This window comes from Komagataeibacter rhaeticus, from assembly GCF_003207855.1.
Lineage (GTDB): Bacteria > Pseudomonadota > Alphaproteobacteria > Acetobacterales > Acetobacteraceae > Komagataeibacter > Komagataeibacter rhaeticus.
On the sequence record NZ_NKTZ01000009.1, the window covers coordinates 57,672 to 103,784 of the forward strand.

The 46,113-nt window shown below is 63.1% G+C and carries 42 protein-coding genes, 2 tRNA genes and 1 pseudogene (1 of these 45 cut by a window edge); 24 read left to right on the forward strand and 21 right to left on the reverse strand.

The features are described 5' to 3' along the window. From CFR78_RS10210 to CFR78_RS10220, 3 genes are all read left to right on the forward strand, one after another. Positions 1 to 491, forward strand: the end of a protein-coding gene (locus tag CFR78_RS10210) for an efflux transporter outer membrane subunit (protein ID WP_083824401.1). 1,108 nt of this gene lie to the left of the window's left edge; the window shows 491 of its 1,599 coding nt (coding positions 1,109–1,599); the start codon falls outside the window, past its left edge; its stop codon occupies positions 489 to 491. A 111-nt stretch (positions 492 to 602) separates the two neighbouring features. Next, positions 603 to 1,016 carry an RNA polymerase-binding protein DksA gene (gene dksA, locus CFR78_RS10215; RefSeq protein ID WP_010508899.1) on the forward strand — a complete coding sequence of 138 codons (414 nt, stop codon included), beginning with the start codon at positions 603 to 605 and terminating at the stop codon, positions 1,014 to 1,016. A 96-nt stretch (positions 1,017 to 1,112) separates the two neighbouring features. Continuing rightward, a tRNA-Thr gene (locus CFR78_RS10220) sits at positions 1,113 to 1,187 on the forward strand. A gap of 233 nt (positions 1,188 to 1,420) precedes the next feature. On the opposite strand, the gene CFR78_RS10225 is transcribed toward CFR78_RS10220, so the two are convergent. The 4 genes from CFR78_RS10225 to CFR78_RS10240 form a co-directional block, all read right to left on the reverse strand. Beyond that, positions 1,421 to 1,888 (reverse strand): hypothetical protein, encoded by a 468-nt coding sequence (locus tag CFR78_RS10225; protein ID WP_007397616.1) that lies wholly within the window; start codon positions 1,886 to 1,888, stop codon positions 1,421 to 1,423. Next, positions 1,885 to 3,618: a putative bifunctional diguanylate cyclase/phosphodiesterase gene (locus tag CFR78_RS10230; RefSeq protein WP_034929546.1), complete on the reverse strand. Its 1,734-nt coding sequence runs from the start codon at positions 3,616 to 3,618 to the stop codon at positions 1,885 to 1,887. Before CFR78_RS10230 ends, CFR78_RS10225 begins: the two co-directional genes overlap by 4 nt. 123 nt (positions 3,619 to 3,741) lie before the next feature. Beyond that, a complete protein-coding gene (locus tag CFR78_RS10235) occupies positions 3,742 to 5,979 on the reverse strand; it encodes an EAL domain-containing protein (protein ID WP_034929635.1) in 2,238 nt (745 codons plus the stop codon). A 155-nt stretch (positions 5,980 to 6,134) separates the two neighbouring features. After that, positions 6,135 to 7,256, reverse strand: a complete 1,122-nt coding sequence (locus CFR78_RS10240; RefSeq protein WP_099963165.1) for a lysophospholipid acyltransferase family protein — start codon at positions 7,254 to 7,256, stop codon at positions 6,135 to 6,137. Positions 7,257 to 7,499: 243 nt separating this feature from the next. Between CFR78_RS10240 and CFR78_RS10245 the strand changes: the two genes are divergently transcribed. After that, the gene (locus CFR78_RS10245) at positions 7,500 to 8,687 is read left to right on the forward strand and encodes an extracellular solute-binding protein (RefSeq protein ID WP_034929544.1); all 1,188 of its coding nucleotides are present in this window, start codon (positions 7,500 to 7,502) and stop codon (positions 8,685 to 8,687) included. Here the strand turns inward: CFR78_RS10245 and CFR78_RS10250 are convergent. The 4 genes from CFR78_RS10250 to CFR78_RS10265 form a co-directional block, all read right to left on the reverse strand. Continuing rightward, positions 8,678 to 9,403, reverse strand: coding sequence for a CbtA family protein (locus CFR78_RS10250; RefSeq protein ID WP_034929541.1), 726 nt, complete (start codon positions 9,401 to 9,403; stop codon positions 8,678 to 8,680). The genes CFR78_RS10245 and CFR78_RS10250 overlap by 10 nt on opposite strands. 243 nt (positions 9,404 to 9,646) lie before the next feature. Then, on the reverse strand, positions 9,647 to 10,264 hold the full coding sequence (locus CFR78_RS10255) for a peroxiredoxin (protein ID WP_007397608.1): 618 nt from the start codon (positions 10,262 to 10,264) through the stop codon (positions 9,647 to 9,649). 50 nt (positions 10,265 to 10,314) lie between these two features. Further along, positions 10,315 to 11,445 carry a lytic transglycosylase domain-containing protein gene (locus CFR78_RS10260; RefSeq protein WP_034929537.1) on the reverse strand — a complete coding sequence of 377 codons (1,131 nt, stop codon included), beginning with the start codon at positions 11,443 to 11,445 and terminating at the stop codon, positions 10,315 to 10,317. 160 nt (positions 11,446 to 11,605) lie between these two features. Then, the gene (locus tag CFR78_RS10265) at positions 11,606 to 12,439 is read right to left on the reverse strand and encodes an aldo/keto reductase (RefSeq protein ID WP_039998636.1); all 834 of its coding nucleotides are present in this window, start codon (positions 12,437 to 12,439) and stop codon (positions 11,606 to 11,608) included. 203 nt (positions 12,440 to 12,642) lie between these two features. Here CFR78_RS10265 and CFR78_RS10270 point away from each other — a divergent pair, with 203 nt between their 5' ends. The 4 genes from CFR78_RS10270 to CFR78_RS10285 all read left to right on the forward strand — a co-directional run bounded on the left by CFR78_RS10270 (position 12,643) and on the right by CFR78_RS10285 (position 16,722). Beyond that, positions 12,643 to 13,674: a dipeptidase gene (locus tag CFR78_RS10270; protein ID WP_034929534.1), complete on the forward strand. Its 1,032-nt coding sequence runs from the start codon at positions 12,643 to 12,645 to the stop codon at positions 13,672 to 13,674. Between the two features lie 81 nt (positions 13,675 to 13,755). After that, positions 13,756 to 15,054: an adenosylhomocysteinase gene (gene ahcY, locus CFR78_RS10275; protein ID WP_007397602.1), complete on the forward strand. Its 1,299-nt coding sequence runs from the start codon at positions 13,756 to 13,758 to the stop codon at positions 15,052 to 15,054. 78 nt (positions 15,055 to 15,132) lie between these two features. After that, positions 15,133 to 15,534, forward strand: coding sequence for a DUF3597 domain-containing protein (locus CFR78_RS10280; protein WP_034929532.1), 402 nt, complete (start codon positions 15,133 to 15,135; stop codon positions 15,532 to 15,534). Between the two features lie 129 nt (positions 15,535 to 15,663). After that, positions 15,664 to 16,722, forward strand: coding sequence for a transporter (locus CFR78_RS10285; protein ID WP_034929529.1), 1,059 nt, complete (start codon positions 15,664 to 15,666; stop codon positions 16,720 to 16,722). Positions 16,723 to 16,857: 135 nt separating this feature from the next. Here CFR78_RS10285 and CFR78_RS10290 read toward each other — a convergent pair whose 3' ends face one another. Continuing rightward, positions 16,858 to 19,209, reverse strand: a complete 2,352-nt coding sequence (locus CFR78_RS10290) for a TonB-dependent receptor (RefSeq protein ID WP_223846546.1) — start codon at positions 19,207 to 19,209, stop codon at positions 16,858 to 16,860. A 17-nt stretch (positions 19,210 to 19,226) separates the two neighbouring features. After that, the gene (locus tag CFR78_RS16265; protein WP_156953854.1) at positions 19,227 to 19,367 is read right to left on the reverse strand and encodes a hypothetical protein; all 141 of its coding nucleotides are present in this window, start codon (positions 19,365 to 19,367) and stop codon (positions 19,227 to 19,229) included. A gap of 130 nt (positions 19,368 to 19,497) precedes the next feature. Here CFR78_RS16265 and CFR78_RS16010 point away from each other — a divergent pair, with 130 nt between their 5' ends. From CFR78_RS16010 to CFR78_RS10305, 3 genes are all read left to right on the forward strand, one after another. Then, the gene (locus CFR78_RS16010) at positions 19,498 to 19,875 is read left to right on the forward strand and encodes a hypothetical protein (protein WP_146221275.1); all 378 of its coding nucleotides are present in this window, start codon (positions 19,498 to 19,500) and stop codon (positions 19,873 to 19,875) included. 122 nt (positions 19,876 to 19,997) lie between these two features. Continuing rightward, positions 19,998 to 21,236, forward strand: a complete 1,239-nt coding sequence (locus tag CFR78_RS10300; RefSeq protein WP_034929524.1) for a flavin-containing monooxygenase — start codon at positions 19,998 to 20,000, stop codon at positions 21,234 to 21,236. 227 nt (positions 21,237 to 21,463) lie between these two features. Next, positions 21,464 to 22,399 carry a LysR family transcriptional regulator gene (locus CFR78_RS10305; RefSeq protein WP_034929521.1) on the forward strand — a complete coding sequence of 312 codons (936 nt, stop codon included), beginning with the start codon at positions 21,464 to 21,466 and terminating at the stop codon, positions 22,397 to 22,399. A 219-nt stretch (positions 22,400 to 22,618) separates the two neighbouring features. Here CFR78_RS10305 and CFR78_RS10315 read toward each other — a convergent pair whose 3' ends face one another. From CFR78_RS10315 to CFR78_RS10325, 3 genes are read right to left on the reverse strand one after another with little or no spacing between them, the layout of a single operon-like run. Further along, positions 22,619 to 24,376, reverse strand: coding sequence for an ABC transporter permease subunit (locus CFR78_RS10315; protein ID WP_084149639.1), 1,758 nt, complete (start codon positions 24,374 to 24,376; stop codon positions 22,619 to 22,621). 15 nt (positions 24,377 to 24,391) lie between these two features. Continuing rightward, entirely contained in the window at positions 24,392 to 25,438 is a 1,047-nt protein-coding gene (locus CFR78_RS10320) for an ABC transporter substrate-binding protein (protein WP_034929514.1), read from the reverse strand. A 34-nt stretch (positions 25,439 to 25,472) separates the two neighbouring features. After that, on the reverse strand, positions 25,473 to 26,585 hold the full coding sequence (locus CFR78_RS10325; protein WP_240471358.1) for an ABC transporter ATP-binding protein: 1,113 nt from the start codon (positions 26,583 to 26,585) through the stop codon (positions 25,473 to 25,475). A 369-nt stretch (positions 26,586 to 26,954) separates the two neighbouring features. On the opposite strand from CFR78_RS10325, the gene CFR78_RS10330 reads away from it, so the two are divergent. Then, complete coding sequence (locus CFR78_RS10330; protein ID WP_007397588.1) at positions 26,955 to 28,292, forward strand: LLM class flavin-dependent oxidoreductase; 1,338 nt, start codon at positions 26,955 to 26,957, stop codon at positions 28,290 to 28,292. A gap of 96 nt (positions 28,293 to 28,388) precedes the next feature. After that, positions 28,389 to 29,315: a 2-hydroxyacid dehydrogenase gene (locus CFR78_RS10335; protein ID WP_034929628.1), complete on the forward strand. Its 927-nt coding sequence runs from the start codon at positions 28,389 to 28,391 to the stop codon at positions 29,313 to 29,315. A gap of 151 nt (positions 29,316 to 29,466) precedes the next feature. Here CFR78_RS10335 and CFR78_RS10340 read toward each other — a convergent pair whose 3' ends face one another. After that, complete coding sequence (locus tag CFR78_RS10340; RefSeq protein ID WP_034929509.1) at positions 29,467 to 29,895, reverse strand: RidA family protein; 429 nt, start codon at positions 29,893 to 29,895, stop codon at positions 29,467 to 29,469. 275 nt (positions 29,896 to 30,170) lie between these two features. Between CFR78_RS10340 and CFR78_RS10345 the strand changes: the two genes are divergently transcribed. Continuing rightward, a complete protein-coding gene (locus CFR78_RS10345; RefSeq protein ID WP_258366048.1) occupies positions 30,171 to 31,118 on the forward strand; it encodes a nucleoside hydrolase in 948 nt (315 codons plus the stop codon). Positions 31,119 to 31,188: 70 nt separating this feature from the next. On the opposite strand, the gene CFR78_RS10350 is transcribed toward CFR78_RS10345, so the two are convergent. Next, a complete protein-coding gene (locus CFR78_RS10350) occupies positions 31,189 to 31,917 on the reverse strand; it encodes a class II aldolase and adducin N-terminal domain-containing protein (RefSeq protein ID WP_034929504.1) in 729 nt (242 codons plus the stop codon). 246 nt (positions 31,918 to 32,163) lie between these two features. Here CFR78_RS10350 and CFR78_RS10355 point away from each other — a divergent pair, with 246 nt between their 5' ends. Further along, positions 32,164 to 32,688, forward strand: coding sequence for a flavin reductase family protein (locus CFR78_RS10355; protein ID WP_007397582.1), 525 nt, complete (start codon positions 32,164 to 32,166; stop codon positions 32,686 to 32,688). 50 nt (positions 32,689 to 32,738) lie between these two features. Here CFR78_RS10355 and CFR78_RS10360 read toward each other — a convergent pair whose 3' ends face one another. After that, positions 32,739 to 33,773: an Ldh family oxidoreductase gene (locus CFR78_RS10360; RefSeq protein ID WP_007397581.1), complete on the reverse strand. Its 1,035-nt coding sequence runs from the start codon at positions 33,771 to 33,773 to the stop codon at positions 32,739 to 32,741. Positions 33,774 to 34,131: 358 nt separating this feature from the next. Between CFR78_RS10360 and argE the strand changes: the two genes are divergently transcribed. Beyond that, a complete protein-coding gene (argE, locus tag CFR78_RS10365; RefSeq protein ID WP_034929500.1) occupies positions 34,132 to 35,271 on the forward strand; it encodes an acetylornithine deacetylase in 1,140 nt (379 codons plus the stop codon). Positions 35,272 to 35,345: 74 nt separating this feature from the next. After that, positions 35,346 to 36,023, forward strand: coding sequence for a DUF1028 domain-containing protein (locus CFR78_RS10370; RefSeq protein WP_034929497.1), 678 nt, complete (start codon positions 35,346 to 35,348; stop codon positions 36,021 to 36,023). A gap of 107 nt (positions 36,024 to 36,130) precedes the next feature. Here the strand turns inward: CFR78_RS10370 and CFR78_RS10375 are convergent, their stop codons facing one another. The 4 genes from CFR78_RS10375 to CFR78_RS10385 all read right to left on the reverse strand — a co-directional run bounded on the left by CFR78_RS10375 (position 36,131) and on the right by CFR78_RS10385 (position 38,294). Further along, positions 36,131 to 37,513, reverse strand: a complete 1,383-nt coding sequence (locus CFR78_RS10375; protein ID WP_258366050.1) for a sodium:solute symporter family protein — start codon at positions 37,511 to 37,513, stop codon at positions 36,131 to 36,133. Between the two features lies 1 nt (position 37,514). Further along, positions 37,515 to 37,724, reverse strand: coding sequence for a DUF3311 domain-containing protein (locus tag CFR78_RS10380; RefSeq protein ID WP_034929494.1), 210 nt, complete (start codon positions 37,722 to 37,724; stop codon positions 37,515 to 37,517). A 6-nt stretch (positions 37,725 to 37,730) separates the two neighbouring features. Then, a complete protein-coding gene (locus tag CFR78_RS16270; RefSeq protein ID WP_156953852.1) occupies positions 37,731 to 37,868 on the reverse strand; it encodes a hypothetical protein in 138 nt (45 codons plus the stop codon). A gap of 351 nt (positions 37,869 to 38,219) precedes the next feature. Beyond that, positions 38,220 to 38,294 (reverse strand) — tRNA-Gly (locus CFR78_RS10385). Between the two features lie 230 nt (positions 38,295 to 38,524). Here CFR78_RS10385 and CFR78_RS10390 point away from each other — a divergent pair. The 3 genes from CFR78_RS10390 to CFR78_RS10400 are packed head-to-tail and all read left to right on the forward strand — an operon-like array spanning position 38,525 to position 40,507. Then, a complete protein-coding gene (locus CFR78_RS10390) occupies positions 38,525 to 39,502 on the forward strand; it encodes a tetratricopeptide repeat protein (protein ID WP_034931740.1) in 978 nt (325 codons plus the stop codon). After that, a complete protein-coding gene (locus CFR78_RS10395; protein ID WP_007397571.1) occupies positions 39,499 to 40,266 on the forward strand; it encodes an LON peptidase substrate-binding domain-containing protein in 768 nt (255 codons plus the stop codon). Before CFR78_RS10390 ends, CFR78_RS10395 begins: the two co-directional genes overlap by 4 nt. Before the next feature lie 46 nt (positions 40,267 to 40,312). Continuing rightward, entirely contained in the window at positions 40,313 to 40,507 is a 195-nt protein-coding gene (locus tag CFR78_RS10400) for a Trm112 family protein (protein WP_034931738.1), read from the forward strand. Positions 40,508 to 40,628: 121 nt separating this feature from the next. On the opposite strand, the gene panC is transcribed toward CFR78_RS10400, so the two are convergent. Continuing rightward, positions 40,629 to 41,486 carry a pantoate--beta-alanine ligase gene (gene panC, locus CFR78_RS10405; RefSeq protein WP_034931768.1) on the reverse strand — a complete coding sequence of 286 codons (858 nt, stop codon included), beginning with the start codon at positions 41,484 to 41,486 and terminating at the stop codon, positions 40,629 to 40,631. A 187-nt stretch (positions 41,487 to 41,673) separates the two neighbouring features. Between panC and CFR78_RS16275 the strand changes: the two genes are divergently transcribed. The 4 genes and pseudogenes from CFR78_RS16275 to CFR78_RS10420 all read left to right on the forward strand — a co-directional run. Continuing rightward, positions 41,674 to 41,823: a hypothetical protein gene (locus tag CFR78_RS16275; protein WP_007397567.1), complete on the forward strand. Its 150-nt coding sequence runs from the start codon at positions 41,674 to 41,676 to the stop codon at positions 41,821 to 41,823. A gap of 87 nt (positions 41,824 to 41,910) precedes the next feature. Beyond that, entirely contained in the window at positions 41,911 to 43,308 is a 1,398-nt protein-coding gene (cysG, locus tag CFR78_RS10410) for a siroheme synthase CysG (protein ID WP_034931735.1), read from the forward strand. A gap of 105 nt (positions 43,309 to 43,413) precedes the next feature. Beyond that, positions 43,414 to 45,348 carry an FUSC family protein gene (locus CFR78_RS10415; RefSeq protein ID WP_258366052.1) on the forward strand — a complete coding sequence of 645 codons (1,935 nt, stop codon included), beginning with the start codon at positions 43,414 to 43,416 and terminating at the stop codon, positions 45,346 to 45,348. A 15-nt stretch (positions 45,349 to 45,363) separates the two neighbouring features. Beyond that, positions 45,364 to 46,113: pseudogene (locus CFR78_RS10420) on the forward strand (IS3 family transposase); the annotation flags it as partial.

Sequence of the window (46,113 nt, forward strand, 5' to 3'; positions counted from 1 at the left end):
CGCTGCCGCTGTTCCAGGGCGGGCGCCTGCGTGGCCAGCTTGAACTGCGCAAGGCCGCACAGAAGGAAGCGGCCATCAATTACCAGAAGACCGTGCTGGGTGCGTGGCATGACGTGGATAACGCCCTGACCGCCTATACCGATGAACAGCGCCGCCATGACGAACTGGCCCGCCGCGTGGAGGCCAGCCACCATGCGCTCCAGCTGGCGCAGGACCAGTACCGCAACGGCATGGTGACCTATCTGACCGTGCTGGACACGCAGCGCCAGTATCTGGGGGCTGAATCCGACCTGACCACCAGCACCGCCACCATATCGGGCAATCTGGTGCGGCTGTACAATGCGCTGGGTGGCGGGTGGGAGACCACCTATCCCGAAGCGCCTCCCCGCGCGAAACGGGGCACGGCCTCCACGTCCCGGTCCGCAACCGGCACGCCCGCCACAATGCCGCAGGCCGCTGCCACTGCCACCCCCGCGCATCAGCCTGCCTGAAAACCGCGTTAAAAGCTTGGCGTGCGTGCGCCATGCTAGTATAAGCCGCCCCGTTCCCCACTGGCTGGACCCTACCCGCCACGGGGAACCACGGCGCAGGGACCAGTCATCATGATTACATTGCCCCCCGATTATCGCCCTTCGGATGATGAGGAATTCATGAATCCGCAGCAGGTGGAATATTTCCGCCTCAAGCTGCTGAAATGGCGAGCGGATCTTCTTAAGGAAGCGGATGAAACACTTGCCAGCCTGTCCGAAGGTGGCATTCACGAAGCGGATATTACCGACCGCGCCAGTGTCGAGACCGACCGTGCGCTTGAACTGCGCACCCGTGACCGGGCACGCAAGCTGATTTCCAAGATCAACCAGGCGCTGCTGCGTATCGAAGCGGGCACCTATGGCTATTGCGAGGAAACGGGCGAGCCGATCGGCCTGAAGCGGCTGGAAGCCCGCCCCATCGCCACCCTGTCGATCGAGGCGCAGGAACGCCACGAACGCATGGAGCGCATCCACCGCGACGACTGACTTTCCCCACTCCCGGCCTGACATCCCAATTTTCCAAAACATGAGAAAAGGGGGTTGTCAGCCGGGCCAGGAAAAGTTAGGAAGCGCGCATACAGTGCTGCTGTAGCTCAGTGGTAGAGCACTCCCTTGGTAAGGGAGAGGTCGACAGTTCAATCCTGTCCAGCAGCACCATGATTTCCCTTGATATCCTGTTCTTCCGGTTTTCCTGATATGGCCCATGTGGCGCGGGAAGGCTGATGATACAGGCATGAACGGTTACCGGATCAGGCTGTCATGCGCGCGTCGGCACGCAGGTCTGCCCGCCGTATAGTCCGCAAATCATAAATAAGTTTCTGGTGACGCTTTTTTCAAAAAGCATCGGAGAATGCCGTTTTTTTGAAAAAAGGCGGCATCCGGGACCTTTGTTATTTTTTATCCTGCCCCGCGGCATCCAGCCCAAGGGCCGCGATATCCGCGGGTGGCCCCGCCAGCATGCAGGCAACGCCGGTGGTACGGTCCACCACCATGCGGATATCCACCGGCGCCTCATGGCTGTCAAACAGGTCGGATGTCACACCATAAACCGGATGGAGCGGTTCGTCATGTTCCACGTCATGACGGATAATCTGGGTCATGATCCGGCCAAGGGCGCGCTCCAGCCCCTCCATGACGCGCGACGGGGCCAGCCGGGGCCGGGCGGCCGTGGCTTCCCCCATGCAGTGCCGTTCCAGCAATGCCGTCCACGCGGCCGTCGGGATGAACATGGGCATACGCCCGCCATCATTATGACGCTCGGCATGCATGATGCGGCGTGTGTTGGCCAGACCGATCACATCAATCCGGGGCAGGTCATCCCCGATACGCGCGGGGATGATGCGGGAGGCATCGGTCACGAACGGGCTTCCCTGTCAAAATGTTCCGGCATGACCAGTATATCCTGCGGTGACAGGGCGGATGAAATGTAGAAACCCTGTATCCGCTCGGGTTTCATCTGCATGACCAGATCGAACTGCTCACGGTTTTCCACCCCTTCAACCGTCACCTCCATCCTGAAGCCCTGCCCCATCTCGATCAGGCTGGACAGGACCATGCAGGCATCGGGATTGCCCACGATGCCGGCCACCATGCTCTGGTCGATCTTGACCTGCGAGAACGGCAGTTCACGCAGGTGGTTGAGCACGGTAATGCCCTTGCCAAAATTATCGAGTGCTATGCGGAAGCCCGAGCGCGCCAGTTCACGCAGGTTGCGGATGCCCTGGTCGGCCCGGCGGCCATGCAGCATCGCTTCCGTCACTTCCAGCACGAAGTTCTCGGGCTGCATGTTGAACCGCCTGAGTGATTCTTCCAGCTCGCGCTGGTAGTCATCGCGGATCAGGTCCATGCGCGACAGATTGATGGCAAGCTGGCGCTGCGGGTGGCCGTTGCTGTTCCACATGTGTACGTCATGGCGGAACGCCTCGATCATGCGCGGCCCCATGGCCTGCGCCAGCCCCGCATCGGTAAACACGTCAGAAAAGTCTTCCGCCGCCAGCAGCCCGCGTTCGGGGTGCTGCCAGCGCAGCAGCGCCTCGATCTGGTCCACCTTCAGCGTATGGCAGTTCAGGATGGGCTGGTAATAGACCTCGAACTGGTTGCGCTCCACCCCGCATCGTGCCTCGCTCAGGATGGAAACACGCGCCTGGGCGCGTTCACGCAGCTTGCGGGTAAACATCTGGGACTGCTTGCCACCGGCACGCTTGGCGGCGTACATCGCCATGTCGGCGTTTTTCTGCACATCCTCGATCGTATCGGTGCCATCCAGCAGGACCGCGCCAATACTGCCCGCCACGCTGACCGTGACCGTCTCGATATCGATGGGCCGTTCCAGAATGGCCTGAAGGCGGTCCATGTACCGCTCCAGCGAGATATCCTCAAGCGTGCGATGCAGGATGACGGCAAACTCATCGCCTCCCAGCCGGCTGACCGGGTCATCGGGATGGGTCAGTTCGATCAGGCGCGAGGCAATGGCGCGCAGCACGATGTCCCCCGCATGGTGGCCGTGCACGTCATTGATCTGCTTGAAGCCATCAAGGTCGAACATGGCCAGCGCGGGGGCGGGCTGGCCGGTACTGCCCGGCTCGCGGCAGCGCGCCAGTTCATCGGCCAGCGCGGTGTTGAAGCCACCACGGTTGAGCAGGCCGGTCAGGGTATCCGTTTCCGCCAGTTCGCACAGCCGGTCACGGGTGTTCATGAGTTCGGTAATCTCGAAACGGCTGGCGACATAGCCCTGGATCACGCCCGCGCGGTCCAGCTTGGGAATGATGGTGGTCGCCACCCAGTACAGCGAACCATCCTTCGCCCGATTGCAGATATTGCCCTGCCACAGCTGGCCCGACTGGATGGTGCGGTACAGGTCTCGGAAAAAATCCGCGTCATGATAGCCGGAATTGACAATACGGTGCGTGGAGCCGATCAGTTCCTCACGCGAGTACTGGCTGATCTCGCAGAAGCGGTCATTGACGTATGTGATGACCCCTGCACTGTCGGTAATCGCGACGATCAGGACACTGTCAACCAGATCAGCCCAGAAATCCGCATCCTGATGCGTCAGGGCCCGCAGCCGATCATCATGTTGCAATGCCATTTTCCCGCCTGGAAACAATAATAAAAAGCAAACTAGGGTATTTCATAAAGTCAAACCGCCCCGGCGGCCAGCCTGCCGCACACGGCATGCCTGCGCCTGCCAGCCATGACATCCCCTCCCCCATCATGCCGAAGGAATGACGAAGGAACCGCGGGCCTGGCGCTCACGGAACCATTTTTCCAGTTCGGCAGGGGGAAGCGGCCTGGCAAACAGATAGCCCTGCATCACGTCACAATGCAATTCCTCAAGCAGCCGCCACTGCTGCTCGGTCTCGACCCCTTCGGTCACGACCGTCATGCCCAGCCGCGAACCGATGCCGATCACCGCCATGGTCACGGCCTGGGCATTGGTATCGTGCTCGAAATCATTGATGAAGCTGCGGTCGATCTTGATTTCGGTCAGCGGCAGGCGCGTCAGGCGCGACAGGCTGGAATAGCCGGTGCCGAAATCATCCATCGACAGCCCCACATCAAGCCTGCGTATGGCGTGCAGCACCTCTTCGGTCTCACTGCTGCTGTCCATCATCACGCTTTCGGTAATCTCCACCGTCAGCCGGTCCGGCGTCAGGCCGTGCTGGCCAAGCAGGTTGGCAATGTATTCAGGCAGCGAGCGGTTGCGGAAATGCACGGCCGACAGGTTGACCGCAACGGTCGGCACATGCACGCCATCACGATCCCACCTGACCATCTGGCTGCATGCTTCCTGCAGGGACCACCGGCCGATGGCCTCGATCTGTCCGGTTTCCTCCGCCACCGCAATGAAGCGGGAGGGATAGATGTTGCCCAGCGTCGGATGGTGCCACCGGGACAGGGCCTCCACCCCATACAGGCCGCCGGTCATGGTTTCCACCTGCGGCTGGTAGTGCAGGTTCAGCATGCCCTTCGACAGCGAATCCCGCAGCGCCGAACCCAGCATGAGCCGTTCCTGCGCCACCTGGTTCTTCTCATGGCCCGCAAAGCGGTAGAGACCGCGCCCGTCCCCCTTTGCCTGCCGGGCCGCGGCATCGGCCAGGCTGAGCAGGGATTCGCTGTCCGGCCCGTTTTCGGGGAAGGTACTGATGCCGACACAGCACGAGATGGTCAGGGTGTTCTCCCCCACCTGCAGCGGCCTGGCGATGGCATTGATCAGCTTTTCGGCAAACTGCTCGGCCCTGGCGTGCGAGCAGTCGGGCACGATGATGATGAACTCGTCCCCGCCCGAACGGCTGACGATGTATTCATCATTGACCAGCCCACGGATGCGGCGCCCGATCTCGATCAGGAAACGGTCGGCATTCACATGGCCCAGCGCGTCATTGATATCGCGGAACCGGTCGATATCAACCATGAACAGCGAGAACTGGCTGTCCCCGCCCCGCATGATCAGGCGCTCGATGACATTATGCAGCGAGGTGCGGTTGAGCAGCCCGGTCAGGCTGTCGAAATTGGAAAGCTGGGCAATATGCTGCCGTGTCTCGTTCTGTTCGATCGCCAGCGCGCAGAACGGCATGGAGGTGGAAACCACGCGCTGCGGCCATGCCAGGTCGGTATCATCGCCCCGCAGGTAGAGGGCGAAGATGCCCATGACCTGACCGGTGCGCGAGATGATGGCCGAGGAACAGCACCGCTCCAGCCCCAGCGAACGGGCCAGCGAGGAATAGCCATCCCACACCACCTTGTTGCTGCTGTCGGGTGCCGTGCGCAGTGTCTCGATCTGCTCGGCGCTGAGTTCCATGCTGTCCAGCGCCGTGCGGTAGCGGTTGGGCATGCCGGGTGATGCCGCGATGGACAGCCTGCGCCGCGAACGGTCAAGCAGCAGGACCGCCGCCACCCCGCCGGGCACGAAACCATCCACCCGGCGGCACAGCAGGTCGCCCACTTCCTGTATGGTCAGGTCGGATGCCAGCGCCTGGAGCACGTCGTTCTGCAGGATCAGGATCTTGCGCTGACGGCTCTGCTCCGTCACGTCCTTCATCACGGCGATGTAGTAGATCTTGTGCGAATCAGCCAGCTGCACGCGGGAGATGGACAGTTCCCCGCACACATATTCGCCATTGGCGCGCCTGAACTCCACCTCCCGCGAGGTGCCGACAATCCGGCCGATCCCGGTCTCGCGGTTGCGGTCGATGTAGCCGTCATGCTGCGCACGTTCCGCCACGGGCACAAGGCAGCTTACATTTTCGCCCAGAACCTGCGCGCGCGGCAGGCCCCATATGCGCTCGGCGGCGGCATTGAAAAGGATAATCCTGTTGTGCTCATCAATCACGACCATGGGATCAATGGCCTGCTCCATGGCAGAAAGCAGGACATCGGCACTAATTTTCGGCTGATCCACCGTAGACTCCAGAGCATCGGCACGGCAGCCCGCACCATGTGAGATCACTGTTGCTGGCGTTGCCAGGCATGGTCCCGGCACCATGGCGGCCTGAAAACCGGCCTGGCCCGGCCACAGGCATTACGGACCTGCGGGTTTGCATCCAAGCATAGTATGCACCGGGCAGGGGGAACATGACATGCCTCAATCTTGACACAAACCCCTCAGTCGCCACGCCGTTCCAGATCCTGCGGCAGCATGCCGGCCAGCGGGCGGCAGGCATAGGCGGTTTCGCTTTCGGGCTGGGGCTCGTTCTGGCGCAGTCCGGCCGCCCCCGCGGCCACGGCCCGCCAGGTGGCCTGCGCCAGTGCCTTGCGGCTGGGGAAATCATCGGGATCAAGGGCGGGATGCAGCAGGACCGTGGCACGCATCGACCGCCAGCGGAGCAGCTGCCATACATGCGGGCCCAGATCCATGTCCCCGTACCAGGCAAAGACCGGCCTGCGCGCCCGGTTGACCGGCAGGCCCTCCAACTGGTCGTACACGACCGATATGGGCTGGATCAGCGGCGTCATGCCGGGGCGGGCGGCAATGGCGGCGGCTTCGCTTTCCGGCTCCGCCGGGGCCTTGCCCGGCGGCAGGCGGGGCGGCTTGGCAATGGCGAAAAAGGCCGACAGGAAGGGCAGTACGCGGGACCCGTCCGATGACGTCCCTTCGGGGAACAGGATCAGGTTGTCACCCTCCACCATCAGCCGGTGCAGCATTTCGTCGCGTTCGCGCCCGGTCGTACTGCGCTGGCGGCTGACGAATATGGTCCGCCCGATGCGCGAGACCAGCCCCATGATGGGCCAGCCCTCGATATCGCCCTTGGCCACGAAATTCGATGGCAGGACCGTACCCAGCACCGGCACGTCCAGCCAGGTGGAATGGTTGGAGACGTAGATGACGGGCCGCTCGCCCCGCTGGCGCGCCTTGCGGCCGCCCACGCCGCCCGCCCTGCGGCCCACCACGCGGATGCGCAGCGACAGCAGCAGGCACAGCCCGCCCCATACCATGCGCGTCCACCGGATCTTGGCGGTACCGGGCACCAGCAGCAGCACGGCCTCGAACCCGACCGAAAGCGGCACCCATACGGTAATGGCCGCAAGCCTGCCCACCCCACGCGCGGTACGGGCATAAGCGCGCAGCCGCCCCGAGGGCACGACCGTGACGGTTGCAACCGCACGGGCCGCTTCCGAACCGGCTTCGGGGGCAATCACCTGCCGGGAGGCACGCAACGCAGACCGGGACTGGACAGGCGGTGGAGAACGGCGCCGGGTCAAACGGCGGATGAAATCGGCGATCATGCGCCTATCCATAGCCCTTCATCATGGCGTGCGACAATATGGAGCAGCCGGGGCGGAAGGCTGGCGTGTCATGCGCGCAACGCCCCGGCCCGGCCCCGGTAACGGCCGGTACGGGCATCAGGGGCGCCGGATCAGGGGCCCGGGGGCCATGGTTTTTTACACCCTTCGTCACCCATCCTTACTGGACCTTGCATCCAGACACGTCCATGCTGGAGGGTAAATCCCTGCAGGAGTTGCCTTTTCATGTCCGCATGCAGCCGTCGTGGCGCGCTTGCCGCCACTACCGCCTTCATGGTCCTGGCCATGCTCCCGCTTCCTGCCGCCCGGGCGGCGGACGATGTGCTGAACGTGCTGACCTGGTGCGACCATGAAGACCCGGAACTGCTTGGCCCCTTTGAACAGGCCAACAAGGTGCGCGTGCACTTCAAGGACATCGACAGCACCGATGCCACCCGCGCCATCCTGCGCCAGGCGCAGGCAGCGGACTGGGATGTGGTGATCATGGAGGAGACGGCAGCCCCGCAGCTGGCTGAAGCCGGGCTGCTCATGCCGCTGGACCCGGCTGATTTTCCCGATAACGGCACGGCGCCCGCCATCGGCGACCCGGCTACCGGCTCATATGGCGGGCGGCTGTATGCCGTGCCGGAAAAATACGGCTTCAACGCCGTGGCCTTCAATCGCGCGCGCGTCAGTGCCACCGACATGGAGGACATCAACGCCATCTGGCAGCCCCGCTACCACGGGCGCATTGCCATCTATGACAGCTATCTGCCCGTACTGTCCTACATCGCCCTGGCGCTGGGACTGGACCCCGCGCGGCTGAACACAGCCGACCTGCCCGCGCTGCAGGCAAAGCTTGCCACCCTGCGCGCCAGCGCCCCGATCGTGGGCGATATCGCCACCGTGCAGCAGGCACTGGCCGATGGGCAGGTGGATATCGTGGTGGGTGGCGGCGCATGGACCACGGCGGGCGTGGGCGAAGGCGGCACCCCCGCACAGGCCGGAAGCAGCCCGACCGACCCGCGGCACCCGGACCTGACCTTTACGGTGCCCCGGCAGGGGGCGATGCGGTGGCTGCATGGTATCTCGATTGCCGCGGCTTCCCAGCGCAAGGCGCTGGCGGTGGCGTTCGCGCAGTATCTGCGCACCCCCGCAGCCCAGGCGCGGCTTGCCACGTCCTCATGCTACTGGGGCATGCCCGCCTCCACCCGCGCACCGCTGGACGAGGCGACCCGCGCTGCCCTGCACTGGGACCAGCAGGCCGCCTATCTCGCGGCCAGCCACCCCTACCCCACGCCGGATGACGGCATGGATGCCCGCCTGCGCGCGGTGTGGGACAGGGTCATGCGCGACGATGCCCCGCCACCAGCCGCCGCAACCGATGGCACGGACAGCCGGGATGCCGGGGCAAAGGCCGCTACTCAGCCATAGCGCACGGGCGACCGTGCCAGCAGCCGGTCGGCCATGATGCCAAACAGCAGCCCCAGGCTGCCCCACAGCACAAGCTGCATGCCCAGCGCCGCCTCGCGGAAGCGCCACAGCACGGTGGCGGGGAAATTGTCCGGCACTTCATTGAAATCGGGCAGCACCGCCTGCAATACGGCCACCAGCACCACAAAAAGGGCCGCGCCACACAGTGCGCCCCCCCAGTTGCCCCAGTGTCGCGCCCCTCTGCGGCCCGCCAGTACCGCCAGCGTCAGCGCGCATAGCGAGAAGATGATCATCTCGAAATAGGTGGCGGTCCGCATGCCGATAGTTTCGGGCTGGCCCACGGCGGGCGGATTGGCCGGGTATTTCAGGTCAGGCACCAGTACCACGGCCAGGAACCCCGCCCCCGCCAGCAGCAGGGCCAGCATGCGCGGCGAAAACCGGCCCAGCCGCCCGTAGGCGGCGGCGAACACAAGCGCGAACAGCCCGCCATAGGCCGCGCCATACATGGCGGCGGCGGTCAGCATGCCGATGGAAGCCTGCACCCCACGGCTGACCAGTTCCGGCTCCGGCGCCTCGCCGGCCGCCGCATCCAGGGCGGATTCAAAGGCAATGGCCAGATTGACCTGCGGTTCACCAAACACACGGGCGAAAAGGAAGGCAAGGCAGGAGGCAAGAATGCCCGCCAGCATGCCACGCAGCAGAAGGCGGCCGGCCATCAGGCCACGCCCCGGCGGGCCGGAATGAAAGGATGGGACATGGTTCAGATCTCCTGTCGGGAAAGCGCGTCCCGTAACGGAATGGTAGCCTGATCCGCAGGAGAGGTCTGACTTCCGCATGCACGCATGCGCTATACAGTGGCGCGACCGTGCCGGGTTTCCACCGGCTTCTCCCCCGCAGATGACGGGGGACCAGTCAATAGCGCCCCCCGCCCCCAAGTCAAACACAAAGGGGCGGCCGGCCTATTTTGCCGCGGGTGGCAGGGAAACCGGGCTGGCGCTGCCCTGCGCCGCATGCCACTGGCGCAGCGCATCCAGGGTCTTGCTGACATGGCCGCTGGGGGAGAGCGCGCTGTAGGCATAGATCACCTTGCCATCGGGCGCGATGACATAGGATGTGCGGCTGGCGCGGTTGAGCAGCGGCAGGCGGCTGTCATACATCCGCGCGATCTGGCCCTGCGGGTCGGCCGCGACGGGGAAGCGGCCATGCCCCTCGCTTACGGAAAAACGGTCCAGCGTTGGCATGTCATCGGTGGATATGCCGATGACCGAGGCCCCCAGCGCCTTGTACTGGTCCATCGCATCGGCGAATTCATGGGCTTCGATGGTGCAGCCACGGGTAAAGGCGGCGGGATAGAAATACAGGACCACCGGCCCCTGCCGCAGGGCATCGGCCAGATGGAAGCTGAACTCGCTGCCATTGCGCGTGGCCTGTGCGTTGAACAGGGGCGCCTGGCTGCCTACGGGCAGCGCCGCGCGCGCGGGGGAAAAGCACACGAATCCCGCAAAGGCCATGATGCCCACCAGCGGCAGGCACAGCCCCGGCAGGGACCAGCGTGAACGCCTGTAAAAATACCTCATGCTCCCTCACACCCTGACAACAGGGTCTCTGCGGTCCCGTGACCGGGCCGTCATGTGGCGGGCGGCAGGACCTGGCAGCCCGCATTGCCCATCCGCTGGCAGACCTGTTCGGCAGCCTCGTGCGACAGGCCGGTCAGCCTTGCACGATAGACATGACCGCGATGCGACGCAACGCTTGCAACCTGGGTATGCACCCCGCTGGCCGAAACCCTGGCCCGCGCCAGCCCCGCCGCGTGCTGTGCCTGCCCTTCGGAACCATAGGCCCCCACCTGCACCACCCAGTCATGGCGGGGCGCCATGCTGATGACGCCCGGCCGCGTTCCGGCGGCGGTCATGGGCACAACGCCGCTTTCCTCACGCGCGCTCCATGCCGCCCGCACGGCCGCGGCCTCGGGCGACGGGGCATCGGATGCCGTGCCACCCGGCACGGCGGCCAGAAGCTGGCGGCCCCGGCTGTGTCCGCCGCGGCTGTTCTGCGCAGCCTGGGCGCGGGCCAGGGCACGGGCCTCGATCAGCAGGTCGGCCTGGGAGCGGTTGACGGGCGAGGTCCCCGCGATTTTCGGCCCGATGGACGCCACGTAGTCCCGCGTTTCCTTGGGCAGGGTATGATAGCGGTCAAGGAAGTCATCCAGCCGTCCCGGCCCGCTGTTATACGCGGCCAGGAAGCCGGGGGAGCCGTAGATGTCATACATTTCGCGGATATAGGCGGTACCGGCGATGATGTTGTCATGCGGCTCGAACGCATCGGAACCAAGGTTGTAGCGGGCACGCATTTCATCATAGGTCGGCGGCATGAGCTGCATGAGGCCCATGGCGCCCGGCAGCGAGGTGACGAATTCCCCATTGCGGTAAAGCTGCCCCCCCGACTCGCGCTGCATGACCTGCCGTATCCAGATGTCCGGCACGTCGAAACGCTGCGAGGCCTCGGTGATGTAAGGCCCCCACGGGTCTTCCGGCGGTCCGGGCGGGGCGTAGCTGGTATGGGCACGGGCACGGTAGGAATCGGCCTCGTGGATCATCTGCTCCTCACTCATTTCGTGAGGGCCACTGCTGGCACAGGCGGCCAGCATGCCCGCCAGCCCCAGCGCCAGCCACCGCACGGCGCGCCGGCAGGGAAAAGAAGGCGATGGGGCGGATGCTTCGCCGCCGTCAGATGCCGCTGCTGCCTGGGTTGGTGCCATGTGGTGCCGTGATCCCGCTCATGCCGCCCATGTTCCCATGGCGGACGTGCCAGTACACCCGCCCGGGGGGACGGGCGGCGCACCATAACAGCCCGGCCCGCGCTTGTGCAATCCTGCCCTGCGCCCGGCCGGGGCGGCCGGCATGAACGGTGGCGTGGCGTTATTCCTCCACATAGGTGGCGGGATCACCGCCGGTGCGGTTGTGGGGGCTGTCCAGCGTGGCGAGGTCACGCATGTCATCCGCCGTCAGCTGGAAATCGAAGCTGTGCAGGTTGGCGCGCATGCGCTCGGGATGCGCGCTTTTGGGAATGGGCACCGCGCCACGGTCGATGATCCAGCGCAGCAGGACCTGCGCGCCTGACCTGCCATGCCGCGCGGCGATACGCTGCACCACCGGGTTTTCCAGCAGTCTGCCCCGGCCCAGCGGGCTCCAGGCCCCGGTCAGGATGCCCAGCTTCTCATGCACGGCAAGCAGCGGCCCCTGCGCAAAATCCGCATGCATCTCGATCTGGTTGACGGCGGGGGTCACCCCGGTCTCATCCACCAGGCGCCGCAGGTGTTCGGGCAGGAAGTTGGACACGCCGATCGAGCGGATCCGCCCTTCGTCACGCAGGCGGATCATGGCCTTCCAGCTTTCGACATACTGGTCCTTTAGCGGCAGTGGCCAGTGGATCAGGTAAAGGTCGACATAGCTCATCTTCAGCCGTGCCAGGCTGGCCTCGAACGCACGCAGCGTACTGTCAAAGCCCTGGTCGGCGCCGCGCAGCTTGGTGGTGACGAAAATATCCTCCCGCCCCACGTCAAAGCTGACCAGCCCGGTACCGACGCCGCTTTCGTTGCCGTAGCGCGACGCGGTATCGAACAGGCGGTAGCCCGCCGTCAGCGCCTCGCGCACGGCGGCCTCGGCCTGCGGGTTGTCGAGCGGATAGGTGCCGAACCCCATGGCGGGAATGCGGTGTCCATCATTGAGGGTAAGCAGGGGGATGGTGGTCATGGTGGTTCCTTCGTCAGGCGCACCCGGCCACTGGGGTATCCCGTGGGGTGTCCCGGCGCGCAGGCGGCGGGTTGGCAACCGGACCGGGGCTGGACGTGCGTCGCCGGTAGCCAGACTAACGATACAGGGCCGGTTTTGGTTTATGCCCAGTTTTCAGGACTGGGGTGCATGTGGTTCATTGTCACCATCCAGAGAGGGACTCCATGACCGATCCATCCCCGCACGCCGCCCCCCACCCCACGCTCCTGACCATCGACACCCATGTGGACATCCCCTGGCCCGACCGGGATGACTTTGGCACCGGCGCGCCCTCGCGCCGGGTGGACCTGCCACGCATGCGCGCGGGCGGGCTGGGGGCGGCCTGCCTTGTGGCCTATGTGGGGCAGGATGCGCGCGACGACGCGGGCCACGCGGCCGCCAGCACCCGGGCGCTGGAGATGCTGGCCGTGATTGCCCGGACGGGCGAAAACCCCGGCGTGCGGGTATGCGATACGGCGGCGGCGGTGCGCGCGGCCCATGCGGCGGGGGACATCGCCATCATTCCGGCGGTGGAGAACGGCTATGCGATGGGGGAGGACCTTTCGCTCATCGCGCGCTTCCGTGCCCTTGGCGCGCGCTACATGACGCTGACCCATAACGGCCACAACCAGCTGGCCGATTCGGCACGGCCCATGCACCACCTCAATGATTCCGAAAGCCTGCATGGCGGCCTGTCCGCGCTGGGGCGCGACGCGGTGGCCGAGATGAACCGCCTGGGCATGCTGGTGGACGTCTCCCACACCGCGCGCAGCACGATGATGCAGGCGGTAAAGCTGTCGCGCGCGCCGGTCTTTGCCAGCCATTCCTGCGTACGGGCGCTGTGCGATCATCCCCGCAACCTTGATGATGGCCAGCTTGACGCGCTGAAGGCCTGCGGCGGCGTGATCCACATCACCGCGATGGACGCCTTCCTGCGCCCGCGTGACGTGCGCGACATGCGCCCGGTCACGGTGGCCGACTTCGTGGATCATATCGACTACGCGGTAAACCGAATCGGGATCGAACATGTCGGGATCTCGTCCGATTTCGATGGCGGGGGCGGCATACGCGGCTGGGCCGATGCCTCCCAGTCCGGCAACCTGACGATGGAACTGCGCGGCCGGGGCTATGACAACAGCCAGATTGCCGCCCTGTGGGGGGAGAATTTCCTGCGCATCCTGCGGCAGGCGGAAGACGTGGCGCGCACGATGGCGTGAACATCATCTGCCGCCCGCTCTGGATCAGTCGGGCCCAAACGGGTATATCCCGTGTCGAATTAACGAATATCAGGATAGAAAATGACCACCACCACGGACTACAAGGTCAAGGACATCTCGCTTGCCGAATGGGGCCGCAAGGAAATTTCCATCGCGGAAGGCGAAATGCCCGGTCTCATGGCGCTCCGTGAGGAATACGGCGCTTCCAAGCCGCTGAAGGGCGCGCGCATCGCCGGCTGCCTGCACATGACGATCCAGACCGCCGTCCTGATCGAGACGCTGACGGCGCTGGGTGCGACGGTGCGCTGGTCATCGTGCAACATCTTCTCGACCCAGGACCAGGCGGCGGCGGCCATCGCGGCCACGGGCGTGCCGGTCTTTGCCTGGAAGGGCCTGACCGACGATGAGTTCTGGTGGTGCATCGAACAGACCATCAAGGGGCCGGACGGCTGGACGCCGAACATGATCCTTGATGACGGCGGCGACCTGACGACGCTGATGCATGAAAAATATCCCGCGATGCTCAATGACGTGCGCGGCATCTCCGAAGAGACCACGACCGGCGTGCACCGCCTGTGGGAGATGGAAAAGAAGGGCCTGCTGAAGGTTCCGGCCATCAACGTGAACGACAGTGTCACGAAGTCGAAATTCGACAACCTGTACGGCTGCCGTGAAAGCCTGGTGGACGCGATCCGCCGTGGCACCGACGTGATGATGGCGGGCAAGGTTGCCGTGGTTGCCGGTTATGGTGACGTGGGCAAGGGGTCCGCCGCATCGCTGCGCAACGCGGGCTGCCGCGTACTGGTGACCGAGGTCGACCCCATCTGCGCCCTGCAGGCCGCGATGGAAGGCTACGAGGTCGTGACGATGGAAGAAGCCGCCCCGCGCGGCGACATCTTCGTGACCGCGACCGGAAACGAGGATGTCATCACGCTTGAGCACATGCGTGAGATGCGGCACCGTGCCATCGTGTGCAACATCGGGCATTTCGATTCCGAGATCCAGATCAACGCGCTGCGCAACTTCAAATGGGAAAACATCAAGCCGCAGGTGGATGAGGTCGTCTTCCCCGATGGCAAGCGCCTGATCGTGCTGTCCGAAGGCCGCCTGGTGAACCTGGGCAACGCCACGGGCCACCCTTCCTTCGTCATGTCCGCATCCTTCACCAACCAGACGCTGGCGCAGATCGACCTGTGGCAGGCACCGGCGGACAAATACGAAAACAAGGTCTATACCCTGCCCAAGCATCTGGACGAGAAGGTGGCCTTCCTGCATCTGGCAAAGGTTGGCGCGCATCTGTCCAGGCTGTCGAAGCAGCAGGCCGATTACATCGGCGTTCCGGTCAACGGGCCGTTCAAGAATGACCTGTATCGTTACTGAGCGCCGCGCAATACCTTAACCTGTGCATGATGTTCCCGGCTTCCCGCCGGGAACACCTGACCCTGGAGTAAAGATATCATGAGCATCTTCGGTACGATCCTGTCCAAGATCTTTGGCAGCCACACCGCTGCGGCAGCCACACCGGCCGCCACCACCGCGGCCCCGGCCGCTGGCGCTGCACCCGCCGCCGCCCCCGCCACACCGGCGGCAGCCCCGGCACAGCCGGTTGACGTGGATGCGGTGCTGGGCGCACTGGCGGCCAGGAACCCCGAAAAGCTGAACTGGCAGACCTCCATCGTGGACCTGATGAAGCTGCTGGGGCTGGACAGCTCGCTTTCCGCGCGCAAGGAACTGGCGACGGAACTGCACTACACGGGTGACATGAACGATTCCGCTTCCATGAATGTCTGGCTGATCAAGCAGGTCATGGCAAAGCTGGCGGCCAATGGCGGCAAGGTTTCCCCCGACCTGATGAAATAATGCCCGGCTGAAACGCGGGTGGGCGGACGTGTGGCCACCAGCCACCGGCCGCCCGTTTCGTTTGGGCCAGACAACACCACCAGCCAGAGCCGGCAGTGCCCGGGCTGCGGCATGACGGAGGGATATGCGATGGAAACCGTCCCCGATTTCCCGATGGCGGATAGCGCCTCCCCCCTGCCGCTGCCTGCCACCACATCCGTCTCCAACGGACTGGTATGGGCCATTGCCTGCCAGTCGGGCCAGCGCCCGCAACGCCTGAGCGATACGCAGATCGCCCATGCCCTGGAAGGCCGCCCCCCTGAAAACCCGGGATCATGGGTCTGGCTGCATTACGACATTGTCCATACCGCCAGCCGTGCGCATATCCAGGCCATTCCCTGCCTGCCCGAGGAAGTCCGCCTGGCCCTGGGCAGTACCGACCGGGGCACCAATGTGGAAGCCGAAGGCGATATCGTCTATGGCGCGCTGCCCGGCTTTGACGATGCCATGTCGGAAGATGACAAGAACCTTTCCGCCTGGCGCTTCGCGGTCCTGCCCACGCTGCTCATCACCACGCGCCGCCAGCCGGTGCCCGCGCTGGGCGTGGTGTACCGCGCGCTGCAACGCATCGATTCGCTGGATTCTCCCGCCGAGGTGGTGGACCATACCCTGCTTGAATTCGCCGATACCGTGCGGCGCAATATCGGCATGCTGGATGACCAGCTTGACCGTGCCGAGGACCTGCTGCTGACCCTGGACCAGCACACGGATTTCGGGCGCATAAGCGGGCTGATCGGACGCGTGCGCCGCCGCTCGACCGAACTGCGGCGCGTGATCTCGCCCGTTGACCGCATTTTCCATAACGAGGACCTGGAACTGCCCGAATGGGCGGAAGACGACATCCGCGACCGTTCCCAGCGCCAGATCCACGCGGCCCTTGATGACCTTCTGGCGCTGCAGGACCGTGCGCGCTCGCTGCAGGATGAACTGGCATCGGGCCAGGCGGAAGAAACCAACCGGCGGCTTTACACCGTTTCCATCGTGACCACGCTCATGCTGCCCGCAACCTTCGTGACCGGCTTCTTCGGCATGAATACCGGCGGCATGTTCCTGGCATCGGGCACCATGGGCACGGTGGAGGCCGGTGGCATCTGCTTCATCTTCATGATGATTACATGGATGCTGCTCAAGGTGATGAAACTGCTGTAGCGATCCCTGCCCCGTCACCGGCGCCGCAACGACAAGGGCCATGCCGATACATTACGTATCGACATGGCCCGCGGGACAGCGTCCGTCATGGCGGAAGGCCATGCCCGTACCGGGCACGGCCCCGCGCAGTGCCGGTCAGAAATCCATCTTCACGGAACCGAAGTAGGAACGCGGTTCACCGGCCAGCATGGACTGACGGTCGCCCGAAAGCGGGAAGCCGCCTTCACCAATCGTTGCGATATAGGAATGGTTGAGCAGGTTGTAGACGTTGAAGTCAAATACCAGGTTGTGGGCGCGCCACACATTCTTGAAGCGATAGCGGGCGCCAAGGCTGACCAGCCAGTAGGCCGGCACCGATGTATCGTTCGTGTAGCTGAAATACCGCTTGCCCATGTAGTTGGCGTCAAGATGGGCTTCGGCATTGCCGTAGGAATAGGACAGCCGCCCCTTGTACATCCACGAAGGATAGGCAACCGTATGCTTGCCCTTGGTGGCATAGAGCGTGCCGCCCGACTGCAGGTCGTTGCCATAGATCGAATGCGCATAGCTCATGCTGTTCGAGATGGCGAGGTGCCTGATCGGCGTGAAGACCACTTCCGCATCCGCGCCGTTCAGGTTGATGCTGCCAACGTTGGTCACGATGGAGTGCGGGTCAACAAGTGTTCCCGAAGTAATGGACTGCATGCGGTTGTAATAATTGGCACGGTATATGTCGGCACTGATCGAAACCAGCTTCGATGTATAACGGTAACCCAGTGTATAGACCCAGTCCGTTTCGGGCTTGATGGTCTTTTTCAGGGCCTGGAACGTTGCCTGGTCATGGGCCTGCCACGCACTGGGCAGGCTTCCGCTCTGGTAACCGCCATAATTGTAGCCGCGCATGTTTTCAGCCATGTCGAAATACAGCTCATGATGACGGGCAAAGGTCCAGTCCAGCGCGACATGCGGCAGGAACGCACCAGCCGTTGTCAGGCTGCCGCTCGGCAGTTCGGCAACGCCGCTTTCGGCCTCGTTATTATACGATGCACCGCCGCCCGTCGTCTGCAGGTACGACCGGAAGCCGACATTGATGGACAGGTTGGGCCGCACATAATACGTGTCCTGCAGATGGAACTGGAACGTATTGGTATGATAGGTGCTCTGCCACGGGTGGTAGAAGGCCGGTCCATACGTCGTATAAGGCCCAACCGCCTTGAGCGGAGACCCCTGCCCCAGAACAGGTTCCTGGTACAGGAAATACCCGTTGGTATATTCGTTGTTTTCGTACCAGATGCCCGTCTCGATATTGTTGTGGGCAATGTTGTACGTGATGTTGCTTGTAAAACCGAAGCGACGGAGATTGGGCTGGTACAGCTGTTCGGACAGGGCACTGCCGTTGGGCGAGGGATCGTAAGGATCGGTATAGGACGAGTTCATTGAATCGGCATGCGCGTAGCCAACCGTCTTCCAGCGCAGGTTGCGGGCCAGGCTGAAGTCCAGGGTCAGGGCGCCCAGGAAGTTCTGTTCGGTCGTGCCGCCATCGTAATATGCGCCGTCCAGCGGGTCCTTCAGCTTGCCTATGCCGCCGCTGAACTGTCCCTGTGCCGCACGGTAGGCGCGGGCATAATCGGGATAATAGATATCGACACGCTGGCCAAGGGTATCAAGCGCATTGAAACTCAGGTCTTCATAGCCCCACATTTCCATGTCGGACCAGTCGAACAGGGCCGAGATGTGGCTGTCTTCACCAATGGGCTGGTACAGCTTGAAGTTGACCTGCTGCTGGAACTGGGTCCCCTCGCCTTTCCACTTGCCGCTGTCAATCCGCATGTAGGATGCATAGAACCGTGTGCCGCTTTTATTAAGCTCGCCACTGTCAAAACGGGCAAAGGTACGGAATGCGTTAAAGCTGCCGAATACCTGCGATACGGTACCGCCCATCTTCTTGCTGGGATCACGCGACACGAACTGGATCGAACCGCCAAGGGTGGTGGTTGACGGCACGTCCACCGCACCGCCGCCCTTGGATACGCTCATGCTCTGGATATTGTCCTGGGTCAGCGCGCTGTTGATATCGAGGCCGTTATATTTCTGGTAGCCCTGATCACCCAGCGGGATGCCATCCAGCGTCACGCCCATCTGGGATTTGTTGAACCCGCGCACATAGAGCGAAGCCGCCCAGGTATCAAGACCAAGTGCATCATCCGTGGTGAAGTTGACGCCCGGCGTGTTGGCAAGGATCATGTACGGGCTGGTGCCCGCAACGGCATCATCCATCTGCTTGCGCGAAACCACCTGCGTTGCGGCATGGGTCGTATGCCGCACCGTCTTCACGGCAATTGCTTCTTCCTGTGCCTTCGGCATCTCGGCCTTGCTGGCCCGGCTTGCGCCACTGCTCTTGTGCACAGGCTTGCTGTTTCCCGAATTACCCGACTGCACGGCGGCATAGGCACTTGTCGTGAGACATATCATCGAAACACCGGCAAAGAAAGCAGCCCGTTTCTTCATCACTAAACTCCCGACATTCAGGTTGTTGTTTTGGATATGCAATGTATTTTTGCATACGGATACGGCAGGCGGTCAAAATCTCTGATCATGAGATGCGGCATATCCATTTTTTCAGGACAGGGTTTTACTACCATGCCTTCCATCAGAATATCAGGCATCGTGATTTTCAACATTCCCGTCCAGTAGTTTTATTGTGCAGGAACCTTATCCTCAACATATTATACTTTTTTATGATAATCAGCCAATTTCTCACTCATGCAGACAATTCTCCTGAAATAACAAATAATCATGGATTCCAGGCTGGAACTGTTCAGTCTTGAGATGACTACTCTCGCAGTCAGATGCAAACTTGATTTACAGCATACGTCTACATTGCGGACCAGCAATGACTATTTTTTAAAGCAAGTCATAAAAATATCTGACGCGCCCGCCACCGGCAGCCGCGGGAAACCGGATAAATTCATGCATATCCATCACATAGCGGCCACCAGAACCGTACGCCCCGGCCCGTCTGTGCCGGAAACGGAAGAAAACCGCATGAAAAAAACGGCAATGACCACACAGGTTGCGGTTGATGGCGCCCCCGAAAGCATGGAACATGCCGGACAGGACATGCGCCACGGAACGGTTTTCCCGGCCCGGCACCCCTGCGCGGTGCCGCCGTAGGAAAAAGCTAATCAGCGCTGAACGATATCCTTGTTTCGGGATCATCATCAATACAATAAAGATTTGGGACACCCCTGACTTTCCTACTGATTTTCATGTAATGCTAGAAAAGAGTGCCGAAAATGCCAGTTGAAAAAGTTGATACACTGATCATTGGTGGCGGGCAGGCCGGACTGGCGATGAGTGAACACCTTGGTAAACGCGGTCTGTCTCACCTGATCGTTGAAAAAGGCCAGATTGCTTCAAGCTGGCGTGGCCGATGGGATTCTCTTGTGGCGAATGGCCCCGCCTGGCACGACAGGTTCCCGGGCATGACTTTCCCCGGTGTCGACCCGGACGGTTTTGCGCCACGCAAGAACATCGTGGACTATTTCGTTTCTTATGCACAACAGATTTCAGCACCCATCCGTTGCGATACGGAAGTGAAGACACTGCACAGGAAGACCGATGGCAGCGGCTTCGTTGCGGAAACGTCCACCGGCACCATCGAAGCGACCAATGTCGTGGCGGCAACCGGTGCCTTCCAGCGCCCGGTCATTCCCGCCATCGTACCGGACGATGCCGGGTTCAACCAGATCCATTCCTTTTCCTACCGCAATCCCGACCAGCTGCCCGAAGGCGGCGTGCTGGTAATCGGCGCCGGTTCCTCCGGGGCGCAGATCGCGGATGAACTGATGCGCTCGGGCCGTCGCGTCTTCCTTTCGGTCGGCCCCCATGACCGGCCGCCCCGCCGCTACCGCGGGCGTGACTTCGTATGGTGGCTGGGCGTGCTGGGCATGTGGGACGCCAAGCCCAGCAATACCTCGGCCGACCATGTCACCATAGCGGTCAGTGGCGCCCATGGGGGCCATACCGTTGACTTCCGTGAACTGGCCAGCCGTGGCATGACACTGGTCGGCCGCGCGCAGTCCTTTGCCAATGGGGAAATGGCGTTCGAACCCGACCTGGCCCGCAACATCGCGCTGGGGGATGCCAACTACCTGGCGATGCTGGATGCCGCCGATGCCTATGTGGCGCGCGAAGGGCTTGACCTGCCCGAGGAACCCGAGGCCCGCATCATCGCACCCGACCCGGAATGCGTGACCGACCCGCTGCTGCGGCTCAACCTGGCCAGGGCCGGCATCACCTCCATTGTCTGGGCCACGGGCTATGCGCTCGACTTTACCCGCTGGCTGAAGGTGGATGCCTTCGACCCGTCGGGCGCCCCGGTTCACGAACGGGGCGTGGCAAAGGTCCCGGGGCTGTATTTCCTGGGACTGGCCGGACTGTCACGCCGGGCGTCACCCTTCATCTGGGGCGTGTGGCACGATGCGGACTACCTGGCCGATCATATCGCCGGCCGCAAGGCCGTGGCGGCGTAAGGCGCCTTTCCTCCCCCGCTGCGCATGGCCCCCTTCCGCGTCCCCTGTCCGCGGACGGGGAAGGGGGTGCGGGAGGTGATTACCGCGCCCCGTCAGGCGGTATCCCGGCCTGATCGGGCGGACCTGGATGCAAAAACAGGCGCGGCAGGTGACAACGAGAAGATTTTGTGGCTAAATTTTCTCATGTCGCGCCTCATTTGCGACCTCGTGACGGAGCAGACGGCACCATGCGCTACACATTGCGTCAGCTTGAATACTTCATCGCTGCGGGTGAGGCAGGGTCCATCCGGCATGCCTCCGAGCGATTGTCGATCTCCCAACCTTCCATCTCGACCGCGATCAGCCATCTGGAGCAGGAGCTGGGCGTCCAGCTTTTTGTCCGCCATCACGCACAGGGGCTTTCCCTTACCCCTGCGGGCCACAAGCTGGTGGCCGAGGCCAAGCGCATCATCCAGATGGCCGAGGGGCTTTACACCTCGGCCTCCGATGCAACGGACCAGGTGCGTGGCCCGCTTACGGTCGGTTCCATGGTCACCCTGGCCCCCATGATCATGCCCGAACTGGCCCACAGTTTCATGGCCGCCTATCCGGGAACGGAAATCCGTCAGTTCGAGGCCAATCACGAACTGCTGCTGGACAAGCTGAAACGGGCCGAAATCGATATCGCGGTCACCTATGACCTGCTGATCCCCGAGGGGATCGATTTCGTGCCGCTGGCCAGCCTGGCCCCGCATGCGCTGGTCAGCGAGGACCATCCGCTGGCCGGACGCCAGGAAGTGGAGCTGGCCGAGCTGGCGCAGGAACCACTGATCCTGCTGGACCTGCCACTGAGCCGTGAATATTTTCTGGCGCTGTTCTTCCGTGAGAAACTGAAGCCGAAAATGTACTCATATTCCGCCCATCAGGAAGTGGTGCGGACCATGGTGGCCAATGGCTACGGCTATACGCTGGCCAATGTCCGGCCACGCTCGGATCTGGCGCTGGATGGCCGCCGGGTGGTCAGGTTACGCATTGCGGGGGAACAGCGTGCCATGGTCATGGGCATTGCAACGCCCGCCAGCGTCCGCAAGTCGCGGCTGCTCAAAAGCTTCGAAGACCACTGCATGACCTGTATCTCCGATTCCCACATTCCCGGCATGGTCGGCCCTGATTTCACGAACTGAGACCGCCCCCGCCATATTCCTCCCCGTCCAGGCACCCTTCTGGCGCGCGGCAGGCCGCGTACATGATGCGGCCGGGCGGTAGCGGGGTTTCCGGCCGCCCCTGTCCGCGGATGGCAGCCCGTTCCGGAAAAATGTAAGGAAACGCCGCCTTCTTGCGGAAAGGACGGCGCCCGGAAATCCTTATCCTGTCTTTATCGGCCGACTGTGCCCGCATGCATCCTATGGTGCCGCCCTGTTGCGCTGCATGCTTTCCATGATCACGAACAGCACCGTTATGAGAAGCATCATGACAACCGATACCGCGACAAGCAGCGGACTGACCTCCAGCAGGACGGCATCCCACATCTGCTTGGGCAGTGTGGTCTTGAGCCCTCCCCCCAGAAACAGCGCGATGGTCAGTTCATCAAAGGACGTCAGGAACCCCGCCACAAACCCCGCAACCAGAACCGGACGCAGCAGCGGAAGCAGCACATGGCCCAGGATCTGCGGCATCCTTGCACCCAGCGTGGCCGCCGCCTGGTTAAGCTGCCAGTTATAGGAACGGAAACCACCCAGAAGGATGGTAAAGACAATGGGCATGCACAGCACGGTATGCCCCAGCATGATCGCGCTATCAGTGGCGATCATGGAGACGCGGGCAAACAGGCCGAACTGTGCCAGGGCAATGACAATGGGGGGCACCGCCAGCGGCACCATGAAGGCCAGGATGCCCAGACCCGCCATCCGTCCCTTCATGCGCGCAATGCCGAATGCCGCAAGTCCGGACAACACGACGGCCAGCGTTGCCGCCCCGAACCCGATCCTGAGCGAACGCAGGGTGGCGGAAATCCATAACGGATCATGGAAATAGGTTACGAACCAGCGCAGCGTGCCCAGATGCGGCGGAAACACCAGAAAGGAATCCCGCGTAAACGCCATCGGCACGATGGCCAGCAGGGGAACACCAAGAAAAGCGATAACCGACCAGGCAAACACGGCAAGGCACGTCCCGCCATGGCGGCCCGGCCACAGGAAACGGGGGACAAGGCTGCCAATGACGGCCGAAATACGGGCCAGCCGGTCATGAATGACCGGCGCGCGCGAAACCGCGGCGCGGCGCGACGCCGTGCCGGAAAGATCGAACAGCCAGTTGGTCAGCAGGATGGCAATTCCACCAGCCAGCACGATGATCACCGCCAGCGCATTACCGAAATTCCAGTTCTGCAGACGGTCGATCTGAAGGATGATCAGCTCCCCCAGCAGGACGTCATGCCGCCCGCCCAGCAGCATGGGCGTGATGAAAAAGCCAAGCGCCGACAGGAAAACAAGCAGTGCCGCCGCCGCCGTGCCCCGCAGGGTCAGCGGCATGTAGACACGCCAGAACAGGTCGGCCCAGCCGGCACCCATGGTACATGCGGCATCCAGCCATTGCCGGCTTATGCTGCGATGCGCGGGCAGCATGGAAATGATGGCCATGGGCAGCAGCACATACAGCATGGCCACAATCAGCAGCGGGCGGTTGAACAGAAGGCTGTCTGCCCCGTGCAGCCCGACCATGCGCATGAAGCCCGCGACCGGCCCATGCCGGCCCAGCAGGACAAGCCATGTGAAATTACGGACCAGTACACTGGTCCAGAAAGGCGCCATGATCAGGAACAGCGCGCGCCGGCGCGTCCGCTCCGATGTCGTGGCCAGCCAGAATGCAACCGGGTAGCCTATGCCAACCGAGAACAGCGTGCACCACAGCCCGACCCACACCGTGTTCCACAGCACCTGGCGATAGGCCGGGATCTGGAACACACGTACGAATTCGACCGGGCTGAGCCTGCCACTGGCCGGATCGTGAATGCTGCTCCATGCCGTCTGTACAAGGGGAAGGATCAGGAACACGGCCAGAAACAGCACGCCCGGCAGCACAGGCGCATAGGGCAGAAGCCGCCTGCCCCACCCTGCCATGGGCAGGCCGGGGGCGGACAGCTTTTCAGGCATTGCTTTCATTGGCGTTTTCCATCCTCATTCAAGCAGGAATTCTTCAAAACGTTCCGAAACCCATTTGCTGTTCTCGCCCCACCATTGTGCATTGAACCCGGTCAGTCCCTTGAAATTGTCTGGCGATGTTGGCAGCAGCGCCGCGTTTTCGGGCCGCATGTAGTCAAAGGCCCGCCTGTTGGTCGGCCCGTTGGTACTATGGATGGCATAGACCGCCTGCCGGTCGGGCCGCATGCAGTACCGCACGAAAGCGCGGGCAATATCCGCGCGCGGGCAGCCAATGGGAATGGACCACCCATCGGCCACGTACAGCCCATTCCAGACCAGCGTGATCGGCGCGCCGCCCTTGCGTGCCGCCTGCGCGCGCGATGACCATGTATCGGACAGGTCGATTTCATCACTTTCCAGCAACAGGGTGTTCTGCGCACCACTGGCCCACCAGATGGCAACATTGTCGCGCAGCCGGGCCAGGGAGGCGAAGGCACGGTCAACATCCAGCGGATACAGCGCATCGGGCGGGACGCCATCGGCCAACAGGGCCAGTTCCATCGTGGCGGCGGGCGAACGGCACAGGCCGCGCCGGCCGGGAAAGCGCTTCACATCCCAGAATTCGGGCCAGTTCCGCGGCCCGCCCTGCGGGAAGTGGCTGTTCTGCCACGCCATCATGACCGCATAGACGGAAAAGGCCAACCATGTATCCGTGGTCATGCCGGGGATGAAATCCGCCGTTTCCGCCGGTGCGATGTTCAGGGATTCGAAATACCGCCCCTCACGGTCCAGCCGGGCCACATGCTCCGAATTGAGCATGCAGACATCCCAGATATAGGACCGGGCATCAACCATGAGCTTGAACTGCGTAACGGGGTCCGCCGCATGGGGCACCGCCGTAATCGCGATGCCGGTCTCCTTTTCGAAGGGTTCATAGAAGGCCCGGCGCATGGCAACCGAGGGTTCGGCCCCCACATCCGCCACCGTCAGGTGCGAGACCCCCTGCGCCCGTGCCCGCCGTGCCACACCCAGAAGTCCCCCCGCCGCACCAGTGGCAAGCATCGCTCGTCGCGTCAGAAGCATGGATAATCCAGATCCTTACCGTTGGAATGCAGGCTCAGGGGCATGGAATGAAATGGCCGTCGCCCGGCTCCCACTGCAGGCTGCCTGGCTGGCCCGCATGCAGCGCCATGCCCACGGGCGCGCGGATGACGACGCATTCGTCATTGCGCAGCCGGAAGACGACACGCTGGTCGGGACCGTTGAACGTCACGTCCTGCACGGTGCCGCCCAGACCCGAATCCTGTGCCGGGCCCAGCGCCAGGTTCTCGGGGCGGAGCACCACGGCCCCCTTCGTGCCCGCCGGGGCGGAACACGCATGCGGCAGCGGGATATCGCCCATTGCGGTTGCCAGCACCCCGCCCGCGCGCACCACGCCATGCAGGATGGTGGATGCCCCGATGAAGTTGGCGGCAAAAACCGTGCGCGGCGTGGCATACAGCGCGCGCGGTGTATCGAACTGCTCGATCCGGCCCTGGTTCATGAGACAGATCCGGTCGGACATCGTCATGGCTTCCTCCTGATCGTGGGTGACGAACACGAAGGACGTTCCGGTTTCACGGTGGATGCGCCGCACTTCGTCCTGCATGACCAGCCGCAGGTTACGATCCAGCGCGGAAAAGGATTCATCCATCAGGATAAGCGAGGGACGGTAGACCAGACACCGCGCCAGGGCCACGCGCTGCTGCTGGCCACCCGAAAGCTCCGCCGGCATGCGTGCGGCATAGCCATGCAGGCCGACCATCTCCAGCGCCGCCTCGGTCCGCCGGGCCATGGCAGCCCTGTCCACCTTGCGGATACGTAGCGGGAAGGCCACGTTCTCACCCACGGACAGATGGGGAAACAGGGCGTAATTCTGGAACACGACGCCAATGTCACGCTGCGCCGGGGGGGCGAAGGTCTGGTCCCGGCCATCAATGAGCAGCTTGCCCCCGCTTGGTGGTGTCAGCCCGCAGATCAGCTGCAGAAGCGTGCTCTTGCCCGAACCCGACGGCCCCAGCAGGGTCACGAATTCCCCCGCCGCGACATGCAGGTCAACCCGGTCCAGCGCCAGTGTCTGCCCGTAGGCCTTGTACAGCCCCTGTACCTGCAGTTTGTGCGCGGAAGGGTCCGGTGCCAGGCCGGATGTCCAGCAATTTATTTGATCTTTATTATGCGAATCAGGTGACATACTGAAACCTGCCACATTCATACCTATCATGAAACGTCCTCTCTGGCCGAGCGCCTACCGCGGGAGGAAAGATTGCCCATCTGGAATTATATGAACAGCATCAGGGCATAGACACAACCATACTGATCCTGACATGCCTGCGTTTCGACGCAGTAATAATATTTTTTGCGGACCTGATATGGAAAATCCGTTCCTGCATGATCCCTGCCCGTAACAAGTCTGCATTGATCCAATGAGTTAAAAAAAATAGGGTTTACCGTCTTCCGGCCGTCGCGCATTCTTTTCTTGTTCGTAACGGCACCGGCAATTACAATAGTCACCGGCTTTCTGCGGTAACCTGCTGTGCCTGGTCATAAAGGAAGCTGTAAAATGAAACAGACCGGCCAACATATGGTTCTTGGTGGTCTCTTTGAAGCCAATGGTTATCATTCAGCAGCCTGGCTGCTGGCGTCGGCGCAGGACAATGCGGCCACCGATGTGGATTATTTCCGCCGCATCATCCAGCAGGCCGAAGCTGGCAAGCTGGATTTCTTCTTCCTGGCCGATACACCGGCCGCACGCACGGAAAACCTTGATTTCTGGACGCGCTCCCCACTTTACATGAACATGATGGAACCGATCACGCTGCTGGCGGCGCTGGCCGGGTCCACCAAGCATATCGGCCTTGGCGCAACCGCCTCCACCAGCTTCTACGAGCCTTATAACATCGCCCGGCTTTTCGGGTCGCTTGACCATATCAGCCACGGGCGCGCGGCATGGAACGTGGTGACCACGGCCAATGACTACGCGGCACGCAACTTCGGGCTTGACCGCCTGCCGCCACATGACAGGCGTTATGAAAAGGCTTCCGAATGCCTGGAAATCGTCCAGGCGCTTTGGGATACGTGGGAAGATGATGCCTTCATCTTCGACAAGGCCAACGCCCGGATGTTCGACCCGGAGAAATTCCATGTGCTTGACCACAAGGGAGAGTTCTTCCGCGTCTATGGCGGGCTGAACATGCGCCGCTCGCCGCAGGGGCAGCCGGTCATCTTCCAGGCCGGCGCATCCGAGGCGGGCAAGGAATTCGCGGCCCGCACGGCGGAAGTCGTGTTCGGCACCGGTGCCACGCTGGCCGAGGCCCAGGCCTTCTATTCCGATCTCAAGGGCCGGATGGCGCGCTACGGGCGCTCGCAGGATTCACTGAAGGTGCTTTCGGGCGTCTCGATCGTGGTGGGCGAAAGCGAGGAAGCCGCACGCGAGAAATGGGCCAAATGGCAGGCCACCGTCCCGATCGAGGTTGGTCTCATGTACCTCAAGACCGATCTGGAAACCGACCTGTCCGACCTGCCGCTGGATGAGCCGGTGCCCGAGCACCGGATTCCCGAGCGTTCAAACTTCCATCAGGTCTATTTCAACGAGATCGTGGGCCTGATCCGCAAGGGGCTGACCCTGCGCGAAATCTGCCGCCAGTACAACCGCAGCAAGGTCATCTTCTATGGCACGCCCTCTGGCGTGGCCGACCAGATGGAGGAATGGGTCAGCAAGGGCGGAAGTGACGGCTTCATGATGGCGCTGCCGGTCCTGCCCGAAAGCCTGACCGACATCACGGAAAAGGTGGTGCCCGAACTGCAGCGCCGCGGCCTGTTCCGCAAGGAATACGAAGGCACGACCCTGCGTGAGAACCTGGGGCTTGCGCGCCCGGAAAACCGGCACGTAAAAAAATGATGATCCTGTAGTGCGGGCCGGGCATGGTATCAGCCCATGCCCGGCAGCATGAACGGGGTTGTCCGGGGCGAACGGCAGCATGATGGAAAGGCCCGCATGTCTTTTGTACTGAAACTGGACCAGAAGCGCGAACGACACTGGAAGGACGTGTTCCACCGGCTGATGCCGGACATGCCATTCCACTTCTATCCCGATTATGGCGACCCGGCCGATGTCGAGTACATAGCCATGTGGCGCCCGGAACCCGACCTGTTCACGCGGTTCCCCAATCTCAGGCTGGTCTTCTCCCTTGGTGCCGGGGTGGACCAGTTCGATCTGTCAACCTTCCCCGACCATGTGGGGCTGGTGAAGATGATCGAACCGTCGCTGACCGCAGGCATGGTGGAATATGTGACGGCCTTCGTGCTGGCCACCCATCGTGACCTGCCCCTCTACCGCACCCAGCAGATGCAGCATCTGTGGAAGCCCCATACCGAACGGCGGGCCGACAGGACCAGTGTCGGGATCATGGGCATGGGCACGCTGGGCATTCCCTGCGCGGCGGCCATCCGCGCGCTGGGGTTCAACGTGCGCGGGTGGAACAGAAGCCACAGGGACGTGGACGGGGTCTCGATGTTCGTCGGTAACGAACAGCTTGATGCCTTCCTGGCCGAAACCGATATCCTGATATCGCTCCTGCCGCTTACCCCGCAGACACGCGGGCTGTTCAACAATGCGCTTTTTGCCAGGTTGCCCGCAGGTGCCAGCGTGATCAATGCCGGCCGTGGGCCACAGGTCGTAACGGATGACCTGCTGGCCGCGCTGGATAGCGGGCACCTGCGCTGGGCCGTGCTGGACGTGACCGACCCCGAGCCCCTGCCGGCCGATTCCCGGCTGTGGGATCACCCCGGCGTCATCATCACACCGCATATCGCCAGCAACACCCATCCTGAAAGCGGTGCGGAAAGCGTTATCAACACGATCCGCAATTTTCAGGCAGGCAGGACACCCGAAGGTCTGGTCGACCGCCAGAAACGCTACTGAACCCACAGCCATCCGCCCCGCCCGCCCGTTTATGCAGACGAAAGGCGGGGCGGCGTGCTGTCCACCGCCCACCGGCGGGCGGATACGCCGCGGAAAGGGCCGGGGCGCGCAGCGGCGGGCCGCTTCAGCCCGCCCGCCCGGTCATGGCCGGTCAGTCCTTGACCGCAATGACATCCACTTCCACCAGCCATTCAGGCCGTGCAAGCGCAACCACCACAAGCCCGGTAAACACGGGAAACACGCCGCGGAAGTGGCGCCCCAGAGTACGGTAGACATCCTGCCGGTAGCGGATATCGGTCAGATAGACCGTGACCTTGCAGATATGCCGCATCTCGGCACCGGCTTCCTTGAGCAGCAGGGCAATGTTTTCCGCCACTTTTTCCGTCTGGCCCACCGGGTCGCCCACGGCCACGTTCTCACGCGTGTCGAGATCCTGCGGCACCTGGCCACGCAGGTACACGGTGTTCCCCGCCACGACGGCCTGGCACAGATCATTATCCAGATTCTGTTCGGGATAGGTATCCTTGGTGTTGAAGGGACGGATACGGCGATGGGTTACCGTGGGGGGAAGCTCTGTCATCACATGCTCGCTCTTCAGGGAATGGACTTCCGAGTTAGTACAGGTTTTCCATTTCCATCAATAAGTAAAAACATAATTTGGAATTATGAAATAATTCATGCACGGCTTCATGATCAATGATACAGGACATATGTATTTTCCCGCGCCCATACGGCACATGACCGAAGCCGATGATCAGGACCGCACCAGCCGGTGCATAGGATGTGACTTCCCGTAGATGGTCATTGCCGCCCAATCGGAAATGCAGCCCCCGATATCGCAACCGGAAGCAGGACATGACAACACAACCGCGCAAGATCATTGTGGACTGTGACCCCGGTGTTGATGACGCCCTGGCCCTGATGCTGGCCACCACCGCGCCCGATGCCGTACAGATTCTGGGCATTACCACGGTTGCCGGTAACGTTCCGCTTGAAAAAACGACACGTAATGCGCAGTGGGTCATGCAGATGCTGGGCAGGCCCGATATTCCCGTTCATGCCGGCTGTTCACGTCCCATCATGCACCGGACCGGCCGGACCGCGAGCGTTCACGGAACGGACGGGCTGGGCAGCATCCAGCCGGAAGACGTGGCGCCGGCTGCCCCCGATGTCCATGCCGTTGATTTCCTGATCGAAACCGTCCGCCGCCATCCGGGTGCGATCACATTGTGCTGCCTGGGACCAATGACCAATATCGCCCTGGCCATGCTCAAGGCACCCGACATGGCGCAACAGCTTGAACAGATCGTGTTCATGGGTGGCGCGGCCTGTGTGCCCGGCAACATCACGCCAGCTGCCGAGTTCAACTTTCATGTCGATCCGCATGCGGCGCATGTTGTCCTGTCAACCGGCCGAAACCTGACGATGTTCGGACTGGATGTGACCCGGCGGATGACCGTGCCGGCCGGGCGCATGGAGGCGATGCGGCGCCACGCCACCGACCCGGCGCGCATGATGGTGCGGATGCTGGACGATTATGCCCACGGCGACCCGGCGCTGCATGACCCCTGTGTCATTGCCCATCTGCTGCGGCCCGACCTGTTCAGCGGCGTTGCGGGCCATGTCCAGGTGGACTGCACATCCGCGCTGGATTACGGGCGTAGCGTGGCCGCCCTATCGGAACGGCACCGTGACGGCCGTGACCCCAACTGCCGGATCATGATGCAGGGAGACCGCGACGGACTGGTCGACCTGCTGGCACACGCCCTGACCCGGCTGGCGGGCGGGAACACGGGCCACTGACAGAAGTTGGAAATTCTCCCGGGTGTCGCCTTTTCCAATAAAGGCGACGTTCCCAGGGAGTCCTATCGCGTCAGTCGCGGTAATCCGGCTCTTCCTTATCCAGGATCAGTTTCATTTCCTCAAAGTGCCGGATTGAAAAATCCGTAATGCCCTCCCAGTCGCGGGCTGTCTTTTCCGCCACATCGTCGGACAGGACGGACAGCCTGCGCCCGGTGGCGCAGGCTGTCACGAAGATCTGGCAGGCACGTTCCAGCGTGTACATGTCATCAAACGCCTCCCCCACCGTGGGGGCCACGACCATGACACCATGATTGCCCATCATGAGGCGGGACCTGTCACCCATCACCGTGACAAGGCGCGCGCCCTCGGCATCACTGTCGGCCATGCCGCCGTACATCCCGTCAATGGCAACACGGCGAAAGTAGCGTGCCGTATTCTGCTCGATGGGGAGGATTGTCGGGTCCTCGAACGTGGAAACCGTCGTGGCGTATATGGGGTGCAGATGCATGGCCACGCGGGCCCTGGGATTAAGGGTGTGCAGCTGGCCGTGGATAGCCCATGCCGTGGGGTCCAGGTCATAGGTTGCCGCGTCACCCGGCCTGCTGGTATCGACCAGGATCAGGTCGCTGGCGCGGATGCGCGAGAAGTGCCGCCATTTGGGGTTGATGAGAAAACGGCTGCCATCTTCGGACACGGCGGCGCTGAAATGGTTGGCAACCGCTTCATGAAAACCCAGCCGTGCGGCCATGCGGAAAGACGCAGCCAGGTCCACCCGCATCGCATGTTCATGGTTATCCATTGGTTCATATCTCCACGATGTGGGGCAAGCAGAACAATTTTCCATTTCAGGATAGGCTTATCATTGCTTTCAGGTAAAGATAGTTTTTTCCTTATCCTTATATAGTCTTTATCATTTTAAAATAAAAAATGGATTGAAACGGAAAAAGTTAAGCATGAATTATGCAATAATTATTTGCACTTTACTGTCCGGATGGGATGAAGTCACCCCATACTGCAACACTGCCGGAAAACAGGGAAAAACAGCATGAACCCGCTTGCGCCAGAACTGGAAACACCCGGACTGGAAACACCTGAACAGTTCGTTGCCGCCATGGCCCATGCCGCCACCGGCGTTTCCGTTGTCGCAACGTGGGGGCCAGCAGGCCGCATCGCCCGTACCGTAAGCGCCTTTGCCTCCATCTCGGCGGAACCGCCAATTGTGATGGTCAGTGTAAAGGACACCTCTCCGCTAAGCCTGCATATCCAGAAGAACGGCGTGTTCAGCCTGAACATCCTGGCTGGCGACCAGCACCCCGTGGCCAACCTGTTCGGCCGTTCGTCCCCCCTCCCTGCCGGGCAGGTGTTCAGTCAGGCGGAATGGACCGATAACGGGTCCGGGCGGCATGTATGCCTAAAGGGAGCGGCAGCGGCCTTTTCATGCCGCGTCAGCCAGAGCCTGCTCATGGGCACGCACCGCCTGTTCTTCGGCTTGGTGGAGCAGGCCGCCGCAGGCACGGCGGAAGCCCTGATCTACCACGCCCGCGATTACGCCCGCCCCACCCGGTTTTGACCCCCGGCCTGGCGTACGGGGAAGGCGGCATCCCTTCCCCGCGCCGGCAGTTACAGCCCCAGTGCCTTCAGCGTATCCGGGTCGACCGGAATGCCAAGGCGGGCACGTTTTTCGGCCTCGGCCCATTCCCGGTCACCCGGTGCCATGACCGGACGCTTCGGGTCGACGGCCGGGGAGGCGCGCAACACCTCAAGATAACGGGTGATGGCGGCATCATAGCCTGTGCGCCCGACAAAGCGCGCCGGGTCGATGGCTATGAAGAAATGGCCGATATTGGCAGGCTCCCGCCGCTGCCTGGCCTGTGCATCGGGCAGGATGTCGGGATCGAGCGTGGCGCCGGGCAGGATGGCGGACAGGATGGTCACGACACCGGCCAGCGCCGCCCCCTTGAAGCCGAATTCCGGGCCGCCCAGCGGCTGGAGAAAACTGGCCCTTGCCGGGTCGGTCGTGGGATGGCCCTGCGCATCGACCGCCGTCCCCTCGGGCAGGGACAGGCCAAGGGAGCGGTAAAGCTGCACCCGGTTGAAGGGAATGGAGGACGTGGCCATGTCCAGCAGCCACGGCCTGCTGTCCGGCACCGGGGCCGCCATGGCAATGGGGTTCGTGCCATGGAAGGCGATCCCCCCCCCGAACAGGCTGACCAGCGAAAGGGAATTGGTCGTGACAAGACCGATCATGCCCCTGTGCGCGGCTTCCACGGCATAAGCGCCCGCCGCGCCAAAATGCGTTGAATGCACGACGCCCACGGCCCCGATGCCACAGGTGGCCGCCATGTCCACCGCTTCATCCATGGCCTGGTAGGAGGCGCCATGCGCCAGTCCGTCATCCCCGTCCAGCACGCCAGCCGCGGGTCCGGTGCGGCGCATGACCCGCGTGGGGCGGGCGTTCATCACGCCCGCCTGCAACAGGTCCGCATAATACCGGCACAGCCGCACGCCATGGCTGTCCACCCCGATGCGCGATGCATGCAGCAGCGCCCGCGTGGTCTGTTCGGCATCTTCCGCGCGGGCACCGGCTCCGGTCAGGAAGCGCTGGACCTCCGCGCGCAAGACAGCTTCGGGAATATGTTTGACGTCAGTTGACACTTACCGATCCTTTGTCATCCGAAATGAACCAGAAACCGTTCTTCCCACACGGCCGCAGCGATATGGGCCGCCCCTGCGGGTCCATGGCTGGAAAAAAGTATAGAACCCACCATACCGGCAGTACAGCCCGCCGGGTTACAGGTGGTGCGGGCCATGGCTGGCGGCTGTATGTTTGATTTAAACAGGTTGTCTTTTCAAGAACCAGTTTTCAGTACCGCAGCAGCTTCGTTATTATTCATATACTGGATAGAAAAATAATATCCGCCAGGCGGACTCTCCCGATTGTCGATCAGGGACATATCCGGCCATGATGCAGCCTGCCGACTTGCCCATGTTGCCCACGCGGAAAGGAAAGACCATGACGCCGACAGTCAGTACCCTGCGCGAGCTTGTCGCCTTTCCAAGCGTATGCGGGGAACCCAACGGCGCCATCATCGACTGGGTCGAAACGTTTCTTGCCCGCATCGGCGCACGCATCCGGCGCATTCCCGGCGACCGGCCCGATGCGTCCAGCCTGTTTGCCTCCATCGGCCCGGACGTGGCGGGCGGTATCGTGCTGTCCGCCCATGCCGACGTGGTGCCGGTAGCCGGACAGGACTGGACAGCGGACCCGTTTGTCCTGACCGAACGCGATGGCAGGCTGTACGGCCGGGGCTCCAGCGACATGAAGGGCTTCCTGGCCTGCATGCTCACCAGTGCCGCCAGGGCCGCCACGCGGCCACTGAAGCGCCCCCTGCATCTGGCCATTTCCTATGATGAGGAACTGGGCTGCCTGGGCGTGCACTCCCTGCTCCGGGCGCTGGACAGCGCCGGGACAGAGGTGGATGGCTGCATCATTGGCGAGCCGACCGAAATGCGGGTGGCCATTGCCCACAAGGGCAAGATCGCCTTCAGAATCATCTGCCGGGGTGAGGCCGCCCATTCCGCCAATCCCTTCCTGGGCAGGAACGCCATCCGCCTGGCGGCGGGCATGGTGGAAGCACTGGACCGGCTGCAGGAGCATATCCGCGCCACCGAAACCCATGACACCCGTTTCACCGTGCCCTTTTCCACCGTGCAGGCCGGCCTGATACAGGGCGGCTGCGCGCTGAACATCGTGCCGGACCTGTGCACGGTCACGGCTGAGATGCGGCTAGTCCCCACACAGGATGGGGCGGCGTACCTGGCCTGGCTGAAGGAAGCCACCGCCGGCGTGATCGGGACAGTGGGCGGCGGCACGATCACGCTGGAGGTCATGAACGCCTATCCGGGGCTGAACAGCCCGCCCGGTACGGATATCTGCTCACTGGCGCTGCATGAAGCGGGGCAGAACAGCACCACCGTCATCGATTTCGGAACCGAGGCCGGCCTGTTCGAGGAAAAGCTGGGGGTTGCCTGCGTGGTCTGCGGCCCGGGATCGATCAACCGCGCCCACAAGGCGGATGAATACATCACACGCTCCGAACTCGACCGGTGCGACCTGTTCCTTGAAGGGGTCGTGGACAGGCTCTGCCAGTAACGCCCTGAACACTGCCCGGCCCGTCACGACGGGCCAAACACCCGCCCATCCTGCCATAAGGACCCGGACAGACAATGACCTTTTCCATCATCGCCCGATGCGCCCGGACAGGGCAGTTCGGCATTGCCGTTTCATCTTCCTCCCCCGCCGTGGCCAGCCGCTGCGCCTTTGCACGGGCGGGCGTGGGCGTGGTGGCCACACAGAACATAACCGACCCCCGTCTGGGGCCACAGGGGCTGGACCTCATGGCGCGGGGCGCCACCGCGACCCAGTGCCGCGACATCCTGGTGCAGAATGCCGCGTTTGCGCAGTTCCGCCAGCTGGCCATCCTTGATGCCCGGGGCGACACGGCCGTCTGGTCTGGCGCGCACACCCTGGGCTGCCATGCGGTTTCCACCCGGGCGAATGTCGCATCGGCCGGCAACCTGCTGGCGCAGGAAGGCGTGCCGGATGCCGTGACCCGTGCGTTTGATGAATCGGATGAAAGCCTGCCGCTGGGCGAACGCCTGCTTGTGGCCATGCGCGCCGGGCTTGCCGCCGGGGGCGAGGCCGGGCCGGTACGTTCGGCGGGCATGATCGTGGTGGCAGAGCAGGACTGGCCACTGGTTGACCTGCGCGTGGACTGGGACGAGGCCCCCATCGACCGTCTGGCCGAACTGTGGACGGTATGGCAGCCCCAGATGGATGATTACGTGACCCGGTGCCTCAATCCCCTGTCCGCGCCATCCTACGGCGTGCCCGGAGATGAGTGAGCCTTTGCCCGGACAATAAACGATTCAGGAAAATATCGCCTTTTTTAATAAAGGCGATACCCGGCTCTTTTTCTTTATTGCCGGACAGGCCGGCCGGGCGGTACGATTCAGCGCCGTGGCACGGGCCGGGAAGCATTGGCAGCCAGCCCCAGCGCCACCATGCCGGCATTCAGTACAAGACCGATAAAGCCAGGATTCACATTGCCCACCGGCACACCGGAAAACGCCAGCCCGACCGACATGGCTTCCCCCGCAAGAAAACCGGCCGTGACGAAGCCCGAAGGAACCCTCAGCTCAAGACATACGCACAGCACCGCGGGAAAGAACTGGACAATACCCAGATAATAGACCGTTGTCAGAACCGGCATGAGTACTGAAAAATGCATGGCCGTATAAACGGAAAAAACCAGATACAGCGTTATGACAAGCTTGGCACACGTCTTCTGCCGGCTGTCGGGCAGCCCATGCACAAGGTTACGTGACACCAGCGACCCGATACACAGGCAGATACCGGCCAGAATGACAAGCCCGGACAATGCACAGGCCGCCATGACCAGACCCAGGCCCCAGGATGGCAGCAGGGCCAGGGCCACATCGATGAAAACCGTGTTTTTCCCGCTCAGCGGCAGTCCTGTGGCACTGGCATACAGCGTACAAAGCAGCAGAAGCGGGAACATCAGCATATAAAGCGGCATAAGGATCTGGTTGCGCCGGACGATGCCCGACGATCGCGCCGTAAAAAGAAAAGCAATACTTTGTGGCGCAACACAGAAGCCAAGGGCCTGGATGATGATGGTGGTGATGGTATGCACATTGTCCCCGGCCGTGGCCGGTTTCATGGAACGGCTGGCCTGAACCAGCCCATGCCATGACTCATGGCGCAGCACGGCAATGCTGATGAACACGACGGCAAGAATAACGATACTGTCCTTTATGGCGGATACGAAGGCCGGTGCCCGCACACCGGAAAGCGCAAGCCAGGAAAAGGTCAGCACGGCGCACCCGCCCGCAATGACCACGGGTGAGAACGGCCAGTGGAATTCACCAATCGTGGCGATCAGCCCCGCCATCTGGAGTTCGCCAAAGGGCAACATGAAAAAAATGGCGCTCAGGGTCACGGCGATTTCAAGAAAACGGCTTGGGAAACAGGTCCTGAACAGATCGGCGAACGTCAGTGCCTCCGCCCGCCTGCCCGCCTTCCAGATCAGGGGATTGAGAAAATACCCTACGGGATAGGCCAGGAGGATATACCCCAGGAACCAGCCCACAAAGGGTATGCCATCATGCAGGGCCCCGGCCGGAAACCCCATGATGCTGCCAATGCTGTAGGTCTCACCCACCGCCAGCAGAAAAACCAGAACCCCGCCAAACTGGCCGGACGCGGCAAAGAAGTCCCGGCTGTTCTGGTGCGCATGGTTGCGCCGGGACACAAGCGCCACGACAAAGGACAGCACGATAATGGCAATAAAAACCGTGGATGCCACGCGCATTTCAGTCATCCCTGTCCTGACGGTCCCGTTTTTCCAGTTTCCATGCCACGGCCATGCACAGGGAAGTCAGCGGAAGGCAGGCAAACAGCCAGACCAGGGCAGCCGGAATGCCACCGATGACAAGCGTGCCGGAAGAAAGCCAGGGCAGCGGCCCCAGCACCGCCAGAAACGGCAGGACAAGGCCCACAGCAAAACCTGAATACGCTGGCATCCTGAATCATACCCCCTGAATTTCAAGGTCATTATTTACAATATGACAATATGGATATTCTGTTTTTATTTTATGTTCAGATCCATTCACAACAGCATCTTCCATTCCTGCCGTTCCAATCATTACATTACGGCCAAGCAGCATTCCGTGGCGGCGCCTTCCCGCCGGGTGCCGTATTCCCATGCGCATCTTACCCCATAAAATGTTACGGACAGGAATGAAGCGCTGGCTTGGCGCATGGATACGGACATATCCCTCACGGCAGCCCTGCCACACCGGGTCCTGACACACCCGTTGCCTGTCGCTCCGGCCCGATGCGCGACACCTGCCCTCTGGCGCAGGGGGCCTGACCGCGCATGGTCGCTGGCAGCAGGCCGGAACGGTTTGTATTCATGTGACGGGAAAAGAAGGGACAGTCGCATCAGGCAGTCCTGAAACGACGAAAGCCGCCCTGATGGCGGCTTCCCCGTATCCGGCTGGCTTCCTGTAGAAACCTGGAGCGGGCGATGGGATTCGAACCCACGACCCCAACCTTGGCAAGGTTGTGCTCTACCCCTGAGCTACGCCCGCGCTCCGTGCCGGTGAAGGGGTGTTTACGGCAAAGCCCCGGACCACGCAAGGGGGAAAAATGGTTTTCCGGGAAGTTTTTTTCCTCACCCCACCAGATGGTTGCGACTATGGCCGGGAATGCCAATCTAGTATGTCAGTATGGATGCAAACCGGCCATCACGGGCTTGAAGCGGGCGGATGGATCGCCCCGTCTCGCCTGTTGGCCGCCAGACCGACAGGAATACGACCAGATGGACTACATTATCGGCCAGACGCCCCGGCATGACAGTTCCCGTCCGGCAGGGGGGGCAGTGGCCATGCCCCCGGGCGGGCGGCCCGACCCGGTCATGGACGGCACGCAGAACACCTTCATGCGCGATGTGGTGGAAGCCAGCCGCGACATGCCGGTGCTGGTCGATTTCTGGGCACCATGGTGCAACCCGTGCAAGCAGCTGACCCCCGTTCTGGAAAAGGTGGTGCGCGCGGCGGGCGGCCGGGTCAGGCTGGTCAAGGTTGATGTGGAAGCCAACCGCGCGCTGGCCCAGCAGCTGACCCAGATCGGCCTGCCGCTGCAGTCCATCCCCCTTGTGGCCGCCTTCTGGCAGGGGCAGATCCTGGACCTGTTCCAGGGCGCCAAGCCGGAAAGCGAGGTCCGCCGCTTTATCGAGAACGTGCTGAAATCCGCGGGCGGGGGCACCCTGCCCGCCGCCGACCTGATCAATGCCGCCCGCGCGGACATGGAGGAAGGCCGCGCCGAGGCCGCAGCCGCCCTGTTCTCGCAGGTGCTGGAGATCGAGCCCGAGAATCCCGCCGCATGGGGCGGGCTTGCCCGTGCCCTGATCGAGATGGGGGATGAGGAAGGGGCCGAAACCGCACTTAACGACGCCCCCGCCGCCATTGCGGAGCATGCCGAGATCACGGGGGCCAGGGCAGCGCTCGAACTCAAGCGCGAAGGCCGCAAGGCGGCGGAGGAAGCCGAGGAAATCCGCGCACGCATCGCCGCCAACCCGAAGGATTACGCCGCCCGTTTCGAACTGTCCGCGGCCCTGAACGCGGCAGGCAAGCGGGCGGAAGCCGCCGATGAACTGCTGACCATCATGAAAGAGGACCGGCAGTGGAATGATGACGCGGCGCGCAAGCAGCTGATCCGCCTGTTCGAGGCATGGGGCCAGACCGACCCCGACACCCTGGTCGCCCGGCGGCGCATGTCCTCGCTGCTGTTTTCGTGACACGCCATGCCGGAAGGGGGACCGTCATCATCATGGATGACATTCCCCGCCACATTCCGCAGATAGGGGATATGACCCTGGCGGACTTCCCGGCGGAGCTGGGCCTGTTCCCGCTTGATGAAGCCCTGCTGCTGCCGCAGGGGCGGCTGCCGCTCAACGTGTTCGAACCACGCTACATCGCGCTGGTGGAGGACGCACTGGCGACCAGCCGCCTGATCGGCATGATCCAGCCCCGCCCGCTTGAGGGAATGGACGCCAGCATCCCGCCCGATGCCGAGGAAGCGGGCATGGATGACGGCTACAGCACAACGCCGCCACTGTACGGCATCGGCTGCATCGGCCGCATTACCACCATGACCGAGCGCGAGGACGGCACCTACGCCATTACCCTGACCGGCATCGCCCGCTTCCGGCTGCTGCGCGAGACGGGACTGCGCCGGGGCTACCGGGTGGCGCGGATCGACGCATCCTCCTTCGTGTCCGACCTGACGGACAGCGAGGACGATATTCCCTTTGACCGGGAGGGCCTGCTCAACGCGCTGCATGATTTCTGCGAGGCACAGGGCGTGAGCACCCAGTGGGACGCCCTGCGCCAGATGGATGACGCGGCCCTGCTTGTCACCCTGCCCATGATCTGCCCCTTTGGCACCGCGCCGCGCCAGATGATGCTGGAGGCGCCAACGCCTGCCGCGCGCGCGCAGATCCTGCGCAGCCTGCTGGACGGGACTGGACAGGAACCCGACGAGGGTGCATCCCCATCGTAATCCGTTTTGTCCATATGATCGCAACTTCTGCATGGGATATGCCGCAATGACCGAAAAGCCAACCGCCCCCCCGCTCGATCCCCGGCTGCTGTCCATTCTTGTCTGCCCCGTGACCAAGGGCCCGCTGGTGTATGACCGTGAGGCGGGCGAACTGATCAGCAAGCGCGCGGGGCTGGCCTTTCCGGTACGCGACGGCATTCCCATCATGCTGCCCGACGAAGCCCGCCACATCGAGGCCTGAAGCCCCACGCAATCGCCTGTAAATTGTAAAAGTTTTTGGTGAAGCTTTTTTCAAAAAGCTTCACCAAAAACCGCTGTGCCTTAAAAAAAAGCCGGCACCCGAAAGCTTTTACCTTTACCGATCAACCACCCTGTGGCGGGACCGGCATGTTATCAATCAGCCGCACATCCCCCAGCCACGCCGCCACCAGCAGGCGCGCGGGCGTGCCAAGCGGCAGGATGGCCAGAGGCTGAAGGTCCGCCTCCGCGCGCAGTTCAACATACTCGACCGGGTCGAAACCGGCTGCGGCCAGCCGGTCCCGGGCACCGAGCAGGGCGGCCGCCACATCGCCCCCCGCCGCAATGTCGGATGCGCATGCCGCCAGCACGCGCGGCAGTACGGCGGCAGCCTGCCGGGCCGCAGGGACCAGCCGCCGGTTGCGTGAGGACAGGGCCAGCCCGTCCGCCTCCCGCCGGGTGGGGCAGGCCACGATCTCGACGGGCAGGTCAAGGTCGGCCACCATGCGGCGGATCACCTGCACCTGCTGGAAGTCTTTTTCACCAAAAAAGGCACAATCCGCCAGCGTCTGCATGAACAGCTTGCACACGACCGTCGCCACGCCATCAAAATGCCCCGGCCGCACCCCCCCGCACAGCCCGGCAGACACCCCCGCCACGGTAATGCGCGTGGCAAAGCCGGGTGGATACATTTCAGCAGCCGTGGGGGCATACAGCACATCCACCCCAGCCTGCGCCAGCAGGCGGCCATCCTCCGCCAGCGTGCGGGGATAGGTTGCCAGGTCATCGGCATTGTCGAACTGGATAGGATTGACGAAAACCGTGGTGATGACACGATCCATCCGCGCACGCGCCGCCTGTACCAGTGACAGGTGGCCCGCATGCAGCGCACCCATGGTCGGCACTACCCCCACCCGCGCGCCTTCGCGTTTCCAGGCCCGTACGCACGCGCGCAGTCCGGCCACGGTGCTGATGGTTTCCATCGGCTGCATTCCCTTTTTTTCCCCTTCACGGGCTGTGGCCTGCACGGCGCAGGACCGGGACGGGTTGCTTATCACCTTTTGCCCGTACGGTGTGAAGACGCGCGCACGCGCAGGTCCTTCACGTATTGGCGTGGTGAAGGCACGGCTTTTCTGCTATGGGAGCGATTGCGTTGTGCAGGAGGTTTTTTTGGCCCGTCTTCTTCCCGTCCTTGGTCTCTGTGCCATCATGCTGTCACTGGCCGCATGCGCCACCAACACGCCGGGATCGGTCAAGGACCGCTCGACATGGGCGCGCTGGGGCTATGCCGAAGGGCTGAAGAACGTCGCCTCCCACTGATACCCGCCCAAGCCCTGCCCCGAGCAGGCGGAACGGCCCCTCTTTCCCCAAGCTACAGGATGCCGGCCCGCCCGGCTGTTTGAGTGCATGACCAATAGTTCCGAACCCGCATGGTTCCCCATTGCGCTGCGGCTGGACAATGTCCGGGTGCTGGTGGTGGGGGGCGGCATGATCGCCGCCAACAAGGTGCGCCTGCTGCTGGCCCATCATGCGCGGGTGGACGTCATTGCCGCACGGCTGGATGAGGAAATGCGGGCATGGCAGGAAGACGGCACGATCACCCACATCGCCACCAGCGCGGATGAGGCCACCCTGCGCGCCACGCTGCCCGGCTGCAGGCTGGTCTATGCCGCAACCGATGACCGCGCGGTCAACCGCGTCGTGGCGGGGCTGGCACGCGCGGCGAACATTCCCGTCTGTGCGGTGGATGACCCGCAGCCTTCCACTTTCATCACCCCCGCGCAGGTCCATCGCGGGCTGGTGCGCATCGCCATCTCGACCGGGGGGGCCGCCCCCGTGCTGGCGCGCCGCCTGCGCGAACAGGTGGAAAGCACCATACCCGAAGGCACCGGCACGCTGGCCATATTCATGCAGCAGCAGCGTGAACACGTTGGCACGGCCTGCCCCGACATATCGCGCCGCCGGCAGGTATGGGAAACCTTCCTCGATGGCCCCGGCGCGCAGGCCGCGCGCACGGGCGACACGGCGCGCGCGCGCGCGGTACTGGACGACATCCTGGCCAGTACCACCCCGCGCGGCGAGGTCTGGCTGGTTGGCGCGGGACCGGGTGACCCGGACCTGCTGACCCTGCGCGCGCTGCACATGATGCAGAACGCAGACTGCGTCCTATATGACCAGCTCCTCTCCCCCGGCCTGCTGGACCGGGTGCGCCGTGATGCGGAACTGGTGTTCGTGGGCAAGCGCCGCAACAGACACACCATGCCGCAGGAAGAGATCAATGCCGAACTGGTGCGCCGCGCGCAGGCGGGCCAGCGCGTGCTGCGGCTCAAGGGTGGTGATCCGTTCGTGTTCGGGCGCGGGGGAGAGGAAATCGAGGCGCTGCTGGAAGCCGCCATTCCCTTTCAGGTCGTGCCGGGCATCACGGCGGCCAATGGCTGTGCGGCCTATGCCGGCATTCCGCTCACCCACCGTGACTGCGCGCAGGCCTGCCTGTTCGTGACCGGCCATGCCCGCGCCGACGGCACGCTGCACCTGCCGTGGGACAGCATGGCACGCGCGGGCCAGACGGTGGTGATCTACATGGGTGTGTCCGCCCTGCCCGCCCTGTGCGCCAGGCTTATGGAGCATGGCCTGTCGCCCGACTGGCCCGCCGCCATTGTGGAGCGTGGCACCCGCCCCGACCAGCGGGTCATAACCGGCACGCTGGGCACACTGGCCGCGCAGGCCAGTGCGGCGGATGTGGGCAGCCCGGCGCTGATCTTCGTGGGTGAGGTGGTGCGCCACCGCGTGGTCTCGCCCGCCTGACCCGGCCCCGTGCGGCAAAAAAATGGCTGTACATCATTTGTTATGAATAGGCGGCCATTTTCCGTGTATTGAGCGCCATGAACCCACCAGACGGTCAGGGAGGCCATGGCAGGGATACAGGCCAGTCACATGCAGCGCATCCATGACGGGACACGCGCGCTCCTGCCATGGCTGGACAGGCTGCCACCGGGATGGATCGGGTTCAGCCTGCGTACGTGGTGCGCGCTGGTGCTCGGTCTGGCCACCGCCTTCTGGCTGCAGCTCGACAATCCGCTGCTGGTGGGCGTCACGGTCATGATCCTGGCGCAGCCCCTGCGCGGGCAGGCGCTGTCCAAGGCCTTTTACCGGCTGCTGGGCACGCTGGTGGGCATGGGTGTATCCATCGTTCTGGTGGCGGTGTGGAACCAGCAGCGCGGGCCATTCCTGGGCGGTGTGGCGCTGTGGCTTGCGGCGTGCGCGTTCGTGGGGTCGCTGGAGCGTGACTTCCGCTCCTACGCCGCCCTGCTGTCGGGCTATACCGTGGCACTGGTGGCGGTAAACTGCATCGATACGCCCCAGAATGTCTTCAACATCGCCGTATCGCGCGCATCCGCCATCACGCTTGGGGTCTTTGCGGTGGCGGTGGTCAATATCCTGTCCGGCTCACCCGCGGCCTGGCGGGGCCTGGCGGATGGACTGAAACAGCTGACCCGCCCCATTAGCGAAACCGCGCGCGCCGCCCTCCAGCACGGGCAGGACAGAGGAGCGCAGGCGGATATCCGGCTGGGCGCGCGCGTGCTGGCCCTGACCACCCCCCTGTCCTATGCCCGCACGGAACTGGAACGGGGCGGCCTGCGGGCCAATGGCGCCCGGCTGGCCATGGCCTGCATGCTTGCGGTGCTGGACTGCGCGCGCGGGCTGGGCCGCCATGCCGGCCATGACGACATCGCCCCCGTGGTGGAGGACGCCATTGCCCGCACCGCGCGCCAGACCGACCTGCGCACCGATCAGGTCGGGTTCACGCTCCACATGCTCGACATGATCCGCGCCACGCAGCCCGGCCATATCCCCAACCGGGACGAAGCCTTTGCCATCGAACGCGCGGCGTGCATGCTTGCTGCGCGCACGCGGCTGCATGCGGGGCAGGACATGCTGGCCGAGGGAAAACCGTACCCCGAATTCAGCCAGACCATCAATATTGCGGTCCAGCCCAATTACATGCTGGCCTTTACGGGCGCGTTGCGGGTTCTGGTGGGATTTTCCTTCGCGGCGGGGGTGTGCGTCATGACCGGGCTGCCGGGGGCGACCGTAGCCCTGGCCCAGACCGCGCTGACCCTGACACTGGCCGCCACCAACGTGGATACCGCGCGCTTTGGCATGGGGGCCGTGATCGGCATGCCGTGCAGCGTGCTGGCGGCGGCGGTGCTGAACTTCTTCGTGCTGCTGCACGGGGCGGACATGCCCTTCCTGGCGCTGACGCTCCTGCCCCAGACCTTCATCGCCTGCCTGCTGCTCATGCGCCCGTCCACGGCGGCGATCGGGTTCAATTACGGGGTCTTTTTCTTTGCCATACTGGGGCTGGACAACCACCAGAGCTACAACCCGACGGAATTCCTCAACCGCAACATCTTCTACCTGCTGGCGGCCCTGCTGGCCTTCATCATCCTGGTACTGCTGTTCCCGCCCTCGGCGCGCCGGCAGCGGTTCTGGATGGGGGCAAGCATCGTCCGCGCGCTGGAACGCCAGATGGCCGGCCGGGGCGCGGCCGATGGCCCGACCCGCCTGACCCGCGCCTATGACCGGCTGGCCCAGATGCAGTTCTGGACCGACCGCCTGCCTGCCACCGCCAGCCATGCCCGACAGATGGAAAGCTTTGCCACGTTTGCGGAACTGGAAGGTGCGCTGGCACGCGCACGCCTCTATGCCCTTCAGGCGCAGAAGAATCCCCTGCTGCGCCCCGCGGCCGAACTGGCCCTGCGCGCCCTGGTGCTGCGCGCGCCGTGGACGGTAAGAAGTGGTCCCCATTTTTCGGACAGGGCGATAAGCTATAATCCGATCTGAGAGAGAACGGGTTTTATGGGCAAGGTTACGCGCAAGAGGTATGCGGCGGAGTTCAAATCACGGGTTGCCCTGGAAGCGATCCGTGGGGAACTGACGCTGGCGGAACTGGCTTCGAAACATGGGGTGCATCAGACGATGATCGCCCAGTGGAAACGGCAGGCGATCGAGGGGATGGCGGCGACCTTCTCCGGGAAGACGGTGGCGGAGCCCCCGGTCAGCCCTGCTGATGTGGAGAAACTGCACGCGAAGATAGGCGAGCTTCTCGTGGAACGGGATTTTTTACGCGATGCCTCTGCTCGGTTGGGCGTGATCAGAGGCGGCAGATGATTGACCCGAAGCGAGCGCGTCTGCCGATAATCCGGCAATGCACGCTGCTGCAACTCAACCGGTCGGGCGTCTACTATCGGCCTGTGCCACAGAGCGAGGCCAATCTGGAGCTGATGCGGCTGATCGACGCCCAGTTCCTGGAAACGCCCTATTATGGCTCACGGCAGATGACATGGCATCTGCGCCGCCTGGGACATGAAGTGGGCCGCAAGCGGGTCCGGCGGCTCATGGCGATCATGGGCCTTCGGGCGATCTACCAGAAGCCGCGCACGACCGTGCCCCATCCGGAGCATCGGAAATATCCATATCTGCTACGGGATCTGGTCATCAATCGGCCTAACCAGGTCTGGTGTTCCGATATCACATATATTCCCATGAAACGGGGATTTCTCTATCTCGTGGCGATCATGGACTGGTTCACGCGCAAGGTCCTGTCCT

Coding starts and splice junctions, on each gene's coding strand:
- dksA (WP_010508899.1), top strand. CDS start 603: ATGATTACATTGCCCCCCGATTATCGCCCTTCGGATGATGAGGAATTC.
- CFR78_RS10230 (WP_034929546.1), bottom strand. CDS start 3,618: ATGGCATTGCAACATGATGATCGGCTGCGGGCCCTGACGCATCAGGAT.
- CFR78_RS10240 (WP_099963165.1), bottom strand. CDS start 7,256: ATGATCGCCGATTTCATCCGCCGTTTGACCCGGCGCCGTTCTCCACCG.
- CFR78_RS10245 (WP_034929544.1), top strand. CDS start 7,500: ATGTCCGCATGCAGCCGTCGTGGCGCGCTTGCCGCCACTACCGCCTTC.
- CFR78_RS10250 (WP_034929541.1), bottom strand. CDS start 9,403: ATGGCCGGCCGCCTTCTGCTGCGTGGCATGCTGGCGGGCATTCTTGCC.
- CFR78_RS10255 (WP_007397608.1), bottom strand. CDS start 10,264: ATGAGGTATTTTTACAGGCGTTCACGCTGGTCCCTGCCGGGGCTGTGC.
- CFR78_RS10260 (WP_034929537.1), bottom strand. CDS start 11,445: ATGGCACCAACCCAGGCAGCAGCGGCATCTGACGGCGGCGAAGCATCC.
- CFR78_RS10265 (WP_039998636.1), bottom strand. CDS start 12,439: ATGACCACCATCCCCCTGCTTACCCTCAATGATGGACACCGCATTCCC.
- CFR78_RS10270 (WP_034929534.1), top strand. CDS start 12,643: ATGACCGATCCATCCCCGCACGCCGCCCCCCACCCCACGCTCCTGACC.
- ahcY (WP_007397602.1), top strand. CDS start 13,756: ATGACCACCACCACGGACTACAAGGTCAAGGACATCTCGCTTGCCGAA.
- CFR78_RS10280 (WP_034929532.1), top strand. CDS start 15,133: ATGAGCATCTTCGGTACGATCCTGTCCAAGATCTTTGGCAGCCACACC.
- CFR78_RS10285 (WP_034929529.1), top strand. CDS start 15,664: ATGGAAACCGTCCCCGATTTCCCGATGGCGGATAGCGCCTCCCCCCTG.
- CFR78_RS10290 (WP_223846546.1), bottom strand. CDS start 19,209: ATGAAGAAACGGGCTGCTTTCTTTGCCGGTGTTTCGATGATATGTCTC.
- CFR78_RS16265 (WP_156953854.1), bottom strand. CDS start 19,367: ATGCCTGATATTCTGATGGAAGGCATGGTAGTAAAACCCTGTCCTGAA.
- CFR78_RS16010 (WP_146221275.1), top strand. CDS start 19,498: ATGGATTCCAGGCTGGAACTGTTCAGTCTTGAGATGACTACTCTCGCA.
- CFR78_RS10300 (WP_034929524.1), top strand. CDS start 19,998: ATGCCAGTTGAAAAAGTTGATACACTGATCATTGGTGGCGGGCAGGCC.
- CFR78_RS10305 (WP_034929521.1), top strand. CDS start 21,464: ATGCGCTACACATTGCGTCAGCTTGAATACTTCATCGCTGCGGGTGAG.
- CFR78_RS10315 (WP_084149639.1), bottom strand. CDS start 24,376: ATGAAAGCAATGCCTGAAAAGCTGTCCGCCCCCGGCCTGCCCATGGCA.
- CFR78_RS10320 (WP_034929514.1), bottom strand. CDS start 25,438: ATGCTTCTGACGCGACGAGCGATGCTTGCCACTGGTGCGGCGGGGGGA.
- CFR78_RS10325 (WP_240471358.1), bottom strand. CDS start 26,585: ATGTCACCTGATTCGCATAATAAAGATCAAATAAATTGCTGGACATCC.
- CFR78_RS10330 (WP_007397588.1), top strand. CDS start 26,955: ATGAAACAGACCGGCCAACATATGGTTCTTGGTGGTCTCTTTGAAGCC.
- CFR78_RS10335 (WP_034929628.1), top strand. CDS start 28,389: ATGTCTTTTGTACTGAAACTGGACCAGAAGCGCGAACGACACTGGAAG.
- CFR78_RS10340 (WP_034929509.1), bottom strand. CDS start 29,895: ATGACAGAGCTTCCCCCCACGGTAACCCATCGCCGTATCCGTCCCTTC.
- CFR78_RS10345 (WP_258366048.1), top strand. CDS start 30,171: ATGACAACACAACCGCGCAAGATCATTGTGGACTGTGACCCCGGTGTT.
- CFR78_RS10350 (WP_034929504.1), bottom strand. CDS start 31,917: ATGGATAACCATGAACATGCGATGCGGGTGGACCTGGCTGCGTCTTTC.
- CFR78_RS10355 (WP_007397582.1), top strand. CDS start 32,164: ATGAACCCGCTTGCGCCAGAACTGGAAACACCCGGACTGGAAACACCT.
- argE (WP_034929500.1), top strand. CDS start 34,132: ATGACGCCGACAGTCAGTACCCTGCGCGAGCTTGTCGCCTTTCCAAGC.
- CFR78_RS10370 (WP_034929497.1), top strand. CDS start 35,346: ATGACCTTTTCCATCATCGCCCGATGCGCCCGGACAGGGCAGTTCGGC.
- CFR78_RS10375 (WP_258366050.1), bottom strand. CDS start 37,513: ATGCGCGTGGCATCCACGGTTTTTATTGCCATTATCGTGCTGTCCTTT.
- CFR78_RS10380 (WP_034929494.1), bottom strand. CDS start 37,724: ATGCCAGCGTATTCAGGTTTTGCTGTGGGCCTTGTCCTGCCGTTTCTG.
- CFR78_RS16270 (WP_156953852.1), bottom strand. CDS start 37,868: ATGCTGCTTGGCCGTAATGTAATGATTGGAACGGCAGGAATGGAAGAT.
- CFR78_RS10390 (WP_034931740.1), top strand. CDS start 38,525: ATGGACTACATTATCGGCCAGACGCCCCGGCATGACAGTTCCCGTCCG.
- CFR78_RS10400 (WP_034931738.1), top strand. CDS start 40,313: ATGACCGAAAAGCCAACCGCCCCCCCGCTCGATCCCCGGCTGCTGTCC.
- panC (WP_034931768.1), bottom strand. CDS start 41,486: ATGGAAACCATCAGCACCGTGGCCGGACTGCGCGCGTGCGTACGGGCC.
- cysG (WP_034931735.1), top strand. CDS start 41,911: ATGACCAATAGTTCCGAACCCGCATGGTTCCCCATTGCGCTGCGGCTG.
- CFR78_RS10415 (WP_258366052.1), top strand. CDS start 43,414: ATGGCAGGGATACAGGCCAGTCACATGCAGCGCATCCATGACGGGACA.